Here is a 55,386-nt window from a genome sequence, read left to right as displayed (position 1 = left end):
CGAGATGGTGCGCCTGGCCCTCGCCGAGCGCCATGGTGGCCGCATGGGCCCCTATGTCGTCACGGACGAGCGCGGGCGGATCGCGGGACGCATCACCCTCAACAACATCGTCCGGGGCGCCGGGCAGTACGCGAGCGTGGGGTACTGGCTCGGCGCGGGATTCACCGGACGGGGGCTGGCGACGCGTGCCGTGGCCGAGCTGTCGGACCTTGCCTTCGGCGAGTGGCAGCTGCACCGCCTCGAGGCCGGCACCCTGCTGCACAACCTCGCCTCGCAGCAGGTCTTGGAGCGCAACGGATTTCAACGCTACGGCCTGGCGCGCAAGTACGTCATGATCGCGGGCACCTACCAGGACCACCAGCTCTACGAGCTGCTCTCGCCGGACCTTCGCTAGCTCACCGCCGGTCGTTCACGGTCGGCCCTGGGGGCAGGGGTCTTGTGCGGCATCGTCACGGATGTATACGGTGTTCACATGATGAGCATGGATGCTACCCAGCTGATCTCCTCCTACGAGCAGGCGGTCGCCTCGATCGACGTCGACGGGCTGCTGGAGCTCTACGCGGACCACGTCCGGGTCTTCGACGGCACGTCGGCCTGGCAGTATCCCTCCAAGGACGAGTGGCGGGCCGCCGTCGTCGAGTGGTTCGGCTACCTGTCCGGCAACGGGATCTGCGAGATCCGCGAACTACGGGTCGCCGGCTCCGACGACCTCGTCGTCATCTCCGGGCTGGCGTTCTACGCCGCCGACGATCGCCAGGGCGGGCGCGCGGAGATCGTCTCCCGGTTCACCCAGGTGTGGGAGCCCGGCGATGGCGGCCCGCGCATCACGCACGAGCACACCTCGCTCCCGCTCGACGACCAGTGCCAGCACCCGCTGCCGCAACCCACGACCTGACCCGGACCGCGAGCGCGTCCCGAGCACGACACATCTCCCCGCCGGCCACGAGCCCGGCCTACGCTGGGACGCATGGCAGTGCGACGACCCGCCGTCGCGGGCACGTTCTACCCCGCCCAGCCCGCGGTCCTCGAGCAGCTGGTGGACCAGCTGCTGGCCGAGGCCGGCACGTCGGGCACGTCACGAGTGCCGCACACGGACCCGCTGCGTGCTGACTCGCCGCCCACTGAATACTCCGGCCCGAACCCGTCACGCACCGCCTCGCCTGCGGCCACCGCACCGATCCGGCTCGGCGCGTGGTCGGTCATCGCCCCGCACGCCGGCTACGTCTACTCCGGGTCGACGGCCGCGGTCGCCTACCGCCACCTCCGTCGCGACGGCATCGAGCGGGTCGCGGTGCTGGGCCCGACGCACCGCGTGCCCCTCCGTGGTGTCGCGACCTCGAGCGCCTCGGCGTGGAGCACCCCTCTCGGGGAGGCCCGGGCGATCGTGCCACCCTCCGTGGCAGCGCTGCCCCAGGTCGTCGTCAGTGACGAGGCCCACGCCCCGGAGCACTCCATCGAGGTCCACCTGCCCTTCCTGCAGCGGCTGCTCCCCCAGGCCGACCTCGTCCCGCTCGCGGTCGGTCGCGCCACTCCCTCCGAGGTCGCCGACGTCGTCGACGCGCTGCTGGACGATCCGGCGACAGTCGTCGTCATCAGCTCCGACCTGTCCCACTACCTGCCGTATGACGCCGCCCGTCGCCTCGATCGCGACACCATCGACCAGGTCACCGCCCTGAGGGGCGACCTCGACCACGAGCAGGCCTGCGGCGCGACCCCCATCAACGGCCTCATGGAGCACGCCCGCCGCCGAGGGGGCACGATCCGCGCGCTGGCGTCGTGCTCGTCCGGCGACACGGCAGGCGACCGCGACCGGGTCGTCGGCTACGCGGCCCTCGCGCTCGAGGAGAAGGCGTTCGAGGAGACGGCATTCGTGGAGGCCGGGCCATGACCTCCACCGTCCCGGCCGACGCCGGCCCCGTCCTCCTCGCCGTCGCACGCGGCGCGATCCACGGCCGCCTCGGCATCGCCGCCCGGCAGTCCGACGCCGACTTTCCCGACCCGCTGGACGGCCCCACCCGGGAGAGGTGGCTGCTCGACGACGGCGCCTCGTTCGTGACCCTGCACCTCGACCGCCGCCTCCGCGGCTGCATCGGCACGCTGACGGCATACCGACCGCTCCTCGACGACGTCCGCGCCAACGCCGTGGCGGCGGCCAGCACGGACCCGCGCTTCCCGCCGGTCGGGCCCGACGAGGCGCCGCACCTCGCCATCGAGGTGTCGGTCCTGTCGGTCCCCGAACCGATCCAGGTCACGTCGGAGCGCGACGCGGTGCTCGCCCTGCGGCCGCGGGTGGACGGGGTGGTCCTCGAGGCAGCTGGTCGTCGCGCGACCTACCTGCCACAGGTGTGGGACCAGCTCACCGACCCCCTGGACTTCCTGCGCAGCCTGCGCGCCAAGGCGGGCCTGCCCCGGGACCACTGGGACGATGGCGTGCGCCTCTCCCGATACAGCGTCACGTCCTTCGAGGAGGAGCCGTGAGCAGCCTCGCCCGCTACTGGCACGCCACCGACGACGGGCGGGTCCGTTGCGTCCTGTGCCCCCGCGAGTGCACGCTGCGCGAGGGGCAACGCGGCTACTGCTTCGTGCGTCGCAACGAGGGCGGCGAGCTGCACCTGACGACCTACGGGCGCTCCAGCGGGTTCTGCCTCGACCCCGTCGAGAAGAAGCCGCTGCGTCACTTCTACCCCGGCACCAGCGTCCTGTCCTTCGGGACCGCGGGGTGCAACCTCGGCTGTCGCTTCTGCCAGAACTGGGACATCTCCACGTCCCGCGAGATGGACCGCCTGCAGGACGACGCCTCCCCCGCACAGATCGCCGACGCGGCCCGCGACTGGCAGGCCGCCTCGGTGGCCTTCACCTACAACGACCCGGTGATCTTCGCGGAGTACGCCATCGACGTCGCGCACGCCTGCCACGAGCGCGGGGTCCGGACGATCGCCGTGACCGCGGGCTACGTCCAGGGCGAGGCACGTCGCGACTTCTTCGCGCCCATGGACGCCGCGAACGTCGACCTCAAGGGCTTCTCCCCCGAGTTCTACCGCGGGGTCACCGGCGCGCGTCTCGACACGGTGCTCGCGACCCTCACCTATCTGGTCCACGAGACCGACGTGTGGGTCGAGCTGACCACGCTGCTCATCCCGGGGCACAACGACAGCGACGACGAGATCGAGCGCATGTGCCGGTGGGTCGTGGCAGAGCTCGGCCCGGACCTGCCGCACCACTTCACGGCCTTCCACCCCGACAACCGGATGCGAGACGTGCCGCGCACTCCGGTCGACACCCTGGAGCGCGCCAGACGCATCGCGACGGACGCCGGCGAGCACTTCGCCTACACCGGCAACGCGCGCAACCCTGAGGGCGACACGACGCGATGTCCCGGATGCGGCTCAGCGGTGATCGAGCGCGCCGGCTACACCATCACGGGCTACCGGCTCGACGAGCAGGGCCGGTGCGAGCGCTGCGGCATCTCTCTCCCGGGCCGGTATGCCGACCAGCCCGGCGACTTCGGCACCCGCCGCATCCCGCTGAGGATCACGCCCGCGGGGCGCTGACACGTCGGGTGCGGCGAGGTGAGGCGGCTGGCTCTCCAGGGCCTTGAGACGGCCCGCTCGTCGTCGGCCCGGGCTCACTAGGCTGTTCGCATGAAGCTCGGCGTGGATCTCGGCACCACTCGCACCATCGTCGCCACGGCCGACCGCGGCAACTATCCGGTCGTCACCTTCTACGACGGAGACGGCGAGGCGCACGAGCACCTGCCGTCGGTGGTCGCGCTGGACGATGACCGGCTCGTGTTCGGCTTCGAGGCGCTGGCGGCCGCTCGAGCCGGGGCACCGCTGACGCGGTCCTTCAAGCGGGTGCTGGCAGCCCCGGACGTGACAGCCGAGACACCCGTCACCGTCGGCACCAGGCAGGTCCCCGTGCTGGAGCTGCTGACGGCATACGCCGCTGCTCTGCGCACGGCCCTGGTCGAGCAGTCGAGCCTGTCCGAAGAGCTGACCGTTGACTCCGAGCTGCAGGCGGCCGTCGGGGTCCCCGCCCACGCTCACGGACCGCAGCGCTTCCTGACGCTGGAGGCCTTCCGGCGGGCGGGCTTCACCGTGGTCGCCATGCTCAACGAGCCCTCGGCCGCGGGGTTCGAGTTCACGCACCGCAGACGCCGGGAGATCACCCGCAACCGCACCCGCGTCGTCGTCTACGACCTCGGCGGCGGGACCTTCGACGCCTCGGTGGTCGACGTCGCGGGCACCCACCACGAGGTGCTCGGGACGGTGGGTCTCAACCACGTGGGTGGCGACGACTTCGACCTGCTCCTGGCCGACCTGGCCGCCGAGTCGATCCACCAGCGGGTGGACGACCTCTCGGCCCCCGACCGCGACGACCTCCTGGAGCAGGCCAGAGAGCTCAAGGAGCACCTGTCACCCCAGACCCGGCGCCTGACCCTCGAGGTCGCCGGGACCGAGGTCGGTGTCCCTGTCACCGCGTTCTACGGCCGTGCCACACCGCGCGTTGAGCAGACGGTGGACGCCATGGGCCCGCTGATGGGAGACGCCGACGACCACGTCGACGAGCTGCACGACGTGGCCGGCATCTATCTCGTCGGGGGTGCGAGCGGCCTGCCTCTCGTCCCGCGGCTGCTCAAGGAAAGGTTCGGTCGGCGAGTTCACCGCTCACCGCTGCCCGCGGCGTCCACCGCCATCGGGTTGGCCATCGCGACCGACGACGACGCGGGCTACTCGCTCCGGGACCGGCTGTCGCGCGGTTTCGGCGTCTTCCGAGAGCTGCGCGACGGGGAGGCCGTCGGCTTCGACCCCATCCTCGGGCGCACCGACGTCCTCGAACCGAGCGGCTGCCGCACGGCCACCCGTCGATATCGCGCGGCCCACGACGTCGGGTGGTACCGCTACGTCGAGCACACCGACCTCGACGAGCACGGTGGCCCCACCGGAGATCTCGTCCCTTTCGCCGAGGTTCTCTTCCCCTTCGACCCCGTCCTGCGCGACGGCCGTGACCTGACCCGCGTCCCCGTGCAGCGTCGGGACGACGGCCCGCTGGTCGAGGAGCGCTACACCCTGGACGAGCACGGGATCGTGCAGGTGCGCATCACCGACCTCGACAGTGGCTACAGCCAGGTCCACGCCCTGCGCGCGGACGGGTAGGTCCGGCCGTGGTGGACGGATCGAGTGCTGGTGATCGCACGGGGGACCCCGGCCACCCCGGCCACCCGGATTACACCGAGTACGACACCCGGCTCGCGGCCTACTGCGTGATCGTCGACGATGAGGGCCGCCTCCTGCTCGCGCTCTGGAACGAAGGGACGCGCCCGATGTGGACGCTGCCCGGAGGCGGGGTCGAGCTGCACGAGACGGTGGCCGAGGCGTCCGTGCGCGAGGCCGCGGAAGAGACCGGGCTCGAGGTCGAGCTCGGTCCCCTCCTGGCCGTGGACACCCGCGTCATCCCCGCCGAGCAGCGGTGGAGCGGATCCGGTCGCCCGCTCAGAGCGGTGCGGGTCCTGCACGAGGCCACGGTCGTCGGTGGCATCCTCACCAACGAGGTCGCGGGCACCACGGACGAGGCCCGGTGGTTCCCCATGGCCGAGGTGCACGCCCTCGACCACGTCTCGCTGGTCGACGTCGCCCTGGCACACCTAGCAGGCCCACCACAGCGGCGTGCGGGCGCCTGAACCTCCGCGCAGCTGAACCTAGGGGCACCTGAACCTAGGGGCACCTGAACCTAGGGGCACCTGAACCTCGGTGCAGCTGAACCTCGGTGCGACTTGGGCGCCTGATCCTCTCGATCGCTCGCCGTACATGCCTCAGGGCGGCTGGGCGTCACTTCAGACGCTTGAGCACCGCCTTGGCGACGCTCTCCGCGCTCTGGGGGTTCTGCCCCGTGATGAGGTTCTTGTCGCGCACCACGTTGTCCTTGAAGGGCAGCAGCGCCTTGGAGTACTTGGCTCCCAGCGCCTTGAGCTCCTCGTCCAGGCGGAAGGGCACGGCATCCTGGCGCTTGGCCAGCTTCTCCTCGGGCCAGGAGAAGCCCGTCACCTTGCGTCCCTTGATGACGGGTGCGCCGTCCTCGCGACGGGCGCCGAGCAGTCCGGCAGGGCCGTGGCACACCGCAGAGACGACCTTGCCCTGGGCGTCGAGATCGGCGACCAGGGCGCCGAGTGCCTCGCTGGTCGGGAAGTCGAACATCACGCCGTGGCCGCCGGTCAGGTAGATGGCGTCGAACTCGTCCGCCGTGAGGTCCTCGACCCGGACGGTGTCGTCCAGCAGGGACATGAAGGCCGGGTCGGCGTAGCGCACACCGGTGCCCCCGCTCTTGAGCATCATCGTGGACAGGCTCTCGGGGTCGAGCGGCACGGCCCCTCCGTCGATGCTCGCGATGGTCACCTCGTGGCCGGCGTCGGTGACGACGTCGTAGAAGTGGGTCAGCTCCCCCAGCCACAGCCCGGTGCGGTAGCCGGCAGAGGTGTAGCGGGGGGTGCTCGTGACGACGATCAGGATGCGCTTGGGGGTGCGTGTCATGCGGCTCGGCATACCCACGATGGTCACGAGGCAGTCCCGGGGCCGGCGTCCGGCGCCTCCGGGGAGCCCTCGCCACGGGTGTGCCCCGATGGCGCCTCGTAGGGCGCCTCCGCCACCGGCTCCCGGGTCTGCGCTAGGTGGCTGTTGTTCTCCGGGGTCGACGCCAGGTGGCTGTCGTCGCCGGTCAGCGCCGCCAGGATCCGCCGTTGCGTGGCCGCCTCGGCCCCTCGCCCCTGACGCTCGAGCGTGCGGGCGAGCAGCAGCCGGACGTAGTCGTCCGTCGGGGCTCGGCCGACGAGCTCGGTGAGCTGCTCCTCGGCCCGACCGAGCTGGGCCGAGTGGTAGTAGGCGCGGACGAGGAGGAGTCGGACGGCGACGTTGTCGGGCTCGGAATCCAGCAGGTCGGACAGCGAGTGGGCGGCCGAGGTGTACTTCTTCTCCTCGAACAGGTGCTCGGCCATCGACAGCTGCAGGTAGCGCAGGTCCTCCACGGGTGCTCCTTCGGTCAGGACGATGTCGGCCTAACACGTCTGCGGCGCATGGCATTCCCCCGCCCACCAGTTGCGCTGCGCCAGGCGCCAGAGGCGGCACGGCTGCGTCGATCCCGCCCGGACCTCGAGGCAGTGACCGACCGACGCGATCGGGCCGTCCCAGGACACGGCGAGCGCTCGTGGCTCCACCTCGTAGGCCCGCAGCTGCAGCTCGCAGTCGCACGACGCCCCGCGCGCACCGAGCCGACGCTCGAGACGGCTGGCGCGCGGTGCCCGCTGCTCGCGCCACGTCTCGACCCACCGCCACGACCCGTCGCAGTCGAACCGCTGCACCATGCGTCCCACGTAGCACACGACGCACTCGTGCGGGTGCGCGCCCATCAGCTCGCGCACGACCTCCGTCGGGTCGATGTCCGCCACCGTCATCTGGGGTCTCCTCCCTCGCCGGGCCCAGTCTGGCGGGCGAGGGGCGGGCCGTCGGACGATCGGCGGCCGCCTGTGGACGACGGTCGCGGAGACGAGACGACCTGTGGACAAGTCGTCGTTCAGACGCGGACCACGGCCACCGGTGCGTGCGAGGCCTGCAGGACCTGCCGGCTGGTCGACCCGAGCAGCATGCCCGCGAAGCCACCCCGCCCGCGGCTGCCCACGACGACCATCGAGGCGCTGCGGGACTCCTCCGCGAGCGCCTTGACCGACGAGCCGCGGCGGATGCGGGCTTCGACGACCACGTCCGGGTGCTGCTCGCGGCCGTGCTGGAGCACGTGCTCCACCAGCTCGGTGTGACGCCGGGTCATCTCGTCGTGCGCGGAGGAGCCCTGCTCCGTCGGGACGACGCCGCCCTCGAACTCCATCGTCCAGGCCCGGACGGCCACCAGCGGCACACCTCGACCGTCGGCCTCACCGAAAGCGAACGCCGCGGCCCGGTGCCCCTCGGCCGAGTCGTCGACGCCGAGCACCACCGGCCCGTCCGCCGGGGCTCCGGCCGCACGGTCGGGGACGACGACCACGGGACAGTGCGCGTGCGCAGCGACAGCGCCCGAGACGCTGCCGAGCAGCAGCCCCTCCCATCCGCCCGCCCCACGGCTTCCCGTGACCACGAGCTGCGCGTGCCGGGACGCCTCGATCAGCGCCGCCGAAGGGCTGCCCCAGACGGCCTGGCTCGTCACCTCGAGGTCGGGGTGGGCCACGCGCACGGCAGCCTGGGCCTCGTCCAGGACCCGCTCGGTGCCCTGCTGGACGAGCTCCTCGAGCCCGTAGGACCACCCCAGCTCGTGCGGCGCTGGCTGCGCGACCTCTTGGGCCATCACGAGCAGCAGTCCCGCTTTGCGTCCCTCAGCCTCGCGAGCCGCCCACTCCAGGGCCGAGCGCGCGAGCGCTGAGCCGTCGACCCCGACGACGATGAGGTCGGTGGGGATGGTGTCGTGGGTCATGACAGGCTCCTTCGCTCGTCGGCGGAGCCCGCGTCGTGGGGTCACTCGGCGTCCGGTCGCACCTGCGCCCGGCGAGGCTCCTCACCTGACTCGATGTTAGCGATGGGGGTCCCCACCTCGACGGTGCGCCCCACCGTGCAGAGCCGGTCGTGCGACATACGGATCGCGTCAGGGAGCACCCGGCGGGCCGCGTCGCCCTCCGCTCCCTCCGGGAAGGTGACCTGCCAGGTGATCGTCAGGCCCTCGAGGCGCGACTCGCCGTCGACCTTGACCTTGTCGCCACCCACCTCCACCGAGAACCCCGCAGGCTCGGCACGCCGCGAGGTGAGGTGGTCGACGTCGACCATCGAGCAGCCTCCGATCGCGGCCAGCAGGGCCTCGACGGGGGTGAACGCCGCGTCCTCGCCGGTGCCTAGCTCGAGCGTCCCGCCGCGAGCGTTGGTGGCGGCATACCGCCCAAGGCTGGTCCGCTCGAGCTGGACGGAACGGCGGTGGTCAGGCTGCTGGGAGGTCGTCATGACCGCTAGCCTGCCACCGTGAGCAACGACACCGGTAGCCCCACCGTCCGCCCCGTCCCCGAGGGCCGACTCGTCCTGATCCGTCACGGCGAGACGGAGTGGTCCAAGGCCATGAAGCACACCGGCACCACCGACCTGGACCTCACCGAGCACGGCGCGGAGGCGGCGCGCCGCACCGCTCCCCTGCTCGAGGAGTTCGACTTCGCACTGGTCCTGTCGTCACCCATGCGGCGAGCGCGACGCACCGCCGAGCTCGTGGGTCTGCCCGAGCCCGCGATCGACCCCAACCTCGTGGAGTGGGACTACGGCGGCTACGAGGGCCGCACGACGGCCGAGATCCGCGAGGAGCTCGGCTACGACTGGACGGTCTGGCAGGACGGGGTCGCCGCCGGCGACAGCCCCGGCGAGTCGATCGAGCAGGTCGCCGCCCGGGCGCGCGCGGTCATCGACCGCGTGATGCCCGTCCTCAAGGAGGGCAAGGACGTCGTGCTGGTCGGGCACGGCCACACCACTCGGATCCTCACCAGCGTGTGGCTGCGCACCGAGCCGAGGTTCGGAGCCCAGCTGGAGCTGCACGCCGGGTCGATCAGCGTGCTGGGCTACGAGCGTGCCTTCCCCTCGATCCAGCGCTGGAACCAGCCCGCACCGCGCTGATCAGCGCGGCAGCGACCACGTGTGCACGGGCTCACCCTCGTGCATGTTGTCGACGTAGCGGTGCAGCATCCGCCGCAGGGCCTCGTCGCGGTTGGCGCCCCGGTCCTGCAGCCGGTCCACGCAGCGCACCTGCCAGGCCGCGCCGTTCATCTCGGCCTTGCACCGCTCCTCGATGATGCCGAGGTAGCGGTCGCGCACGGCTGTCGCCACCCCCCACGACTCCAGTCCCGAGTCGGCCAACGGCAGCAGCTGGCGCAGGACCAGCTCGTCCACGGGGACGTCACCGCGACCCGGCCAGTAGAGGTTGGCGTTGAAGCCTCGGCGGGCACCGGCGAAGAAGTTCTCCTTGGCCGAGGCGAAGCTCATCTTGGACCACAGCGGCCGCTCCATGCTGACGAGAGCGTTGACGAGGCCGTAGTAGAAGGCCGCGTTGGCCATCGTGTCGGCCACGGTGGGGCCGGCCGGCAGGACGCGGTTCTCCACCCGCAGGTGCGGCTTGCCGTTCACGGTGTCGTAGATGGGGCGGTTCCAGCGATAGACGGTGCCGTTGTGCAGCTTGAGCTCGGACAGCTCGGGAGCCGTCCCCGACTCCATCACACCCACCGGGTCCTCCTCGCTGACCTCGGGGATGAGCGCGGGGAAGTAGCGGACGTTCTCCTCGAACAGGTCGAAGATCGAGGTCACCCACCGCTCACCGAACCACACTCTCGGCCGCACCCCCTGGTTGCGCAGCTCGATCGGGCGGGTGTCCGTGGCCTGGTGGAACAGCTGGATCCGCGTCTCTGCCCAGAGCTGGGAGCCAAAGAGGTATGGCGAGTTGGCCCCCACCGCCATCTGCACCCCCGCGATGGCCTGCGCGGCGTTCCAGAAGTTCGCGAAGTCCGCGGGCGCGACCTGCAGGTGGCACTGCACCGACGTGCAGGCGGCCTCGGGAGCGATCGTGTCCACGAAGGTGGCCACCCGCTCGCCGCCCCGTCCCTCCATGTCCAGGAGCAGGTCCTCGCCCCGCGCCTCCATGATCGCGTCGTTGAGCCCGAGGTAGCGCGGCGTCGGCGTCAGCGCGTCACGCCCCAGGTGCTCCTTGGTCAGCGTGGGCAGGATGCCGATGGTGACGATGTCCGTGTCACCGGTCTTGTCCCGGGCCGCGCGCAGGTGCTCGCGCAGCGTCTGCTCCAGCGCGTGGAGGCGATCGCCCGCGAGCGGCTCCGGCTCGACGTTGAGCTCGATGTTGAAGCGCGCGAGCTCGCTCTGGAAGAAGGGGTCGTCGATGGCCTCGAGAACCGCCTCGTTGGTCATGCTGGGTCGCAGGTCCTGGTCGACGAGGTTCATCTCGATCTCCAGTCCTGCCATCGGCTCGCTGGTCTCGAAGTCCTGCTGCCCGAGCATGCGCTCCAGCACGTCCAGGCACTGCTGGACCTTTTCTCGATAACGTTGACGCAGCTCGCGGGCGTTCAGCCCGGCGGAGATCTCTTGACCCATGCGGACTAGCGCACCACATGCGGGGCCGCGGCGCGCACCATGACCGGTCCGCGGCGCGTCCGGTCTGCGATCTGCCGCTCGAGGGCGCGTCCCCGAGGGTCTGTCGGTGGTCGCTCCTAGGGTGTCGACCATGCGGATGCTCCACACCTCGGACTGGCACCTGGGCCGTTCCTTCCACCAGGTCGGGCTGCTGCCTGCCCAGGAGCAGTTCCTCGACCACCTTGTGGAGGTGGTGCGCTCGGAGGGCGTCGACGTCGTGGCGATCGCGGGCGACGTCTACGACCGGGCGCTGCCGGCCCCGCAGACCGTGTCGCTGCTCTCGGAGGCCCTGCGCCGCATCACCGACGCGGGGGCCCAGGTGGTGCTGGCGAGCGGCAACCACGACTCCGCGGTGCGGCTCGGCTTCGGTGGCCCGCTGCTCGAGCGGGCGGGGGTCCACCTGCGCACGTCGGTCGCCGACCTGTCGCGGCCCATCACGATCGGCGCCACCCGCATCTATGCACTGCCCTACCTCGAGCCGTCGGTGGTGGCGGACGAGCTCGACGGCGCCGAGCGGTCCCACCACGGGGTCATCGAGCGGGCGCTGGCTCGGGTGACGGCCGACGCCGAGCGGCACCAAGGGCCGGTGGTGGTGCTGGCGCACGCCTTCGTCACCGGAGGCGAGGCGAGCGACAGCGAGCGGGACATCAGCGTGGGCGGGGTGGGCGACGTGCCCCTCTCCCTGTTCCGCGAGGCCGACTACGTGGGCCTCGGGCACCTGCACGGCGCCCAGACGCTCGACGAGCGGGTGCGCTACTCCGGGTCCCCCGTCGCCATGAGCTTCTCCGAGGCTCGGCACACCAAGTCGTCGTGGCTGGTGGACCTCGGCGACGCGCGCTCCGGCGACGTCCGGACCGAGCGGATCGAGGCCCCCGTCCACACGCCTCTGGCGGTCCTGCGAGGCGACCTCGAGGACCTGCTGCGCGACCCGGCGCACCAGGCCGCCGAGTCCGCCTACTGCCAGGTCACGCTGACCGACGCGGTCCGTCCGCTCGATGCCATCGACAAGGTCCGCCGACGCTTCCCCCACACCTTGTCCCTGCAGCTCGACCCCCAGGGGATCGAGCCGTCGCAGAGCCGGTCGTATGCCGCCCGCATCCGCGTCGCGTCCGACCCCGAGCTGGTGGACGGCTTCCTGGAGCACGTCCGCGGCGGGGCGACCCCCAGTGCCGAGGAGCACGCCGTGGTCGTCGAGGCTCTCGAGGCCGTCCGCGTCGCCTCCAGCGGGGAGGGATCGACGTGAAGCTGCACCACCTGCGGGTCACCGCCTTCGGCCCCTTCGCCGGCACGGTCGAGGTCGACCTCGACGAGCTCGGCGCGGCCGGGCTGTTCCTCATCAACGGCCCGACCGGCGCAGGCAAGACCAGCCTGCTCGACGCCGTGTGCTTCGCCCTCTACGGCGACGTCCCGGGCGCCCGGCAGAAGGGGTCCCTGCGCTCGGACCATGCGGCTGCCGAGGCGGTCCCCGAGGTCGAGCTCGAGTGGTCGGTGGGCTCCCGGCGGTTCCGGACCACCCGCTCCCCGGAGTACGAACGCCCCAAGAAGCGCGGCACCGGAACGACGAGGCAGCAGCACAAGGTCGTCATGGTCGAGCGCGTCGAGGGCAGCTGGATCGACCGTGGGTCCGGTCGCGCCGACGAGGTCGGCGGGATCGTCCGCGAGGTGGTGGGCCTGGGCCTCGAGCAGTTCGCCACGGTCGTCCTGCTCCCCCAGGGCGAGTTCGCCCGCTTCCTGCGGGCCTCGACGGACGAGCGTGCCGCGATCCTGCAGCGACTGTTCGACACCACGCGGTTCGAGCAGGTGCAGCGTTGGCTGGAGGCCCGGCGCCGCGAGGTGGAGGCCGAGGTCAAGGAGGCGCGTGCGCGTCTCACGAGCACGCTCACCCGCGTCAACGACGCCGCGGGCCAGGCGCTGGCCGTTGCACCAGCGCCCGCATCGAGCAACGCCGTCCACGACCCCACCCAGCCCGAGAAGTCACCCCACGACGACCGGCGGCAGCCCGTGGGCGCGGACCTCGCGCACGGGCAGGCGACGAGCCCGACGCCCGAGGCGACGGATGCCGTGGAGGACCTGCTCGTGGACACCACGGCGTCCGACGCTGACGCCATCAGGCAGGCACTCACCACGCTCCGCGCCCGGGTCGAGAGCGTGGTCGCCGCGCTCGGCGCTGCGGCCGCCGACGCGGACGCGGCCCGCCGAGGCGCCGCGAGCGCCGACGAGACCGGGCGCCGGGTGCACGCCCTGCGCGCCAAGGCGGCGACGGCCACAGCCACGCTCGCCGGCCTCGAGGCGCAGGCCGACGACATCCGGTCGGTGCGCGAGCGGGTGGGTCGCGCGGCGGCGGCGGCCGAGCTCATCGCCTACGTCACCACCGCCTCCCAGCGGTCTGCGGCCGCGGTCGAGGCGGCAGTCGCTCATGGTCAGGCGGTCGAGGTCCTCCCCGCGGGACTGGGCTCGGGCCTCGGCCTGCGGCCACGGGCTGCACCTGACGACGCGGGTCTCGACGCACAGCCGGGAGGCGCCGACCAGCTCGACCAGCTCGACCAGCTCGACCAGCCCGACCAGCTCGACCAGCTCGACGAGCAGGTGCTGCGGGACGTCACCCGCCGCGTCGACGCGGCGGCGGACCTCGCCACCCGCATCGCGGTCCAGGTGTCCCACGCGGACAGCGCTCGGGAGGAGGCCGAGACCAGCGCGGCAGCCGTCACCGGGCACGCCGCCGCGGTGGCGGAGTCACGGACGCGCCTGGAGCGCGCCCAGGGCACCCGGGCCGAGCAGGCCGATGCCATGGCTGCGCTGACCGCGACGGCAGAGGGAGAGGAGTCGGCCCGGCTCAAGGTCGAGCGGCTTCGAGACGCGGCGGCGCGCATCAAGACGCTGACCGCGGACGAGGGACGGGTTGACGCGCACGCGCGCGCTGCCGCGTCCGCTGCGGCGGAGCGCAGTGCCCGGCAGGAGGACGCCGCCCGGCTCCACCGCCGACGCGCCGACGGCCTGGCGGCCGAGCTGGCGCTCGGCCTCGAGACGGACGAGCCCTGCCCGGTGTGCGGGGCGACCGAGCATCCGGACCCTGCCACGGGCGAGGCCGGCGACCTGGTCACGTCCGAGGACGTGGAGGCCGCCGAGGCGGTCCTCGCCCAGGCCCGGTCCGCGGAGGTCGAGGCGGTGTCCGCGCTCGAGTCCGCTCGCGCCACCCGGGCCGCGCACGCCGACGAGCTGCGCGACCGGCTCGCCACGCTCGACGACCTGCCGGCGGAGGAGGTCGCGCCGGCCCTGGCCACGGCCCAGGCGCATCACACCGCGGCGCAGCGGGCCGCTGCCGCTCTGGTCAAGGCTGAGGCGCGCCTGCACGAGGCGGACCTCGACATCGAGCGCCGGCGGACCGCGCTCGGCGCCGCTTCCGAGCAGCTGGCGGCGGCCCGCTCACGCGTCGAGCTGGCCCGCAGCCGCAGCGAGGCCGAGCGCGCCGAGGCCTGGAGGCTGCTCGACGAGCTCGGTGAGGAGGAGACCCTGCAGCTCGTGCTCCCCCCGGCCGACTCCCCGCAGCGGTCCTCGGTCCCGCGTGCGTCACTGGTCCGTGAGCTCCTCACGAGCGTTCGCTCTGCGGTCGAGTCACTGGGAGTGCTGCACGAGACCCGCTCCGCCCACGCACGGGCTCGACGCGACCTGCTCCGAGCCGAGGAGACCCTGGCCGAGAGCCTGCAGGGCTCAGACTTCGAGGACGCGCAGGAGGTGCGAGCGGCCGCGCTGCCCACCGAGCAGCGGCGCCGGCTCGAGACCACCCTGGCGCGCCACGACCAGGCCCTCCTGCAGGCACGCGCCGTCCTCGACGACCCCGAGGTGGCCGACGCGATGGCCACCGACACCCCTGACCTGGAGGCCCTGGCGATCAGGGTGGAGCGCGCCAGGGCGGCTGCGCGCGAAGCGACCGGCTCCGCGCGGGTCGCGGAGGACGCCGGCGCGCTCCTCGCCCGGCACACCGCCGAGGTGCTCGGCCTCCTCGAGTCGCTGGCTCCTGCCGTGCGTCGTGCCGACACCATCCGTGAGGTCGCGGACACGGTGGCCGGGACCGGTGCCAACAACCTGCGCCGGATGAGCCTGCCCACCTACGTGCTGGCGGCCCGTCTCGAGGAGGTCGTCGTGCTGGCCAACGAGCGGCTCGCCGTGATGACCGACGGCCGCTACGAGCTGCGCCACTCCGACCGGCTGGCGGCGCGCGGTGCTCGCAGCGGGCTGGGTCTGGAGGTCGTCGACGCCTGGAGCGGCAAGGCACGCGACACGACGACGCTGTCCGGCGGTGAGACCTTCATGGCTTCCCTGGCGCTCGCGCTCGGGCTGGGCGACGCAGTACGGGCCGAGGCCGGCGGTGTCGACCTGGACACACTGTTCGTCGACGAGGGGTTCGGCACGCTCGACGAGGCGGCTCTGGAGCACGTGATGGAGGTCCTCGACGGCCTCCGAGCAGGCGGTCGCAGCGTCGGCATCATCAGCCACGTCGCCGAGCTCAGGCAGCGAATTCCAGCCCAGGTCAGGCTGATCCGGACCCAGAACGGCTCCTCCCTCGAGGTCCGCGCCCTGCCGGAGGCCGTGTGACTCGCCTCGTGTGCCCCTGGGATCACGCCTTCCGCCGCGGCGAGACCCGACGTCAGACGGGCCATCGGTGGAACAGAGCCCTCACCCACGGAGCCTGACCTCGATCCACGGATGACGGCCGAGGTCGTCCGACGACAGGTCCCCCACCGCGACGTAGGCAGGGTCCGGCAGGAACCGCACGCTCGTCCCCGTCCCCTCACCGGGGGACGGCGTGACGTCCTCCAAGATCGTCGTCGGCACACCGTGCTCGTAGCGCTGCGACCAGGCGCCCTCCTCCCGGCGGTTGGTGTGCACGAGCCAGCGCGAGACGGCGGCTACGGACGACATCCCCGCCCTCGGTCGACCGTCCGCGAACCGTGGCGCGGACCCGGGATCGGCGAAGCGCACATCCTGCGTCGCCATCACGGGCTTGCGCACGATCCTCCCGGCGTCGTCGCGGCGGGTGTCCGTCCCCCGTCCGTCGTCACGGATCTCCACGGACCCGTCCGGGTGCAGCGTGACGACAGCCAGTCCCTGGCGAACCAGCTCCTCGGCCTCGTCGTTCGCGTAGGCCAGCACCTCCAGCACCAGGTGGCGCAGGCTGACGCCCCCGAGCGCCCGTGCACGGGAACGCAGCTCGGCGAGATGCCCGTGGTCGACCGAGGTGCCCCAGTCGTGCGTCGTCGTCCGCCAGTCATGGACCGGACGACCGAACCTCGCCGTGAGGTGCCAGACCTGCTTGAGGCTCTGCGGATGGTGCAGTCCCGTGCGCGCGGCCTCCCCGATGATGGCGGCATCGAGCAGCCCGTCCCGCGCTACCGCCACCCCCACCTCGTACGCGCCAGGGTCGCGGTAGTGCCGACGCCGCCCGAGCTCCTCGACCATCAGCACCCGGCCCTCGTGCCACTCGACCGGCACCCCCAGCGCGCCGGCTGCTTCCTCGGCCTCGGTTCCCCGGTATGACGGATCCAGCACCACCGCCTCGACGTCGTCCGGGATCGCGACGACGCCGTGGACGTGGGCCTCCACGTAGTCGTCCAGCAAGCCGCCCTGCTCGGCCTCCTCCCGCTCCGAGGTGCACGCCGCCGCAGCGAGGTCGAAAGCGTCCGACAGACGCAGCAGGTCGAAGCGACGGGCCGTCCCGAAGTCCGCCGGTTCGCGGAACGAGTCCGGGAAGCAGAAGGTCGTCCGGTCCAGGACAGGCTCGGCCAGGCGCAGGTGGGACGACCCGAAGCGCACCGCTCCCCCGACCCCGCGGCGACGGTGGTTCAGCGCGCCGTACCGAGGCCGCTCCGAGAAGGGCGCGTCGTCATACGCACCCCCGAACATCCTTGTCTCCCAACGGAACCGATCACCACCAGGATGTGCGGTGAGGCCGCCGTTGCTGGTGCCCGTCTCGAACTGGCTTCGATAGATGCCGTCACGAGCGAGGCGGTCCATGACCGTGTCGCCGCGGGGTCCCCGGTCCGGGTGGAAGTTCACGGTGACGCGCAGCGAGCGGTCCAGAGCCCCACCTCTGCTCAGGCCGTCCACGTGCGCCACCGCGGACCGCGCCCAGCGGCTTGCCTCCGTCACCGCCTTCGCTCCGCGTGGGCACCGCGCTCGTGGGACGTCATACGACGACCCTAGCCAGCCCGCTCACCCGGCGTCACCGGCGTCACCGGGGCAGCCGGTTCCTGGGCGCGGGCCTGCAGCCAGGCCTTGACCTGCGCGACGTACTCGTCGAACTGCGACGCGGCCTGGGGAACGGCCCTCGCCACCAGGTCCAGGTCGACCTGCACGTACTCGTGGATGACGATGTCGCGCAGGCCGACGCTGGGGCCGAGACGTCTCGCCAGCTCGTCAGTGATCAGTCCAGCGCGCGCAGCCTGGCGGAAGGACGAGCGGTAATCCGTGGGCTCAGCGATCCCCGCGACGGCCACGACGTGCGAGTTGACGTCGCTGGCCAGGTCGACCAGCTGAGACAGAGCGCGCTCCACGGCCAGGCGCAGCACGAGGTCGTCCCGCAGCTGCGCCCCGCTGACCTCCCCCTGGCGGGCCAGCAGGTCCACCAGCTCACGGATGGCGGTCAGCCGTCGTACGACCACCTGGTCGTCGAGGTCGCGAGGGGGCATCAGAGCCGCTCCAGGGCGCGATCGCGCATCCACTGCGTGTCCCGATAGGCGCCGACGGCCGCCAGGTGCTGCTCGGCGTAGAGGTGTGGCTCCGCCTCGTGCAGCAGCTCCCCCCGCTGGAGGGCGGCCAGCCGCGCGACCGGGTCGGCTCGGCCCAGGTCCATCAGGTCCAGGTGGTCGCCCGGCACGAGCTCGTGGAACCGGTTGACCAGGGTGAGCTCGTCCGACGCCGGCTCACCGAGCACGGCGTAGGCCAGGTCGACGTCGCGGGCCCGGTCAGGGCGCGTCAGCACGGATCCATGGACCACGAGGAGCGCCACCCCGATCTCCAGGCAGGCGCTCGCCAGGCTGCCGTCGTCGGCGACGCGTCGCAGCCGGGCGAGGCTGTCCTGGACCGTGATCACGATCCCCACGATAGCCGGGAGCGTGCCTGGGTTGCCGAGGCAATGTGCTTGTCACGCGCGTCCGTCGCCACGCACAGTGGGCTCGTGTCCGCCCCCGACTTCACCCGCAAGCCCGTCCTGGACGGTCGACTCGTGCGGTTCGTCCCCACGACCCGCGACAGCGTCGATCACCTGTGGCCCCTGCTCGCCGACCCCGAGGTCGGTCGGCTCACCGGGTCCATCCACTCAGGCGCCCCCGACCAGCCACACCGGTTCACCCGGGACCGGCTCGAGGACATCTATGACGCCTGGTCGACGGCCGACGACCGCACGGTATGGGTGATCGAGGAGCGTGAGACGGGACGCGTCGTGGGCGAGTCGGTGCTCAACGACGTCGACGTCGAGAACCTGTCGTGCGGCTTCCGGATCTGGATCTCCGGTGCGACCGGCCGGGGCCTGGGGACCGAGGCCACGTGGCTGACGGTGCGCCACGCCTTCGAGGAGCAGCACCTGCACCGGGTCGCCCTCGAGGTCTACGCGTTCAACCCGCGCGCCCGTCACGTCTACGACACGGTGGGGTTCCGGCACGAGGCACCCTGCGTGACGCCCTCCGGTTCGACGACGGCTGGGTCGACGCCCACGTCATGGCCATGACCGCAGCTGACTGGGCGTCCCTCGGCGACGGGCCGGGACAGGCTCGGTGAGCACGACGGGCGGTACCTGCGGGTAGCACGAGGTGGCCCCCGGAGGGGTCTAGCGTGGCTAGATGACGGCACCCGCGCCGCCCGCACCCGAGGTCTACCGAAAGTGGGTCCCTCCATGACCGCAGCCCCGTCCCTGACCACCCAGGCCGATGCCGGGACGCTGGCGCCTGGCCGTCACCGCCCGCGGCCGGTGATCATCCAGGGCGGCATGGGCGTGGCGGTGTCCGGCTGGCGGCTGGCTCGCACGATCTCCACCAACGGTCACCTGGGTGTGGTCTCCGGAACGGCTCTGGACGCGGTCCTGGCGCGGGTCCTGCAGCACGGTGACCCGGGCGGGCACTACCGACGGGCGCTGGCGCACTTCCCCAACCTCCCCGTCGCCCAGCGCGTGCTCGACACCTACTTCATCGATGGTGGGCGACCCGACGACGCCCCCTATCGCCCGGTCCCCAAGCTGACGCTGTCGACCAGCCGCGAGGGGCAGGAGCTCGCCGTCGTCGCCAACTTCGCGGAGGTCTGGCTGGCCAAGGAGTGCCACGACGGGGTCGTGGGCGTCAACCTGCTGGAGAAGATCCAGATGGCCACGCCGACCGCGGTGCTCGGAGCGATGCTCGCGGGGGTGGACTACGTCCTCATGGGTGCCGGCATCCCCCGCGAGATCCCGGCGCTGCTGCGCGCGCTCGCTGCCGGGCAGGTCGGCCGGATCACCGCCGACGTCGTCGGGGCCAGCACCACGCGGTCGATCGAGGTCGATCCGGTGGACCTGGTCGGACCCGAGATGCCCACCCTCACCCGACCCGACTTCCTCGCCATCATCTCGATCAACCAGCTCGCGTCCTACCTGCACCGTGACCCCGAGATCCGCCCCGACGGCTTCGTCGTCGAGCGGCCCCCTGCCGGAGGCCACTCCGCCCCTCCCCGCGGCAGGCTGCAGCTCGACGAGACGGGCGACCCGGTGTACGGCCCCCGGGACGAGGCCGACCTCGCCAAGCTGACCCAGCTCGGGCTGCCCTTCTGGGTGGCCGGCGCAGCAGCGACCCCGGCGCACCTCGCCACGGCGATCCGGTCCGGAGCGGTGGGCGTCCAGGTGGGGACGTTGTTCGCGCTCAGCCTGGACTCCGGCCTCAGCGACGACAATCGCAACCAGCTGCTGGCGCGCCTGCGCGATGGCGACCTGACCGTGCGCAACGACCCGCGTGCCAGCCCCACCGGGTTCCCGTTCAAGGTGGCGGTGCTCCCCGGCACGGCCAGCGATGCCGACGTCTATGCCGCTCGCCCGCGCCTGTGCGACCTGTCCTACCTGCGCCAGCCCTACGAGCGATCGGACGGCAAGGTCGGATACCGCTGTCCGGCGGAGCCGGTGCACATGCACCTGCGCAAGGGCGGCAGCCTGGCGGACACCGTCGGACGGCAGTGCCTGTGCAACGGGCTGATGGCCGACATCGGCCTGGGGCAGCACCGCACCGACGGGTATGCCGAGGTGCCGCTCGTCACCCTCGGCCAGGACCTCACCGGGGCCGTCGAGCTCATCGCGCGTCACCCGCAGGGGTGGACCGCGCGCCAGGCGCTGACGTACCTCCAGGAGTCGCTGGCCTAGGTCGACGCCGGGTGCCCCAGGCATCTGCCGGTGGAGATCCCACCGAGTCTCGCCGCGGCCAGGGGGCTGGCTCAGGCGAGCGTCTGCGTGATGCACGCGATGCCCGGCCCCTGCTCCACCCTGGCGAGGGCCCCGTTGACGAGCGGCAGGTAGGGGGCCCAGTGTCCGCACTCGACGTCCGCGACGATGGGGATCTCGAGCATCCCAGGGCGTCGACCACCGCCTCGTGCTGCGTGAGGGTCTCCCCCGGTGGCGCATAGGTGCGTCCGACCAGGACGGCGCGGGCGTGGTCGAACACCCCGTTGAGCCGCATCCCGTGCAGGTTGCGGCAGATCGCCGGGGCGTCGTCTCCGGCCGCCTCCACGTAGACGAGGAGGCCGTCTCCCAGCTCCGCCAGCCGGCTGGTGTCGAGATATCTGCTGCCGGCCAGGTTGGCCAGCGTCTCGATGCAGCCCCCCACGAGCCGACCGGTGACGTCGACCTCCCCGCCCAGGGAGTCCAGCCGCGTCCACGATCCGGGGACGTCGAGCAGGTACTCGTCGACGCCCGGATGCTCGACGTAGTCGACGAATCCCCGTCGGTGCCGACCCGGCGGCGTCTGGACGACGGTGGCCCCCTGGCCGAGGGTGACGATGTCCAGCCACGACACGAGGCCCTCGGGAGTGAGGTAGGGGGTGTCCATGAGGTTGTTGCCGTGGATGGTCGCCCAACCCGCGACCAGCGTCAGCGGGGTGATGAGCGTGGCGATGTCGGAGAACCCCACGACCCACGTCGGCTCCGCTCGGCCGATCTGCTCCCAGTCCAGCAGGCCGATCAGGTCGATCGCCGTCTCACCGCCCCACGGCGGCACCACGGCCCGGATCGACGGGTCCAGCAGCATGCCTTGCAGCTCGTCGGCCCGTTGGGCGGCGGGCGCGCTGAGGTGGCCCGAGCCGTCCATGCAGTCACCGACAACGACCTGGTAGCCCCGGTCACGCACCGTCGCCAGGGCGACGTCGAGGCGCGCCTGCAGCGCCCCCGACACCCCGGACGAAGGGCTCGTCACCCCGACGGTGTTGCCGGGCCGCAGCGGGGCGGGGAATCGCAGGTTCATCGGTCTCCTCGGGCACGGGGTCGGATGGTCAGGCGGGCCGGGTGGTCGCGTGGCTGGCGCTGCGGTCGAGGTCAGGCCCGCCACTCGCGGGCGAGCAGGCCGTACGCCGCGCCGTCCACCCAGCCGTGGTCGGGATGCCACGAGTCGCGGACACCGTACTGCTCCAGGCGCATCCCGAGCCCGGACAGCAACCGGGCCGACGCCACGTTGTCGGCATACAGGCCGGCGGTCACCCGACGCACCCCGAGCTCGCGGAAGCAGCGGTCCAGGCCGGCAGCGGCGATCTCCCGCCCGTAGCCCTGTCCGTGGAAGGCCGGGTCCAGCACGTAGCCGAGCTCCGCCTCGCAGCCGTGCACGGGTCCGCCGGGCTGTCCGCCGCCGTCCCGCACCTCGATCGAGCAGGTGCCGACCACCCGGTCCCCGAGGCGCGCGACGAACGACCGGTCGTTCTGCCCGGGCTCCAGCCACGCGCGACGAAAGGCCCTCGGCTCCACCTGCGCTCGCAGCATCCAGCGTCCGACGTCGGGCAGGTTCCGATAGCGCAGCATCTGGTCCACGTCGTCCGGTGTGGCGTCGCCCAGGGACAACCTGGCCGTATGCCGCGCCCCGCTCTCCCACGGCACAGCCTCAGGGAGGGCCCGTCGTGGCGGGACCGCCGCCGACGCGTCGTGGATCTCACGAAGGCCACGCACCTCACCCCGCCACTCCTGCGCCAGGATCGCGTACCCGTAGCCGTCGACCCAGCCGTGCTCGGCGTGCCAGGAGTCTTCGACACCGTGCTCCTCGCGCCGCATCCCGGCCTTCTCCATGACGCGGGAGGACGCGGGGTTGTCCCGGTTGCAGTAGGCCTTGACGCGGCGCAGCCCCAGCGTGTCGAAGGCCACCGCGAGCAGCCCTCGGGTGAGGTCGGTCGCTACCCCCTGGCCGGCGTGGCGCGGGTCGACGATGTAGCCGATCAGCGCCTCGACCCCGCGGGGCGTCTCCTCGTGCAGGCCGTGGTCCACGAGCTCCAGGAAGCCCATGGCCACGACCGTGCCGTCGCGCTCGGCGACGCACGAGTGGTCGGTCTCGCTGTCCGGCACAGCGGCCCACCCGCGACGGAACTCCTCCGGCTCCACGGAGGTCCGCATCATCCAGCGGTTGACGGCGGGGTCGTTGCGGAAGGTCAGCAGCTGCTCGACGTCGACGGGCGTCGCGTCGCGCAGGACGAGGTCGCCGCTGCGGCGCGGCCAGGGTGAGGGCATGCGGCCCACGCTAACGACGGCCGCACCGGGGCGTCACGCCGGTTTCCACCGCGCGACGGTCTGGGGGAGGTCAGAGCATGCAGGGACGTCAGCCCCAGCTCTTCGCGTCGGTCAGGCAGAACGGGTGTCCCGCCGGGTCGCGCAGCACCCGCCAGGTCCCCTCCTGGTCGTCGGCGTCGTCGGCCGGCTGCTCGTCGGGCACCGTCGCGCCCAGCTCGACGCAGCGCTGCTCGGCCGCCTCGATGTCCTCGACCGCCAGGTCGAGGTGGAACTGCTTGCGGCCCCCGGCGTCGGGCCATGCGGGCGGCTCGTAGCCCTCCACCCGGCCGAATCCCAGCGCGTGCGTGGGGCCGGTCAGCATGGCGTAGCTCTCGTCGCCGTACGCCTTGTCCCACCCCAGCACGGCGGTCCAGAAGTCCGAGACCGGGCCCGGGTCGGCGCAGTCCAGGGTCACCATCGCCAGGCGCGCCACGGGGGGTTGCGAGGTGTGGGTGGTCGAGTCGTTGGTCGTCATGCCGACAGGCTCCTACGATCGAGCGATGCCGGCTTGGACGAACCCGTCAGCGCCGACGCCCCCGCCGGGCGTGGTGCTGCACCCGAGCGCCCAGGCCCAGGCTGCTCCCCCGCGGAGCATCGAACCCGGACCCGAGCTCGCGCCACTCGTCGAGCGCCACTGGCTGCTCTCCTGGGACCTGCCCGCGCAGCAGCGCTTCCCCGGCTCGCTCGTCCCCCACCTCTCCCACAACCTCACCCACGAGGTGGGCTCGGGCCGGCCAGGGATCCCGTATGACGCCGTCGTGGTCACCGGCGTCCCGACGCGCCGGTTCGACGTCGACCTTGTCGGTCGCGGTCACGTGCTGGGCACGAAGTTCCACCCCGGTGCCCTCGCCGCCGTCATCGACGTCCCCGCCCGTGCCCTCACCGACCGAACCGTCCTCGCCGACGCCGTGCTGCCCCGCGCGGTCGTCGACGCGTATGCCGGTGCCGACGATCCCGGTGACCCCGAGGCCTTCCGGCATACGGTCGAGCCGGCCCTGGCGACGCTCCTGGACCGGGTCGACCCGGCGTGGGTCGAGGTCCACGAGGCCGTCTTCCGCATCGCGGCGGACCCCTGGCTGACCACCGTCGCACGTCTGGTCGCCGAGACCGGGAGCAGCGAGCGCACCCTCCAGCGGCAGTTCGCGCGGTACGTCGGCGTCGCCCCCAAGCGGGTCATCACGCGCTACCGCCTGCACGACGCGGTGGCCGCCCTGGACGCGCGCACCGACGAGTCGCTCGCCGACCTGGCCGCCCGGCTCGGGTTCTTCGACCAGGCCCATCTAGCACGGGAGTTCACGCGCTTCGTGGGGATCGCGCCCAGCGCCTACCGCGCCGGACGTCCCATCCGTGACTGACCGGACCGACCGGACCGACCGGACCGACCGGACCGACCGGACCGACCGGACCGACCGGACTCACCGCCGGTAGTCACACCCACCGGCCCTGGCCTCCCAGGCCGGTGCGACTACCGGCCGCGGGTTCGTGCGCTGCGCGTCAGTCGTTGTCGGCGAACGCCTCGGGGGGCGGGCACGTGCAGATCAGGTTGCGGTCGCCGTACGCGCCGTCGATGCGCCGCACCGACGGCCAGTACTTCGACCGCGGGTCCACACCGGCCGGGAACGCCGCCGTGCGGCGGTCGAACCCGTAGTCCCAGTCCCCCGCCAGCGACTCCGCGGTGTAGGGCGCGTGCCGGAGCACCGACGCGTCCGCCGCCACCTCGCCCGACCCGACCTGGTCGATCTCGGTCTTGATCGCGATCATGGCGTCGCAGAACCGGTCCAGCTCCACGAGGTCCTCGGACTCCGTCGGCTCGACCATCAGCGTCCCGGCGACCGGGAAGGACATCGTGGGCGCGTGGAAGCCGTAGTCGATGAGCCGCTTGGCCACGTCGTCCACCGTGACACCCGTGTCGTGGGTGATGCCCCGCAGGTCCAGGATGCACTCGTGCGCCACGAGCCCGTCCTGGCTGTAGAGCACCGGGTAGTGGTCGCGCAGCCGCGCCGCCACGTAGTTGGCGTTGAGCACGGCCGCGAGCGTCGCGCGGCGCAGCCCCTCGCCGCCCATGAGCCGGATGTACGCCCACGAGATCGGCAGGATCGACGCCGAGCCGTACGGCGCGGACGCCGCAGGTCCGGTCGCCGTCTCCGGCCCGGCCTCGGGCGCGAGCGGGTGGTTGGGCAGGTATGGCGCCAGGTGGGACCGCACGCCGATGGGGCCGACGCCCGGGCCGCCGCCACCGTGGGGGATGCAGAAGGTCTTGTGCAGGTTGAGGTGCGAGACGTCCGCCCCGAACTTGCCCGGACGCGCGACACCGACCAGGGCGTTCATGTTGGCGCCGTCGACGTAGACCTGGCCGCCGGCCTCGTGGACCAGCTCGCACAGCTCGACGATGGTGTCCTCGTAGACGCCGTGGGTCGAGGGATAGGTCACCATGATCGCCGCGAGCACCTCGCAGTGCTCCTTGACCTTGCCGCGCAGGTCCTCCATGTCGACCGAGCCGCCGGCCGTGGACTTGACCACGACGACCTTGAAGCCCGCCATCACCGCGGACGCCGCGTTGGTGCCGTGGGCGCTGGACGGGATGAGGCAGACATTGCGCTCCTCCTGCCCGTTCGCGCGGTGGTAGGCGCGGATCGCCATGAGGCCGGCCAGCTCGCCGGACGCGCCGGAGTTGGGCTGCATCGACACGGCGTCGTAGCCGGTGATCTCCACGAGCCACTGCTGCAGGTCCGAGACGATCTGGCGCGAGCCCGCCGACTGGTCGGTCGGCACGAAGGGGTGCAGGGACGAGAACTCGGGCCAGGTGATGGGCTCGAGCTCGGTGGTGGCGTTGAGCTTCATAGTGCACGAGCCCAGCGGGATCATGCCGCGGTCGAGCGCGTAGTCCTTGTCGGCGAGGCGGCGCAGGTAGCGCATCATCGCCGTCTCCGAGTGGTGCGCGCTGAAGACGGGGTGCGTGAGGTACTCGCTCGTGCGGGTCAGCGCCTCGGGCCAGGACGGGGCCAGGTCGCCGGGCACCGCACCCGAGAAGCTCGCGCCGAAGGACTCGACGACCGCCGCGACCTGCGCCCGGTCCGTCGTCTCGTCGAAGGACAGCTGCACCGTGTCGGCGTCCACGCGCCACAGGTTGAGGTCGCGCTCGAGCGCCGCCGCCATGACAGCGTCGGCGCGGCCGGGCACCGAGACCGTGAGGGTGTCGAAGTGGTGCTGGGTGCGCACGTCGACGGACGCGGCGACGAGGGCCTGGCGCGCGGCGGCGGTGTGCCGCTGGACGCGCTCGGCGATGCGCCGCAGCCCCTCGGGACCGTGCCAGACGGCATACATGCTGGCCATGACGGCCAGCAGCACCTGGGCGGTGCAGATGTTGGAGGTGGCCTTCTCCCGCCTGATGTGCTGCTCTCGCGTCTGCAGGGCGAGCCGGTATGCCGGAGCGCCCACCTCGTCGACGGACACCCCCACGAGGCGGCCGGGCATGGACCGCTCGAGGCCCTTGCGGACCGACATGAAGCCGGCGTGGGGACCACCGAAGCCCATCGGGACCCCGAACCGCTGGCTGTTGCCCACCGCGATGTCGGCGCCCCACTCGCCGGGCGGCGTCAGCAGGGTCAGGGCGAGCAGGTCGGTGGCGGCGGTCACGAGGGCCTTGGCCTCGTGGGCGGCCTCGGCCAGGGCGCGCCAGTCGCGCACCTCGCCGTCGGCGCCGGGGTACTGCACGAGGACGCCGAAGACGCCCTTGCCGCCGGAGGCCTCGAGCAGCCCCTCGGCCGTGGTCACGGACGACAGGTCCAGCCGCTCCACCTGGATGCCGAGCGGCAGGGCGCGCGATGCGATCACGGCGTAGGACTGCGGCAGCACCTGCTCGTCGACCAGCAGCACGGCGTCCTTGGCCGCCTTGCTGGACCGCCGCATCAGGGTCATGGCCTCGGCGGCCGCCGTGCCCTCGTCGAGCAGGGACGAGTTGGCGATGTCGAGCCCGGTCAGGTCGTTGACCATGGTCTGGAAGTTGAGCAGGGCCTCGAGCCGGCCCTGGCTGATCTCGGGCTGGTAGGGCGTGTAGGCGGTGTACCACGCGGGGTTCTCGAGCACGTTGCGCCGCACGACGGGCGGCGTCACGGTGCCGTAGTAGCCGAGGCCGATGAGCGAGGTCTTGACCTGGTTGCGGTCGGCGATCGCGCGCAGCTCGTCGGTGACGGCCTGCTCGGTGGGGGCTCCCTCGAGCGCGAGGGACGGGCCCCCGAGGATGGCGGCCGGTGCGGTGCGGGCGATGAGCTCCTCGACGCTGGGCTGGCCGATGACCTCCAGCATGCGCGTGACGTCGTCCTCGCGCGGGCCGATGTGGCGGGAGACGAACTCCGGCACGGTGGTGGTGCTGTCTGCGCTCACGGCAGGCTCCTCGTGGCAGGCGGGCGTAGGTCGGGCTCGCCGCTGCGGCGGGTCCGTCCCCTCCAGTCTGCGACGCCGGGGCGACGCATCCAGGGTGCCTGCCCACGCGGTCCGGGTGCCTGAGAGGTTCCGGGGTAGTTGCCCCTTCGGCGCCCCGCCGACGTCGACCTGCGGCACTTCGTCGCCTCGTCGCGACGGAGCATCATCGGCCTTCGCCGCGCAGGATCTCTCCCGCGTGAGGTGATCAGCGCTGCAAACCCTAGCAGCAGGGTGCCGCCCCGGCCGGCGCGACCCGGGTCGTCACGACCCTGGCGCGAGGGGTGGTCAGCCGGCGGAGCGGGTGCGGCGCCGGGCGGTGAACTCGTCGCCCGGGAAGTCGGGCTGCTCCTCGTCCTCGAAGCGCTCGCTCGGCAGCGAGGACAGCTCGCCCTCGATCTCGCGCCACACGCGTCCGACCGCGATGCCGAAGACGCCCTGACCACCCTGGACGAGGTCGATGACCTCGTCGGCGGACGTGCACTCGTAGACGGAGGCGCCGTCGCTCATGAGGGTGATCTGCGCGAGGTCCTCGACGCCGCGCTCGCGCAGGGTCGAGATGGCCACGCGGATCTGCTGGAGGGACACGCCGGTGTCGAGCAGCCGCTTGACGACCTTGAGCACGAGGATGTCGCGGAAGCCGTAGAGCCGCTGCGTGCCCGATCCCGTCGCGCCGCGCACGGACGGCTCCACCAGGCCGGTGCGGGCCCAGTAGTCGAGCTGGCGGTAGGTGATGCCGGCGGCCTTGCAGGCGGTGGGTCCGCGGTAGCCGATGTCCTCGGACAGGTCGGGAAGGTCGTCGGTGAAGAGCAACCCCTGCGAGGCGGTCGGCACGACCGGGCGGTCGGTGTGCTCCGGTCCCACGGCCCCTCCCCCTTCGCGCTGCTCGTCTCGGCTGTCGGGCGTCGCGCGCAGTCGCGTGACGTGGTGCCGGGCTCGAGTTCGACGGTACGTCCCGGCCTGGGGGTCGTCAATCACATCAGCCCCCACCCGGCACGTGTGTCGGGCTGCGTCGGCGGCGGCGCGCCCAGGGGCTACCCGAACGGCCTACCGGGTCGCCCACCTTCTCTGCGACCCGGCTGACCGGCTGACCGGCTCGTCGGACCCCGGGGCGCGGGCCGGCCCAGACGTGGCACCTGGTCGTCAGGCCTCGTGAGGGCCCTCGTCCTGGCGTCCCTCGAAGTCCTCGGGCGTCACGTGGTCGAGGAACTCGCGGAAGCGCTCGACCTCGTCCTCGGCGGCCACCTCGCCGTCCTCGCCGGTCTCCCCGGAGATCGTCACGCCCGCCTCGTCGAGGATGGCCTCGGTGGTCACGAGGCCGGTGCCGGTGCGCAGCGCGATCGCGATGGCGTCCGACGCGCGGGAGTCCACCTCGATCGTGCCGTCGAAGACGAGCGTGGCCCGGAAGTAGCTGTCTTGCAGCGAGCTGATCCGGATCTCGGTGAGCCGGTGGCCGAGCGCGGGGATCAGGCTGGCGATCAGGTCGTGGGTGAGCGGCCGCGGCGGCTCGACCCCCTGCTGCGCGTAGGCGATCGCGGTGGCCTCGGCCGCTCCGACCCAGATGGGCAGGAAACGACTGCCGTCCGTCTCCTTGAGCAGCACGATCGGCTTGTTGGTCGGCATCTCGACCCGGACCCCGAGCACCTCTAGTGACCTCACCTCGCCACCGTACCTCGCGATCGGCGACCCGTCGCCGATGGCGCTCGTGGTGCTCAGTCCCCGAGACCGCCTCGAACCAGGGCGGCGTGCAGGGACAGGCAGGACCGCAGTATGTCGACCGCGGGGTCGTCGTCACGGCGTCGGGCCGCAGGCCCACGCACCTGCTCGACGAGGGCCAGCTCACGGTCGGCCGCCGTGCGGAACGGCCGCAGGTGCCGCGGCTCGATCCCGTGGGACGCGAGCTGGCCGGCCGCCCGGGCCACCGCCAGGTCGTCCTCGTCGAAGTGGCCGTGACGGTCGGGGCGCAACAGGCCGTAGGTCAGCAGCCCGGTGAGCGTGGCCTCGTCGATGCCGGCGGAGCGACGCACCTCGCGCTCGGTGAGCCGCAGCGAGGAGGCGGGAGCCGTGAGCAACGAGTCGACCGCGTCGGCGGCGACCGTCTCGGGGACGGTCGGGAGCGTGGACTCCCCCGGCCCCGACGGGGTGAGCCCGCGGTCGATGGCGTCCAGCGCGTCACGGATCACCTCGAGCGGCCAGAACCGGTCGCGCTGCGCGGTGAGGATGTAGCGCAGCCGCTCGACGTCCTCCTGGGAGAATACGCGATAGCCCGACGGGCGACGCTCCGGGGTGAGGAGCCCCTTGGACTCCAGGAACCTGACCTTGCTGATCGACAGGTCGGGGAAGTCGTCGACCAGCGCAGCGACGACGGCGCCGATCGTGAAGGTGCTGCGGGACGAGGAGCCGTCGCTCACCGGCATCAGCTGGACGACGGGGCGTAGAACACGAGGCGGAACTTGCCGATCTGCACCTCGTCACCGGCCTGGAGGCGGCCGGCGTCCGTGCGCTCACGGTTGACATAGGTGCCGTTGAGCGACCCCACGTCCCGCACCTCGAAGGTGTCGCCCATCCGAACGAAGACTGCGTGCCGACGGGAGACGGTCACGTCGTCGAGGAAGATGTCGCTGTCGGGGTGACGACCGGCGCTGACCTCCTCGGCGTCGAGGAGGAAGCGGGCGCCGGTGTTGGGTCCACGCAGGACCACCAGCAGCGCCGTGCCGGGACGCAGCGCGTCGACGGTGGCCTGGTCGTGCGGCCCCTGCGTGCCGCCCCCGTCGGCGGTGAGGTCCGGCTCCTGACCGACGCCCTGGAACTGCTGCGTCGACGGGCCCTCGGGGAGAGGGCGACGGCCCTCCTGCTCAGGGTGGCTCATGATGCAGTCCCTCCTTGGCGATCAATCGGTGTCACCCGCGTGCCCGTCACGCGAACGTGCGGGTCACCGCGGGTGACACCGTATGAGAAATGTGTCCGAGGCACCAGCCTATCGGTCAGTCGAGCTGGGCCTTGTAGGCGCTCACGTCCATGAGACCGTCGAGCTGGCCGGGGTCGCTGACCTTGACCGTGAACATCCAGCCGCTGCCGTAGGGGTCGGAGTTGACCGACTCGGGGGTCCCGTCGAGCTCCTCGTTGACCTCGACGACCTCGCCGGACACCGGGGAGTACAGGTCGGAGACGGACTTGGTGGACTCCACCTCGCCGCACGAGTCGCCGGCGGAGACGGTGTCGCCCACGGCAGGGAGGCTGACGTAGACGACGTCGCCCAGCGCGTCCTGCGCGTAGGCGGTGACGCCGATCTTGGCGAGGTCGCCCTCGACGGCGACCCACTCGTGCTCGGCGGTGTAGCGAAGGTTCTCGGGGTAGGACAGCTCCGACATGGCGCTCCTTGTAGGTCGCGGATGACGTCCGGCTCGGACGGGCCTCCGTGGACGGGTGCTACGGAGCTGGTCCCGTCGTCGGGGCCGGCACGGGTTGAGCGTGACGTGGCTGCGCCGGCGTCGCCAGCGCGTCCACGGTGATGCTATCTGCCCGTGCCACGGCCGCGTCAGCGCCCTCCTGCCTCATGCTCTCGACGACGCCGCCCGGGATCCGCATGGCGGCATCCATGGTGGCCGGGTCGCCGATCGCCTTGACGACGTAGGGGGCGCTGAGCGGCTTGCCGTCGGCGCGCAGGGCGCCGTCCTGGGCACCGAACCACGTCGACGCGACGACCCGCACGTCACCGACCTGGATCGCCTCGGCGCCCGCGTCGCGCAGCTCCTGGACGACGTCCAGCAGCATGGGGGCCTTGACCTTGCCCTGCGGGTCGGTGATGCGGATCGTGACCCCGGGCCCCTTGGCCTTGGCGGTGCCCGCGAGGATGCCGAGCGTGTCGAGCCGCTCCCGGGCCGCGGTGACGGCGGCCTGTCCCTGCTGCGACCCGTTGACGAGCTCGTCCCGCTGGGCCTGCAGCTGACGCGCCTCGGCGTCGAGCCGGTCCGAGCGCGCGTTCTGGTCGTCGAGGATGCGCACGAGGTCGCTGGTGCGCAGGGACTCCAGACCGCGTCGTGACTGCGACTGCAGCTGGGTGGCGAGCGCGAACCCCAGCAGCACCGCGAGGGCCGTGGCCATCGCGTTGGCCTTGGTGAGGCGGGGGCGGCCGACGCGGGCGAGCCGCCGCCACGCGGAGGGAGGGGTGGCGGTCGTGGGCGCGGTGGAGTCCGACGGAGAGGTGGAGGGCTGCGAAGCGGTGGAGGGCTGCGAAGCGGTGGAGGGCTGCGAAGCGGTGCGGGGCTCCGGCGTGGTGCCGTCGCCGTCGGGCGGGTCGGGGAGGCGCGTGCTCATGCGTGGAAGAGGTGTCGGCGGATCGACGCGACGTTGGAGAAGATGCGGACGCCGAGGACCACGACGACCCCGGTGGAGAGCTGGGCGCCGACGCCGAGCTGGTCACCGAGGAAGACGATGAGCGCCGCCACCACCACGTTGGACAGGAACGAGATGACGAAGACCTTGTCGTTGAAGATGCCGTCGAGGACGGCGCGCAGACCACCGAACACGGCGTCGAGCGCCGCGATGATCGCGATCGGGAGGTAGGGCTGGAGCCACACCGGCACCGAGGGGTCGAGGAAGACCCCGATCACGATGCCGATGAGCAGTCCGAGTGCGGGGATCACGGGTTGGCCTCCGTCGTGCTGGGCGTGGTGCTGGCTGGCTTCGTGCTGGTCGTCGTGCTGGCTGGTTTCGTGCTGGCGGGCTTCGCGCTGGTCGTCGTGCTGGTGGCTGGCTTCGCAATAGCAGCGGGTATGGCGGAGGCGGGCACCGGGGTCGCGTGGCGCAGCCGCACCCCGCTGTCGCCCTGCAGCACGAGCCGTTCCTGCGTCGCGACGTCGTGACGGATGCCGACCTCACGGCCGAGCGCGTCCAGCCAGCGGCCGCCCTCGGTGGCCTGGAACCGCGTGCGCAGCTGCTGCGGGTCCCCGATGGCATGGATCACGTAGGGCCGGGTCAGGGGACGGTAGTCGACCAGGATCGCCTCGCCGGCGAAGCGCACCGCCGAGGTCGACGTCAGCCGGTGCCCGTTGACGTCGACCGCCTCGGCGCCCGCCTCCCACAGCCCGTTGACGACGAGCTGCAGGTCGCTGGACTGCACCCGCCCCGGGTCCTGCTCGGACGTGCGGGGGTTGCCGTCGGCGGACGCCTCGGTGCTGGTGCGGGCGTCGTCGACGGTGACCGCCAGCCCCGGCCCCGTGACGGGGGTGGCCGCCGCTCCGAGCTCGGCCTGCCGCAGCCGGTCGGTCAGTCCCTGCTCGGCCTGGCCGGCCAGGACCTGCTCGCGGACGCGGGTCATCTCGGCCTCCCACGTCGCCATCTGCGCCTGGGTCCGGTCGGCCTCGGTCTGGCGGCGCTCGATCTGCGCCACGAGCGCGGACTTCTCGGCGGTGACGGCGGCCTTGGGCTGACGCAGGGCCATGCCGGCGCTCGCCACGAGCACCCCGATGAGCAGGAGATAGACGGTGGTGCGCCACGTGCGCCCGGACGGTGTCGGCGTGAGACCCGCCGCGACCCGGCGGTCGGCCTCGGCGGCATACCCGGGGTCCAGGGGACGGTGCATCATCTCCGTGAGCAGGGTCATGCTCTCGTCGGGACGACGCTGCCGTGGTGTGGGTGCTGACGGTGCCGGCCGTGCCCCTGGTGGCGTGCTCATGGTGCCTCCTCCCCCGACGGACGGCGCACGACCTGCTGCGCCTGGATGTAGTACATGATCGCCGACAGCCAGTACAACCCGGCACCCCACCAGGCGAAGGCCCACGCCACGGCCCGGACGACGGCCGCGGGGGTGCCCGGACCGTGCCCCAGCAGCATGAGCGGGAAGGCGGTGAGCAGGGCGAAGGTCGCGGCCTTGCCGATGAAGGACACCGGCAGCGTGCGCAGGCCGTGGCGTCGCAGGCGCACCATCTCGGTGACGCCCCACAGGTCGCGGGCGAGCAGCAGGGCCACGAACCACCACGGCACGACGCCGTGCACCATCAGGCCCAGCATCGTGGTGAGCACGAACAGCCGGTCCGCGACGGGGTCCAAGGTCTGCCCGAGCCGGCTGACGAGGTCGTAGCGGCGGGCCACCACGCCATCGACCCAGTCCGTCGCGGCCGAGACGGCCAGCACCCAGAACGCCTTGAGCTCGGCGTGCCGCACCAGCAGCAGCCAGAGGAAGACGGGGATCAGCACGAGCCGCAGGAGCGTGAGGGCGTTCGGCAGCGTGAGCACGCGCGTCGAGACGCCGGGCTCGGGTCCGCTCGGCATACCTGGGTCCCCCACGGGCTCCAGGCTAGGACCTCGGCAGACTCGGCCGGGCTGACGCGCCGACGCGTGGACGGGTCACCTGCGAGAGTGCGCCCGCTGCTGCGCTGCTCACCGGGGCTGACATGTCAGGATGCTGGCATGACGACGTCGCAGCGCCACGCCGCCCTCACCGACCGAGGGCGCGTCAGCGACCACAACGAGGACGCGTATGCCGTCGACGACGACCTGTGGGTCGTGGCGGACGGGATGGGCGGGCACGCCGGCGGGGAGATCGCCAGCCAGGTGGCCGTCGACGCCGTCGTGCGGATGGCCGGTGGCGGCGCGGTCGGACGCAGCGCGGACGTGCAGGGACTGCTCGAGGATGCCGTCGCCGCCGCGCGCGGCGCGGTCGTCGACCGGTCCCGTCAGGACCCCGCGACGGTCGGCATGGGGACGACGCTCGTCGTCGCCGCCCGCAGCGGGGACGGGCAGCTCGTGGTCGCGTGGGTGGGCGACAGCCGGGCCTACCTGCTCGTCGACGGGGACCTGGTGGCCCTCACCAGCGACCACAACGTCGCCCAGGAGATGGTGGACCTCGGGATGATCACGCTCGAGCAGGCACGCACGCACCCGGGGCAGTACCGCATCACGCGCGCGATCACCGACGACCCGCAGAGCGAGGCGACCCCCGGCGTGGCGGTCGTGCCCGCGGCCGGACGCCTGCTCCTGTGCTCGGACGGCCTTAACGGCGAGCTCGAGGACTCCCGGATCGCCGCCCTGCTCGCCGACCACGACCCCGGCACCGCCAGCCGGGCCCTGGTCCACGAGGCCCTCGACGCCGGCGGCCGCGACAACGTCACCGTGGTGGTCGTCGACCTGTGAGCAGGCTGCGCCGTCCAGTCGATGTCGCCGCTCTCGCCACCCTGCTGATGGGCGCGACCGGCCTCGGTGCCTGCGCCCCGCCGGACCCGGAGCCGACGCCCACCCGGCTCGAGCTGTCCACCCCCGGGGACACCCCGCCGGCCGCGCGTGACCTCTCGACCGTCTCGCCGACGGCATCGTCGAGCGGGTCGGCACCCACGAGCCCTGGTATGACGACCCCGGCGACCCCCGCGACCGCTGACGGCACCGGTTCGCCCACGGCGGCGACGACGACGGCGGCTCTGCCGGCCGGGCTCGACCCGGGCAACCGCTTCTACGACACCGACCGTTCGCTGCAGCGATCACCCTGGTTCGCGGGGGCCTGGCCGGTGATGGTGCCCTACGGCTGCACGAGCGCTCCGTACTACGACGCCGACGCGCGGTGCCCCGCCAGCCGGGGCTTCCACCACGGGGTCGACGTGGCCCTGCCGTGCGGCACCGTGATCACGTCCGGCGTGGCCGGCACCGTCGTCGACCCCGCCACCCCGAGGCGGCCGGGTCCGGCATACGGCCCGAACGCCCTCCGCGTCCGCACGACGGACGCGACCCGGGACGTGCTGGTCGGGCATGCCCGCCGGGTCCTGGTCTCCCCCGGTCAGCGGGTGGAGCCGGGCACGCCGCTGGCCGAGGTCGGCGACCTGGGGGCGCCGGACGGCTGCCACCTGCACCTGGAGGTGCGGGCCGCCGGTGGCGCGGTCGACACGGCGACGGACCCTGCTCCGGTGCTGCGGCTCAGCGCGAGCGACCCGGTCGGTGGCTGACCCGGTCCCACCGATCGGCCCCGCGCCGCAGCTGGTAGCGCGACGCCCTCCCCACGAACCACGCCCCGCGGGCGATGCTCGACCCGACGACCAGACCCACGGCGATGGCGCAGATCACGCCCACGGACAGGGCGATCGTGTCCGCCGCGAAGGGCGTGTCCAGCCCGAGCTGGGTCACCGACATCAGGCCGAGCGACCCGGGCACCAGCAGCCAGAAGCTCGGGAGGAACACCACGAGGCGCGGCAGCCGGGGCCGCAGCAGCTCGACCGCGCTGGCCCCGAAGCTCGCCGCCACCGCCCCGAGGAAGGCCCCGAACCACGGGCTCGGCACCAGCGTCTGGCCCACCACCTGCGAGGAGAAGGTGGCGGCCAGGATGAGCAGCACCCAGGGCACGAGCCGCGGCGGGACGGCCTCCATCAGGCTGATGCCGATCGTGAGCAGCAGCAGGCCGAGCAGGGCCGCCCACCAGCCGAGCTCGTGGCTGCGCTCGTTGGCGAGCATGTCCGGTGGCACGCGCAGCAGGACCGCGGCCGCCCCCGCGCCGAGCCCGAAGAGCACGAGCTGGCTGGCGCCGAAGACGAGCCGTGAGGTCCCCGCGACCATCGCGCCGGCAGCCAGCTCGGACAGACCGGTGACGATGAGGGCGCCGGGCAGCAGGACGGCCAGGGGTGGCAGCAGGCTGCGCAGGGGGCCGGGGACCCAGCCGTGCTCCCCCGCCCAGAACGCCAGCACGCTCACCAGGAAGGCCGCCACGCTGGGGAACAGGATCGTGAGCAGCCGGTGCCGTCCGCTGACCCGCATGAGCGCCACGACCAGCGGGCTGCACAGGAGGGCGAAGAGCACGCTGCGTGGTGACGGCTGCAGGATCAGGGCGATGCCGGCGGCCACGAGCGCGCCTCCGGCATACATGCCCGGGACGTCGTAGCGGTGCGGGCGGGCGCGGAGGGTGACCAGTCGCTCGAGCGCCTCCGTCGCGGTGACCGAGCCGTCCTCGAGGCCGCGCTGGATGGCGTTGACCTCGGCGCTCTGGTCGAGGCGCAGCGAGCCCTCGACGGCCTCGAAGGTCGCCGGCGAGCCGTAGCCGAGCGACAGGACCACCCCGGTGGGCAGCGCGGACAGCTGGCAGCCGGACTGGCCCAGCGCCCGCGCGCACCGCCGCACGTCGGCCTCGACCTCGTGGACCGGCATGCCACCCGCGACCAGCGCCGCAGCGAGGTAGGCCAGCAGCCGACGCGTCTGACGCTCGTCGGGGGCGCCCGCGGGCGCGGCCTGCTCGTGTGGCACGAGCGAAGACTACCGTCGGTGACGGGTCCACCTCTGTGTCTGCCGAGGACCTGCGCGGGTCTGTCGGACGTCGGCGTTACGCTCGTCGCGCCGAGCCCGCACCCCGGACGGGGGCGGGCGGGCGGCATACGACCCGTCCGGAAGGACCCACGTTGAGACTGCGACTCCCCAGGCGACCGGCGACCGAGCCGGCGCCGGCCGACGGGCTGGTGGCGGCCGACGAGTTGGTGCCGACAGGGGCAACAGGGACGACAGGGATGACCCCGGCGGAGCGCTCGCCTGCGGCGGTCGAGCCGCCCACCGCCACGGTCGTCCTCGACCAGCAGTCGGTATGGCGTGCCGCCTGGGTCGTGGTGGCCGTGGTGGCCCTGGCGCTGTTCGCGCGATTCGTGCTCTCGGACGGGGCGCAGGTGCTGTTCACGGTCGTCATGGCCTTCTTCGCGGCCTGCGCGATGGAGCCCGCCGTCTCGCGCCTGGCCACCCGGATGCCTCGCCCGGTCGCCACGGCGCTGGTGATGCTGGGGGTGGCGCTGCTCGCCGTCGCGTTCTTCCTCGCCTTCGGCGGGATGCTGCGCGACCAGCTGACCAGCCTCGTGACCCAGGCCCCCAGCCTCGTGCAGTCGGCCGTCGAGCAGGCCAACCAGCGCTTCGGCCTCGACATCGACCAGGGCTCGATCATGGACCGGCTCAACCTCACCTCCGAGCGCATCACCGCCTTGGCCGGCCAGGTGGCGACCGGGTTGCTGGGCTTCGTCACGAGCCTGCTGTCGGCGCTGCTCAGCACCTTCGCCTTCCTGCTGTTCACCTTCTACCTCTCCGCCGACTCGCCGCGGCTGCGCACCTGGCTGGCCCGGCTGTTCCCGCCGCGGCTGCAGGGCGTCGTCCTCAGCATGTGGGAGATCGGGCTGGTCAAGATCGGCGGCTACGTCTCGAGCCGGCTGGTCCTCGCCGCCATCAACGCCACGGCCATGGGCCTGTTCATGTGGTTCATCGACCTGCCCTACTGGCTGCCGCTGGCGCTGTGGACCGGCCTGGTCGCGCAGTTCGTGCCCAACATCGGCACCTACGTGTCCATCGTGCTGCCGGTCCTCGTCGGCCTCGTGAGCAGCGAGCCGCGCGACGGGCTCTGGGTGCTGATCTACGCGATCGCCTACCAGCAGGTGGAGAACGTCTTCGTCGAGCCCCGCATCAGCGCGCGGGCCGTCGACGTCCACCCCGCCGTGGCGTTCGCGTCGGCCATGATGGGCGGCGCGCTGTTCGGAGCCTCCGGTGCCCTGCTCGGCGTGCCCGTCGGCGCCACGATCATGGCGCTGTTCGACCTCTACAAGCGCAGGTACGAGTTCTCCGAGGCCGCCGAGGCGGTCGCCGTCGCCGCGGCCGCCGGCGAGCCCGTCGAGGAGGCGGTGCGGGCCGAGATCGACGACTACGACATCTGAGGGCGACGCAGCCTGACGGACCTCCCGCCCCCGGCATACGGTGGAGGCATGACGAGCACGCGCACCGAACGAGACAGCATGGGCACGGTCGAGGTCGCCGAGGACCGTTACTGGGGGGCGCAGACGCAGCGCAGCCTGGGCAACTTCGACATCGGGCGGGACACCTTCGTGTGGGGTTCCCCGATGATCCGGGCCCTCGGCATCCTCAAGAAGTCGGCGGCCCTGGCCAACGCCGATCTGGACCAGCTCCCCCGGGACGTCGCCGACCTGGTCGTCCGCGCCGCCGACGAGGTGATCGCCGGGCGACTCGACGACCACTTCCCCCTCGTCGTCTTCCAGACCGGGTCCGGCACGCAGTCCAACATGAACGCCAACGAGGTGGTCTCCAACCGCGCCATCGAGCTGGCCGGCGGCGTCATGGGCAGCAAGGAGCCGGTGCACCCCAACGACCACGTCAACCGCGGCCAGTCCAGCAACGACACCTTCCCCACGGCCATGCACATCGCCGTGGCCCTCGAGCTGACCGAGCGGCTCTATCCCTGCGTGGAGGCGCTGCGCGACGAGCTCGCCCGCAAGAGCGAGGAGTTCGCCGGCGTCGTCAAGGTCGGACGCACCCACCTGCAGGACGCCACCCCCATCACCCTCGGGCAGGAGATCGGCGGCTGGGTCGCCCAGGTCGACCAGGCCCTCGACGCCGTCCGCCAGTCCGAGGGCCGCGTCCTCGAGCTCGCGATCGGCGGCACCGCGGTGGGCACCGGCCTCAACGCCCACCCGGAGTTCGGCGCGCTCGCGGCCCGCAAGATCGCCGACGAGACGGGCCTGAACTTCGTGCAGGCGCCCAACCTCTTCGCGGCGCTGTCCGCCCACGACGCCCTCGTCGGCGTGAGCGCGGCGCTGCGCACGCTGGGCGGCGCGCTGATGAAGGTCGCCAACGACGTCCGCTGGCTCGCGTCCGGCCCCCGCAACGGCATCGGCGAGATCACCATCCCCGAGAACGAGCCGGGATCGAGCATCATGCCGGGCAAGGTCAACCCCACCCAGTGCGAGGCGCTGACCATGGTCGCCACCCGCATCTTCGGCAACGACGCCACCGTCGCCTTCGCCGGGTCGCAGGGCAACTTCCAGCTCAACGTCTACAAGCCCGTCATGGCGCACGCCGTGCTCGAGTCGATCCGGCTGCTGTCCGACGCGTGCGAGTCCTTCCGGGTGCACTGCGCCGTCGGCATCGAGCCGCAGCGCGAGCGCATCGAGGCCAACCTCGAGCAGAACCTCATGGTGGTGACCGCGCTCAACCGGCACATCGGCTACGACAAGGCCGCCGCGATCGCCAAGCGCGCCCACAAGGAGGGCACGACGCTGCGCGAGGCGGCGATCGCCAGCGGCGACGTGGGCGAGGCCGACTTCGACCGCTGGGTGGTGCCGATGGACATGACGCACCCCTCCGCCTGACCCGCTCCTCCCCTAGCACCACCCCTCGACACCTCCCCCAACATCGTGAGGGTTTGGTCCAACATCCTTGGACCAAACCCTCACGATCTGCGTGGGTCCGGGGCAGCGGGCTAGGCGGGCGCGTGCAGCAGCTCGAGCATCTCGGGCAGGTCGAAGTACTCGCAGATCGCGATCGCCGAGCGTTCACCCGTCGCCGGGTCGGCCCCGGCGTCGAGCAGGAGACCCACGATCGTCGCGTTCCTGCGGAAGCACGCCGACGCCAGCGCGGTCTGCCCGTTGTCGTTGACCCGCTCGGTGTCGGCGCCGCGCGCGAGCAGCGCCGACACGAGCTCCGCGTGCTGGTGGTACGCCGCGAGGATCAGCAGCGTGTCGCCCTTGGAGTTGGTCAGGTTGACCGGCAGACCCTCGTCGACGAGACGAGGCAGCTGCGGGTCGCCGTCGCGAGCCAGGTCGAAGCATCCCTGCAGGAAGGCCAGCTCCTCCTCGGTCAACGGCTCCATCAGCAGGGGCGGCCCTGCGGGGCGCGGGCCGCGGTCTGGCCGGCGTCGCGCTGCACGACCCCGCCGAGCGCGTCGTCGATGCGTCGCAGGATGTCGTCGTCGAGACGCACCCCGGCGGCCTTGACGTTGTCCTTGATCTGCTCCGGGCGGGAAGCCCCGACCAGGGCGGCGGCCACGTTGTCGTTCTGCAGGACCCACGCGACGGCCAGCTGCGGCATCGTCAGCCCGGCGTCCTTGGCGACGGGGACCAGCTGCTGCACGGCCTCGAGCACGTCATCGCGCATGAGGTCGCGCATGCTCTGGCCCGCCTCGGAGTGTCCGGCGCGGGTGTCCGAGGACGGCTGCTGACCGGGGAGGTACTTGCCGGAGAGGACGCCCTGCGCCATGGGGCTCCACACGATCTGGGAGATGCCGAGCTCCTCGCAGGCGGGGACGACCTCGGGCTCGATGACGCGCCACAGCATGGAGTACTGCGGCTGGCTCGAGACCAGCGAGATGCCGAGGTCCTTGGCGAGGGCGTGACCAGCGCGGATCTGGTCGGCGGTCCACTCGCTCACGCCGATGTAGAGCGCCTTGCCCTGCCGGACGATGTCGGCGAAGGCCTGCATCGTCTCCTCCAGCGGCGTCTCGGTGTCGAACCGGTGCGCCTGGTAGAGGTCGACGTAGTCGGTCTGCAGGCGGCGCAACGAGCCGTCGATCGACTCCATCACGTGCTTGCGGGACAGTCCGCAGTCGTTGTGACCGCCGGGCCCGGTCGGCCAGTAGACCTTGGTGAAGATCTCCAGCGACTCGCGCCGCTCGCCCTTGAGGGCCTCGCCGAGGACGGTCTCGGCCTTGGTATTGGCATAGACGTCGGCGGTGTCGAAGGACGTGATCCCCTCGTCGAGGGCGGCGCGCACGCACTGCTTCGCCGTCTCGTTCTCGACCTGGGAGCCGTGGGTGAGCCAGTTGCCGTAGGTGATCTCGCTGATCTTGAGACCGCTGTTGCCGAGGTATCGAAACTCCATGCCAGCCACCGTAGGCCGCATCGGCGGCTCGTGGGGAGTCGCGCTCAGGCGCAGTGCACGCAGCGGGCGGTCGTGGGGCGGGCGACGAGCCGTCCGGCGGGGACGGGCTCGCCGCACACCTCGCAGCGCCCGTCCCACCCGCCGTCGAGCCGGGCCGTCGCGGCGCCGATCTCGGCGAGCCGGGCACGCGCGTCCCGCAGGAGCGCGGCGGTCTGCTCGCGGTCCCAGGCGATGGTCTGGCCCTCGGGGTCGTGCTCGTCGTCGGCGTTGCTGGACCGGCTGGCGTCGACGATGCGCGACCGGTCCTGCTCCAGGTCCCGGACGCGCTCCAGGGTCTGTCGGCGCAGGGCGTCGAGGGCGGTGCGCACCTCGGGAGGGACCATCCCAGCAGTATGCCGGTCACGCCTGCCTGGCGTCGGCAGCGCGACGCATCCTGAATCGTATGATATTTGCGTCATGACGCCGGGCTTCGTCATACTTGTCAGTGGTGACACAACGGGGTGCCCGCACCATGCACACCGACGACAGGAGGTCACCCGATGACTCGCATGAAGACCTGGCTCCGTTCCTTCGACCGCTGGACGCTCGCCGCGTTCAACCCGGAGGTGCCGGGCTACCGGGGTCGCTGACCGACCCCGACCGCTCACGACCGAAGGCCCCGCCGCGTCCCCCGCGTGGCGGGGCCTTCGGCGTCCGAGTACGCCGAGGACGCAGAAGACGCAAGGTGCGCATCGGTCCTCGATAGGGTCGACGGATGGATCCGAGCCCGCTGAGATATCTGTCCGACGCCGAGGTCCAGGGGCTGCTCCCCGAGCCGAGGACCGCCGTCTCGCTGGCGCGCCGAGCCCTCGTGGCGCGGGCCGAGGGGCGCGCGCAGGTGCCGCCCAAGCCGGCCGTCCGCCTCGCCGGTGACGGCTTTGCCAACGCGATGCCCGCGGCCGTGCTCGACGAAGACCTGCTCGGGTGCAAGTGGGTGACCCTGGTCCCCGACAACCCCGCCCGCGGCCTGCCCACCGCCCAGGGCGTGATGATCCTCAGCGACGCCCGCACCGGCGAGACGCGGGCCCTGATGGGGGCCGCCGCCCTCACCGCTCAGCGGACCGCCGCCGTCAGCGGCGCCTGCCTCGACGCGCTCGGTGACCGGTCGTCGCCCGTCGCGTTCCTCGGCGCGGGGGTCCAGGCGCGGTCGCACCTGCTGGTGCTGGAGGCCCTGGGGTATGCCGAGACCCGGGTCTACGCCCGCCGCCCCGAGGCGCGCGAGGACCTGTCGGCGTGGGCGGCCGAGGCCGTGCCCACCTTGAGGCTCGAGGTCACCGACGACCCGAGGGCCGCGGTCGAGGGCGCCGGCACCGTCATCACGGGGTTGAGCATCGGCCTGCGCGGCCAGGAGCTGGACCCGGGGTGGGTGCGCGAGGACGCGCTGCTGCTGCCGCTGGACTACTCGAGCAGCGTCGGCAGCCGGCTCGCCCGCGAGGCGACCCTGGTCTCGGACGACGTCGAGCAGCTGGCCGCCGTCGCCCCGGCCAAGCTCGCCGCCGACTATCCGCCGGCCACCGGGTGGACGGGCGACGCGATCCGTCAGCCTCGGCCTGCCGGACGGCTCGTCTGCCAGAACCTCGGCATCGCGGCGACCGACGTCGTCTTCGCGGCATACGTCGCGGACCGGGCCGCCGACCGCGGGGCCGGCACGGTGCTCGCCCGCTGACCGCGGGCGTCGAGCGACCGTCGAGTCTCCCGGCTGACAACCTCCCCCCGGCCCGGCCGCCCTGGTGGGATGAGAGCGTCAGCCCACGACCAAGGAGACGCGACCGTGAAGCGCATCGGCTACTTCCTGTCCTGCGAGGAGTACTCCCCCACCGAGATCGTCGAGCAGGCCCGCCTCGCCGGGGAGGCAGGCTTCGACGCCCTGTGGATCAGCGACCACTTCCACCCCTGGACCAACGAGCAGGGCGAGTCCGCCTTCGTGTGGTCCGCGATCGGCGCGATCAGCCAGGTCTGCGACCTCCCGGTGACGACGGCCGTGACCTGCCCGACCGTGCGCATCCACCCGGCGATCATCGCGCAGGCCGCCGCCACCAGCGCCGCGCTCCTCGGCCCCGGCCGCTTCACTCTTGGCGTCGGCTCCGGCGAGGCGCTCAACGAGCACATCCTCGGCGACGTCTGGCCGCACGCCGACCTGCGCCTGGAGATGCTCGAGGAGGCGATCGGCCTGATCCGGCGCCTGTGGACCGGCGAGGTCGTGTCCCACGAGGGCGTCCACTACACGGTCGACACGGCCCGGATCTACTCCCTGCCTGAGGAGCTGCCGCAGATCTACGTCTCGGCGTTCGGGCCCAAGGCGCTGGACCTGGCCTGCCGCGTCGGCGACGGCTTCATCTCGGTCATGCCCGACGCCGAGGGGGTCTCGACCTTCCGCCAGGCCAAGGGCGCCCACGCCCCGACCCAGGCGGGCTTCAAGGTCGGCTGGGGCTCGGACAAGGAGCAGGCCATCGACGACGCCTACCGCCTGTGGCCCAACGCGGGGGTGCCGGGCGAGCTGAGCCAGGTGCTGCCGAGCCCCCAGCACTTCGAGCAGGCGGCCGAGCTCGTGACCCGCGACAAGATCGCGGGGTCGGCGACCTTCGGCGACTCCGTGCGGGAGCACGTCGACGCGTTCACGCCGTTCGTCGAGGCCGGGTTCGACGACGTCTACGTCGCCAACATGGGGCCGCGCTACGCCGAGATGATCGAGGCGTACGGCAAGGAGGTCCTGCCCGAGCTGCGGTCTCGTCACGTGCGCGCCTGACCGCTGCGCCCACCCGTCCCGTCATACCGCCCTCGACCACCAGGAGTCCTCATGACCCACGACACCAGCCGGACCGACCAGCCGACGACGCGCCCCCGCACCCCGCTCGCCTCACCCCTCCACGAGATCGAGAGCTCCACCGCGCTCGACCCCGTCGTGGCGGTGGGCGATCGCGTCTCCGGGGCGATCGTCGCCGACGACCTGCGGCGCCAGGTGCTGCAGGGCGCCTGGCTCGGCCACGCGCTGCACCCCCTGCTCGTCGAGGTACCCATGGGCACGTGGATGAGCGCGACCCTGCTCGACCTGGCCGGCGACGACGCCTCGCGCGACGGGGCCCGCCTGCTGACCGGCGTCGGCGTGCTGGCGGCCGTGCCGGCCGCGCTGTCGGGCTGGTCGGAGTATGCCGAGACCGACACCCGCTCCCGCCGCGTCGGGGTGGTCCACGCCATCGCCAACGGCGCCGGTGCCGGGCTGCAGGTCGCGTCGTGGGTGGCGAGGCGCAACGGTCAGCACCGGCTCGGCGCGGCCCTCGGGCTCGTCGCGCTCGGCGCCGTGGGGGCGGGCGGCTTCCTCGGCGGGCACCTCGCGGCGGCGCGCAAGGTCGGCACGCACGACCCCTCCTTCATCCCCGAGCAGCCCTACCTCAGGTAGTCACGTCCGCCCGGGTTGGCACGCCAGGTCGATGTGACGACCTCAGGCAGATCCGGCGGAGCCGCCGTCGGGGCACTCTCGGGCATGCCGGTCGCGACCGCTCGCCTAGGACGCGACGACCCGGACGGCCGATCGGTAGACCCACGGCACGTGGGCCGCAGCCGTGACCAGGTGTCGTCGCACGAACGCCGATCGCGTGGCCACGACGAGCCCGCCCGTGAGCGCCCGGGCGGGCAGCCCGATGGTGTGCCAGTGCGCCTCGTAGCGGCTGGGGTCACCGGCCGCGACGGCCTCCACGGCGGCCCTCGCCTGTCGCCACCCGAGCGTCAGCCCCTCCCCCGTCAGCGCGTCGACGTAGCCCGCGGCGTCGCCGGCCAGCAGCACCCGACCGGCAACCTGACGCGCCGCGCGCTGCCGCAACGGTCCCGCACCGCGCACCTCGTCCAGAGGCTCGGCGCCCGCGAACCTGTCTGCCAACCTAGGGATCTCGGCGAGGTGCTCCAGGAAGCCCCCGACGCGACCGGTCAGCACCGCGACCCCCACGACGTCCTCGGCGACCGGCGTGACATAGGCCTCGCAGGACCGCCCCCAGTGGACCTCCACGTGGTCCGTCCACGGCGCGACCCGGTAGTGCCGTCGCAGCCCACGCCTCCGCGGCGCCCGCGACGGACGGTCGAGCCCGAGCAGCCGTCGCGTCGGCGAGAGCAGCCCGTCGGCCGCCACCACGTGCCCGGCGCGCACCTCGCCTCCCCCGGCCAGCCCCACCGTGACCCCGCCGTCGTCCTGGGCCAGGTCCACGACGCGATCCTGCACCTGCCGTATGCCGTCCCCCGCCGCCTCCGTGGCCCGGGTCAGGGCGGCGTGCAAGGTCGTGCGGCGCACGCCGAGCCCAGGCCGCGGCCCGACCGGTGCGTCGGCAGATGGGCCGCGCCCGTCGAGGGACCTGCCGTCGACATACCGGATGCCCCGGATCGGGTGACCGTCCGGGTGGACCCCGAGAGCCGCGAGCTCGGCCACGCCGGCCGGCATGATCCCCTCGCCGCAGGCCTTGTCCACCGGCGACGGGCGGGGCTCGACGACGACGGCGCTCATCCCGAGCCGCGCCGCGTGCAGCGCCGCGACGAGCCCGACCGGCCCGCCGCCGACGACGACCAGATCCACGTCCGCCCTGGCGTGAGCGTCGGCCCCGGTGCCTGGTGCTCGGGGGTCCCTCGCCACCGTCAGGCCGTCTCGTCCAGCGCGCGCAGCGCCTGCTCCTCGACCCGGATGCGGCGAGCCAGCAGGGCGGCGTTGGCGATCGTGAATCCCGCTGCAGTCCAACGGGACCCGTGCACCATCGGCAGGGCGACGCCCTCGACGACGACGGCGACGTAGTTGGGGTGGTCCAGGTAGCGGTAGGGGCCGCCCGTGACCCGGGAGGCGCCGGGCACCACGATCACGCGCGTGTTCCACTGCGGACCGAGGGTGCGGATGCACCACCAGCGCAAGGCCTGGGCGGCGCCGACGCCGGCGAGGGCGACCCACCCGCCGCGCCCGAACCGCCGCCCGCCCCAGTGCATCTCGGCGAGGCACGCCCCGAGCAGCCCGGTGTGCAGGGCCACCATGGCCGGGTAGTGCTCGCGCCCCACCTCGTGCCCGCCCTGGGCGAGGGACCAGGCAGCGTTGCGGCGCGACACCACCAGCTCCGCGAGGCGCTCGGCCGCGACGACGGCGACCAGTCCGGCATACGCCGTCTGGCTCCTCATCGGGCGTCCTCGGGCGCCCGCAGCAGGACCATCTCGAGGCAGAAGCCGGGGCCCATGGCGAGCAGCATCCCCAGCGACCCGGGCCGTGGTGGGCGGGTCCGGAGCGTGTCGGCGAGGACGTGCAGCACCGACGCCGAGGACAGGTTGCCGATCGCGGCGAGGGAGTCCCAGGTGACGCCGAGGGCGTCGCGGGGCACCTCGAGCGCCTCTTGCATGGCCTCGAGGACCTTGGGGCCGCCGGGGTGCGCGACCCACCACTCGATGTCGTCACGCGTGAGGTCGTGCAGCGCCAGGAACCCGTCGACGTCCTCGCGGACGTGCGAGCGCACCAGCTCGGGCACCTCGACGCCGAGGACGATCCGCAGCCCCGTGGCGCCGACGTCCCAGCCCATGGCGCGCTCGGTGTCGTCGTAGAACCGCGAACGGGTGTCCAGCACCTCGGGCCGGGTGGGCGTCGAGCCGGACGACCGGTCTGGTGCTCCCTGGTCGGTCGCCCGCTCGGCGGCCCGGTCGGCGCCGAGCATCACCACGGCCGCTGCTCCGTCCCCGAAGAGGCCGCTGGCCACCATGTTGGCGGGCGTGGTGTCGTCCCGCTGCACGGTGAGGCTGCACATCTCCGTCGCGACCAGCACGGCCACGTGCGCGGGATGACCGACGAGATGGTCGTGCACGCGGGCGATCCCGGCCGCTCCCGCGACGCACCCCAGGCCGACGAGCGGCACGCGCCGCACGTCGGACCGCATGCGCAGGCGCGCGGCGATCCGCGCGTCGATCGACGGCACGGCGAGACCCGTGACGGTGGCGCTGACGAGCAGGTCCACGTCGCGCGGTGCGAGCCCCGCCTCGGCGAGGGCCGCCTCGACGGCCTGGCACCCGAGCTCGACCGCCGCCTCGATGAAGGCGTCGTTGGCCTCGCCGAAGTCCGCCAGTCCCACGTAGCGCTCGAGCGGCAGGGCCAGGTGCCGTGTCCGCACCCCCGCGTTGGCGTGCACCTGGTCGAGCATCCGACGCCGGGCACCGGACGCGGCACCGGTGAACTCCGCCACCGCGTCGGTGATCTCGTGCTGAGAGTAGCGGTGCGGCGGCAGCGCCCCGCGGACGGCCACCACGGCGCTGGGGAGCGCAGGCCTCCGCCCGAGGCCGCCCGGGCCTAGCGTGGGCTCATGCCCGCTCCCCTGCTGTCCTTGCTGGCGACCACCTGCCATCCGGGCCCGACCGCGGTCGTCACCGGCCTCACCACGGCCCTCGCGGTCGGCTGCGGTCTGCCCCGCCGACGGGTCCTGCTCGTGGGCGCGACCGTCCTGTCCGGGCAGCTGACCATCGGTTGGAGCAATGACCTGCTCGACGCCGGGCGCGACCGGGTCGCGGGACGCGTCGACAAGCCGCTCGCCGCCGATCCGGGGGCGGCGAGGGTGGTCCGCCGGGCCCTCGGGGTGGCCGCTGGTGCCTGTCTGCTCCTGTCGAGCAGGTGCGGTGGTGCTGCCGGAGTCGTCCATGTGGTCCTCGTCGTCGGGTCGGGCTGGGCATACAACGCTGGTCTCAAGCGCTCGACCGCCTCGATCCTGCCGTATGCCGTGGCCTTCGGGGGGCTTCCGCACGTGCCGCATCTGACCAGAGGTGGTCCGCGCCAGGGCCCGGCGCCGTTGTGGCAGACGGTCGCCGGCGCGCTTCTCGGCTGCTCCGCCCACCTGCTGAACGTCCTGCCCGACCTCGACGACGACGCCGCCACCGGGGTGCGCGGCTACCCGCACCGGTGGTCCCCGGCGTCGCTGCGGGCCCAGGCCGTGGCTGGGCTGGCCGGCGCCCAGCTCGCCGTGCTGGCCGGGGCGCGCCCACCCGCTCGATCCGCACGCGTCGCGGTGGGGCTCGGTGCTGCGCTCGCGGCGGGCGTCCTCGGCGGTCGTGGCAAGGCACCGTTCTGGTGCGCGGCCGGGATGGCCGTCTGCGACGTGGCACTGTGGGCGGTGGCGGGGCGAGGATGGGACGGAGGCACCCCACCGTCGTGGACGCCACCACCATCGACAGCTCCAGCAGCTGCGCCATCACCAGCAGGACGAGGAGAGATCGCATGAGGTTCACGCGGAGCGGCGGGCAGTCCGCCCCCGGGCCGCAGGACTGGTTCAGCGGCGCGGTCTACATCGACGGGATCCGCAACCCGGACGAGCAGTCCGCGGTGGGCTGCGCGCACGTGCGGTTCACGCCGGGCGCCCGCACCGCGTGGCACACCCACCCCAAGGGCCAGACGCTCTACGTCACCGACGGCATCGGGTATGTCGCGAGCCGTGGCGGCGAGGTGCGCGAGATCCGCCCGGGGGACGTCGTCTACATCGAGCCGGGCGAGGAGCACTGGCACGGCGCGACGCCGGACCGCTTCATGGCGCACGTCGCGATCCAGGAGGCGGACGACCAGGGCGAGGTCGTGACCTGGCTGGACCACGTCACCGACGAGGAGTACGGCGCCTGACCCGCCCACCGGCTGCCCGGCTCACCTGCTCACCTATTCGCCCGCTCACCCGCTGACGCGTCAGGCGGGCAGCGGCTCGGTCGCGTGCAGCCGCCCGTCGACGAGCTCAAGCACCCGGTCGGCATAGGCCACGATCATCGGGTCGTGGGTGGTGACCACCGCGGTCATGCCCCGTTCCCGCACCAGCTGCACGATGAGCGTCATCACCTCGCGCGCCGTCTCGGAATCGAGCTGCCCCGTGGGCTCGTCGGCGAGGAGCACGGCCGGCTCACCGACGAGGGCCCGGGCGAGGGACACGCGCTGCTGCTGCCCGCCCGAGAGCTGGCGCGGCGTCTGTCGCGCGTGCGGTCCGAGGCCGACCCGCTCGAGCACCTCGGCCACGCGACGGTCCCGCTCCCCCGGGTCGGTCCGGGTCAGCCGCAGCGGCACGGAGACGTTCTCGGCGGCGGTGAGCTCGAGCACGAGCCCGAACGACTGGAACACGTAGGCCACGTGCTCGCGGCGCAGCCTGAGCCGGCCCGCCTCGTCCAGGGCGCGCACGTCGACGCCGTCGACGCGGACCTCGCCCTCGTCGGCGTCGTCCAGGCCGCCGGCGACGTGGAGCATCGTGGTCTTGCCCGAGCCGGACCGCCCGCGGACGGCCAGCAGCTCGCCGCGCGGCACGGCCAGGTCGATCCCCTGCAGGGCGTGCACCGCGCCCGCCCCCGTGCCGAAGCTCTTGGCCACTGCGCGCAGCTCGATCATCAGGTCGGTCGTCTCAGTCATGGCGCCGGTGCCTCCCTGGCTCGCCCTCGGTGTCTGCGGTGTACCCGTTGTCTCCGGTGTGCCCGGTGTGCCCGGTGTCCTCGGTGTGCTCTGTGTCCTCGGTGAGAGCGGCTCGCTCACGTCGTGTCCGGGGCGTGGCCCCGTCGTGACCCGGCCAGACGCCGATGTGGTCGCTCTCGAGGTCCAGCCGCACGCGGTCCCGCAGCTCGAGCGCGTGGGTGAACTCCCGGGGCAGCTGCAGGCGTCCAGCCCGGTCGAGCACGGCATACTCCTCGCTGACCAGGGCCGAGCGCCCCTCGGCGTCGACCTCGGTGCGCCGCAGCACCTCCGAGCTGGTGCGTCCGTCGCGGATGCCGACGGTGCGCTGGACCTGCCCCGACACCGCCTGGTCGTGGGTGACCACGACGACCGTGACGCCGAGCTCGGCGTTGGCTGTGCGGATGGCGGCGAAGACGTCGTCGGCCGTGCGGGTGTCGAGCTCGCCGGTGGGCTCGTCGGCGAGCAGGACCTGCGGGTGGTTGGCCAGGGCCACGGCCAGCCCGACCCGCTGCTGCTGCCCGCCGGACAGCTCGGCGGGCCGGCGGTCGGCGCACTCCGCGAGCCCGAGCAGGCCCAGCAGGTCACTCACCCGGCCCCCGACCTCCTCCCGAGGACGACCCGCCAGGCGCATCGGGACGGCTACGTTCTCGGCGGCCGTGAGATAGGGCAGCAGGTTGTCGCTCGCCTGCTGGTAGAGGAACCCGACCGTCTCGCGGCGGAAGCGCAGCCGCTCGCGACGCCGCATGGCGACGAGGTCGTGCCCCGCGACCCTCGCGGCCCCGGCGGTGGGCCGGTCCAGCCCCGAGAGCACGCGCAGCAGGGTCGACTTGCCGCTGCCGGACGCACCGACGACGGCGACGAGCTCACCGGCGGCGACGGACAGGTCGAGCCCCTGCAGCGCCACCACCTCGACACCTTCGGACGTGAAGATGCGCACGACGTTGTCGCACTCGACGAGCGGTCTGCCCCGCTCCGCCTCGGTCTGGGTCGTCGTCATCACTGGTCTCCTGCCCTGAGGTGGCGCGTGAGGCTGAGTCTGGTGGCGGATCGCAGGTCGAGCGCCACGACGGCGCTGACCAGCACGGACAGGCCGATCGCGATGGCGGCGACCGTTGGCCAGGACGGGACGAGCCTCGGATAGGCCTCCCCGCCCGCGAAGGGTGCCAGGTCGACCAGCCGAGGGAGCAGCCAAGGCAGGCCGAGCCCGGTGGCCAGGCCCGTGACCACGGCGGCCAGGGCGGGCGGCAGCACCTGGACGAGCACGACCGTATGCCGGTCGCGCGCGGGCATGCCGAGCACCCGGGCCCGCGCGAGGAGCTGTCGACGCGCCGCTGCCGTCGCGGCGGTGAGGGCATAGGCCGCGAGCGCGGCCAGGAGTGCCGCCGCGAGCGACGTGAGCAGGACGACGAGCAGCACGTGGCGCGAGAGCGGCTGGTCGGCGGCGCGGGCGGCCACCGTCGTGCGGTCGACGGCCTGCTCGACCAGCGGGCTCAGCGTCCGTGCCTCGGCCACGAGCGAGGCGGACGCGACGGGGGTGGCGCGCACGAGAAGGGTGGTCGTGGGGACCGGTGATCCCGTCAGGCGTTCGACCTGGTCGCGCGGCGCCAGGGCGATCAGCTGCGTCGTGGTGTCCTGCAGGCTCTCGTCGACCACCACCGTGCGGACGGGGGCCGAGCGCCGGTTGATCTCGATCCGCAGCCCGGGCTGGTGCAGGACCGGCCGGTCACGCCCCACCACGAGGGTGACCCCGTCGCCCTGCGGGGAGGTCGAGGTGGAGGTCGCCGTGGAGGTCGCAGTAAACGTCGACGTGGGGGTCGCCGTGGACGTCGACGCCTCGTGCACGGCGATCGGCGTACCGGCTCGCACGGAGGCGACCTCCTGGACGGAGCCGACGCGGACCGCCACCTGCGCCCGTGCGTCCGCGCCGGTGCTGTCCGAGAGCAGCTGTCCGCTGGTCTCCCCCAGGGCGGCCACGGACTGCACCCCCGGCCTGCGCCGGACGGTCTCGACGACGGACGCGTCGAGGCGCGATCCGGTCACCTGCGCGTCGGCTCCCACCTCGCGCCAGGTCTGCAGCTCGCGGGCCTGGACCAAGGTGTGGCCGAGCGTGGAGGTCAGGACCGCGAGTGCCGCGGCCACCGTGAGAGCCACGAGCGGCAGCCGCGAGGCGCCACCCGCGCGGGCCGCCTGCGTCAGCCCCAGCCAGCTGCGTCCGCCCGGGCGACGGTCGACGATGCGGGCGGCGACGCTGGACGCGGCGCGCACCAGTGCCAGGAGCAGCAGGCCCACCACCACCGCCACGAGCGCGGGCACGGCTTGGACGAGGGGGTCGGGGGTGATGTCGCCCGTGCTCAGCTGCGCAGCGCGGCCAGCGGTGATGAGGTCGTCGCGAGGTGTGGTCGGCTCGGCCGGCCGTTGGCGCACGGTGATCACGGCCAGCACGGCCAGCGCCACGAGTGCCAGCACTGGCGCCAGCCTGGAGGCGGCCCCGACCCGCGCGAGCCGCCCGCCCCGCTGCCCGCGGCCACGATCCCGCGCCCCGAGGACCGTGGCACCGACGTGCGCGAGGACGGCTGCTGCGGCCAGCCCCAGGGCCCACCAGGGAGGCAGGACGGACTGGGTGGTGAGCGCGGCGACGCCCCATCCCAGCGCCGCGCCGAGGACGACCGGCATGCTCACGTCCAGGGCCGCCAGGAGGCCGAGCCGGCTCATCGAGGCCCCACGTGATCGGAGCAGGTCGTCGTCCCGCCGCCGTCGCTCGGTGCGCAGGCGGGCGAGGAGCACGGCGAGCGCCGCCGCCAGCACCAGCAGACCGGTTGTGACGGTGCCGTCGACGAGCCGCGTGGCGCGCACCCCGTCCCGCCACGACGACAACGTGCCGGAGAGGGTCGAGCGGACCGACACCGCCCCGTCCGTGACCTCGCTCGGCGCCGAGGCCACCCGGGCGAGCCCGCTCGTGAGTGCCGGGAGGTCGGCCGGTCGGACGCGTCGGTCGTCGACGCGCCAGGTCCAGGAGTAGTTCACGGTGTTGCTGAGCGCGGAGATGGCGACGACCTGCTGGTGAACGTCCGGCGAGAGGACGAGCCCGACCGCAGGTTGGACGCCACCGTTGGCGCCGCCCTCCTCGATCAGGCTGATCCCGGCGAGCTGAGGCATCCACTGCCAGAGGTCGTCGCGGGGGTCGGTGGGCTCGTAGATGCCTGAGACCAGCAGGTGCAGCCGGGTCGCCGTCCCCGAGGCGGCTGGCATGGTCCACCGCTCGCCGACCTTGGTGCCCCACGAGTCGGCGGCGACCGTGGACAGTCCCACCTCGAGGGTGGGGATGGTCTCCGGGGGCAGCGTCGCCGGGTCCGGCAGCCCCGGTCCGGCCGTCTGCACGCTGAGGTCCTCGGTCGCCGGCGCGGGCGGCAGCACGTGGCGCTCGGCCGAGGGGCGCGGTGCCCGTCCGGCGGTCCAGCGCACCCGGGACTCGAAGGCCGGCGTCAGCACGAGCTGCCCGCTGCGAACGACGCCCTGGGGGGTGGGCGCGAGCGGTTGCGCGTCGTTGGTCGCGGCCATCGGCCGGACAGGGCCGTAGAGCTGAGAGGTCTCCGGGCCCCACAGCCGTTGCACGGACGTCGCGACACGGGCGAACGGCGCGGCTGGATCACCGCCCGGGAACCCTGCGCCGATGCCGGTGGGCAGGGTGACCAGGACCGAGCGGCCCATCACCGGAGCCCGGCGCAGGCTCTCGCCGAGCCAGTCGCGCGAGGCGCGGTCGGTCAACGCCGGCAGCATGGTCACCAGGGCCGTCGTGACGGCGACGACCAGGGCCGTGAGGAGCGTCAGCCCGCGCGTCGTGCGGGCTGACGCAAGCACCAGGCGAGACCAGGTCATCACGTCTCCCCCTCTGCCCCGCAGGCTTGGCCGCCTCATGCCGTGTCCCCCTCGCGCAGCAGGCTCGACCAGCTGCGCGCCGGCGGCCGCAGCGCGAGCAGCCCGGTCAGCCACAGCGCGGCCGCCAGCGCACCGGCCGCTGCGACGACCTGGCCCCAGGGCACGACGGGAGTGGTGCCGGCCCCCTCGACGGACCAGGCGGGGATGACGACGACGGCGGCGAGCAGCCCGACCGCGGTGCCCGTCAGGACCGCGACGAGCACCTGGGCGAGCTCGCTCCCCCACACGGATCGGCGCAGCAGCGCGGCAGGCACCCCGAGCGCGTGGAGGACCGCCCGGTCGCGCTGGCGGGCCCGGGCCGCCGCCGCCGTCCCCGCGAGACCCGCGACGACCGCGAGCGCTGCGCTGGCCGTCAGCAGCAGGGCGAGCACACCCCGCAGGGCAGCGGGGGCTACGTCGGAGCGGAGTCGGGCGAGCGTCTCGGCCTGCGTGGCGACGGTGAGGACCCCGCCCTGCCCGGCCTGCGGCGCGGATGCCGGGTCGGGGACGCGCGTCCCCCACACCTGCCCGGGCTCGAGGGGTGGGAGCAGGAGGTCGGCCCCGGAGCTCCCCCTGGCACCCGTGGTCTGCAGCGTCCGCAGGTCCACCAGAGCAGCGCGCTGCGCATCGCCTTGGCCAGGGACCCGGTCGACCACCCGAGTCACGCGCAACCGGACCGTGCGACCGGCGACCGGCAGCTCGACGGTCTGCCCCGGCCGGGCCTCGAGGGCCTCTGCGAGTCCGCGCGAGAGGACGGCGGGGACCGGGTCGACGCGCGGCTTCGCCACCACCGCCTCGGCGCTCAGGCCTCGGCTGCCCTCGGTCGTGGTGGTCAGCGGGACCGGAGCGGGCAGCAGGGAGGTGCGCGACCCGTCCGGCCGGCGGACGGTGAGGGAACGGAGGGTCATGTCGGCAGGGGGATAGAGCATGGTGGCGGAGACGAGCTCGAGCGGCTCGGGGACAGCGCGCCCCACACCGGTGCCGAGGGTGCCGCGATAGCTGACCTGGGTGCTCGGCGTCCCGGCAGTGAGCGCGAGGGCGTGGCGGTAGCCCTCGCCGTCGTCGAGCAACAGCTGCAGCTCGGGCAGGCCGGACCTGTCCTCGAGCGACTCCAGGGTGCCGACGACCGTGGCCTCGAGGGTGAGCGCGCCCGCGGGAGAGGGCGCGCCCGCGGACAAGGGCGCGGTGGGCTGGACCGACGGTGCCGCCGACGTGGTGGCCGATGGTGCAGACGTGGTCGTGGCCGAGGATGTCGACGGGATCGCAGGAACGGGGGGCGGGGCAGGGGCGGCTCGCAGGCCGTGGAGGGTCGACTGCCAGGTGTCGTGCTGGGCGCGCGCGCCGGCGGGGTCGGGCACCAAGGTGGGGTCGGCGATCACGGCGTCGCTCAGGTCGACGCCGAGCAGCGTCGCCTCGGCACCGCCGACTCCCGTGACCTGCTCGGACCACACCGAGGTCGTCGTCCCGCCCAGGCCGCGGGCGACCTCGGCCGCGTGGCCCGCGTCGGGCGCCAACGTGACCACGACGGGCGCCGGGACCTCTCGCACCGCCCGGTCCTGGATCAGCTGGTCGTTGCTGGCCAGCTGGGTGACGGTGAGGGCTGCCACCGCGGCCGTCACCACGGCGAGAAGGCGGGTGCCGAGGCTCTCGGGCGAGGGATGACGGGTGCCCCACGCGGCCCAGGCGGCAGCCAGGCCACGAGATCGCCCGGCCGCGCGCGCGACGAGTCGGCCGAGCACGGGGGCGAGGCGCATCGCCACGAGCGCGAGCCCGAGGACCACCAGCGCGGGCGCGACCACGGACAGCGCATCGGCGCGCTGCTCGTCCCCGGCTCCCCGCAGGCGCCACCAGGCCAGGGCCGCCAGCAGCAGCAGGACGGCGTCGATCATGCGTGAGGTGCGACCGTGACCCCCGACCGAGCCGGCCAGCGCCGTCAGGGTGACGACCAGCATCGCCGCGATCGTGGCCCCGAGGGCGACGACCCAGGTCATGACGGTGGGCTCGACCCGGTCGGCCCCCGGCAGGACGCGCGCCAGCACAGGGGCCAGCAGCGCGGCCAGGACACCGGCGGGCAGCACGGCGGCGGCCGCCAGCCCGGCCAGCAC

54 protein-coding genes, 1 pseudogene and 1 riboswitch (1 of these 56 only partly in view) are annotated in these 55,386 nt (G+C 73.0%); of the genes and pseudogenes, 22 read left to right on the top strand and 33 right to left on the bottom strand.

The genetic code is table 11. From position 1 onward, the window contains the following. From B2P18_RS11180 to B2P18_RS11150, 7 genes are all read left to right on the top strand, one after another. A protein-coding gene (locus tag B2P18_RS11180) for a GNAT family N-acetyltransferase (RefSeq protein WP_029210594.1) crosses the window boundary here: on the top strand, positions 1–394 show its 3' portion. It extends 131 nt beyond the left edge of the window; the window shows 394 of its 525 coding nt (coding positions 132–525); the start codon falls outside the window, past its left edge; it ends in the stop codon at positions 392–394. A 78-nt stretch (positions 395–472) separates the two neighbouring features. Beyond that, positions 473–895, top strand: coding sequence for a YybH family protein (locus B2P18_RS11175; protein WP_286959384.1), 423 nt, complete (start codon positions 473–475; stop codon positions 893–895). A 72-nt stretch (positions 896–967) separates the two neighbouring features. After that, complete coding sequence (amrB, locus tag B2P18_RS11170; RefSeq protein ID WP_286959370.1) at positions 968–1,888, top strand: AmmeMemoRadiSam system protein B; 921 nt, start codon at positions 968–970, stop codon at positions 1,886–1,888. Further along, entirely contained in the window at positions 1,885–2,478 is a 594-nt protein-coding gene (gene amrA / locus B2P18_RS11165) for an AmmeMemoRadiSam system protein A (RefSeq protein ID WP_019285817.1), read from the top strand. The genes amrB and amrA overlap by 4 nt, the downstream gene beginning before the upstream one ends. Then, entirely contained in the window at positions 2,475–3,551 is a 1,077-nt protein-coding gene (amrS, locus tag B2P18_RS11160) for an AmmeMemoRadiSam system radical SAM enzyme (protein WP_239262351.1), read from the top strand. The genes amrA and amrS overlap by 4 nt, the downstream gene beginning before the upstream one ends. A 90-nt stretch (positions 3,552–3,641) precedes the next feature. After that, positions 3,642–5,156 carry an Hsp70 family protein gene (locus B2P18_RS11155; protein WP_286959366.1) on the top strand — a complete coding sequence of 505 codons (1,515 nt, stop codon included), beginning with the start codon at positions 3,642–3,644 and terminating at the stop codon, positions 5,154–5,156. Positions 5,157–5,164: 8 nt separating this feature from the next. Further along, entirely contained in the window at positions 5,165–5,680 is a 516-nt protein-coding gene (locus B2P18_RS11150) for an NUDIX hydrolase (protein WP_019285814.1), read from the top strand. 148 nt (positions 5,681–5,828) lie between these two features. Here the strand turns inward: B2P18_RS11150 and B2P18_RS11145 are convergent, their stop codons facing one another. The 5 genes from B2P18_RS11145 to B2P18_RS11125 form a co-directional block, all read right to left on the bottom strand. Beyond that, a complete protein-coding gene (locus B2P18_RS11145; RefSeq protein WP_239262353.1) occupies positions 5,829–6,527 on the bottom strand; it encodes a type 1 glutamine amidotransferase domain-containing protein in 699 nt (232 codons plus the stop codon). A 23-nt stretch (positions 6,528–6,550) separates the two neighbouring features. Next, a complete protein-coding gene (locus B2P18_RS11140) occupies positions 6,551–7,018 on the bottom strand; it encodes a tetratricopeptide repeat protein (protein WP_019285812.1) in 468 nt (155 codons plus the stop codon). A gap of 30 nt (positions 7,019–7,048) precedes the next feature. Further along, entirely contained in the window at positions 7,049–7,444 is a 396-nt protein-coding gene (locus B2P18_RS11135) for a DUF2695 domain-containing protein (protein WP_029210588.1), read from the bottom strand. Between the two features lie 119 nt (positions 7,445–7,563). Then, on the bottom strand, positions 7,564–8,451 hold the full coding sequence (locus B2P18_RS11130; protein WP_286959351.1) for a universal stress protein: 888 nt from the start codon (positions 8,449–8,451) through the stop codon (positions 7,564–7,566). Between the two features lie 41 nt (positions 8,452–8,492). After that, positions 8,493–8,969 (bottom strand): OsmC family protein, encoded by a 477-nt coding sequence (locus tag B2P18_RS11125; RefSeq protein WP_019285809.1) that lies wholly within the window; start codon positions 8,967–8,969, stop codon positions 8,493–8,495. 18 nt (positions 8,970–8,987) lie between these two features. Here B2P18_RS11125 and B2P18_RS11120 point away from each other — a divergent pair, with 18 nt between their 5' ends. Beyond that, positions 8,988–9,623 carry a histidine phosphatase family protein gene (locus B2P18_RS11120; protein WP_286959338.1) on the top strand — a complete coding sequence of 212 codons (636 nt, stop codon included), beginning with the start codon at positions 8,988–8,990 and terminating at the stop codon, positions 9,621–9,623. Here the strand turns inward: B2P18_RS11120 and B2P18_RS11115 are convergent, their stop codons facing one another. Further along, complete coding sequence (locus tag B2P18_RS11115; RefSeq protein ID WP_019285807.1) at positions 9,624–11,102, bottom strand: hypothetical protein; 1,479 nt, start codon at positions 11,100–11,102, stop codon at positions 9,624–9,626. A gap of 130 nt (positions 11,103–11,232) precedes the next feature. Between B2P18_RS11115 and B2P18_RS11110 the strand changes: the two genes are divergently transcribed. Both B2P18_RS11110 and B2P18_RS11105 read left to right on the top strand, forming a co-directional pair. Next, the gene (locus tag B2P18_RS11110; RefSeq protein WP_029210587.1) at positions 11,233–12,384 is read left to right on the top strand and encodes an exonuclease SbcCD subunit D; all 1,152 of its coding nucleotides are present in this window, start codon (positions 11,233–11,235) and stop codon (positions 12,382–12,384) included. Beyond that, on the top strand, positions 12,381–15,734 hold the full coding sequence (locus tag B2P18_RS11105) for an AAA family ATPase (protein WP_286959321.1): 3,354 nt from the start codon (positions 12,381–12,383) through the stop codon (positions 15,732–15,734). The genes B2P18_RS11110 and B2P18_RS11105 overlap by 4 nt, the downstream gene beginning before the upstream one ends. A gap of 81 nt (positions 15,735–15,815) precedes the next feature. Here B2P18_RS11105 and B2P18_RS11100 read toward each other — a convergent pair whose 3' ends face one another. Genes B2P18_RS11100 through B2P18_RS11090 form a run of 3 tightly spaced genes read right to left on the bottom strand, consistent with a single transcriptional unit; the run spans position 15,816 to position 18,231 of the window. After that, entirely contained in the window at positions 15,816–17,288 is a 1,473-nt protein-coding gene (locus tag B2P18_RS11100; RefSeq protein ID WP_029210585.1) for a DUF3626 domain-containing protein, read from the bottom strand. Positions 17,289–17,338: 50 nt separating this feature from the next. Next, positions 17,339–17,827, bottom strand: coding sequence for a type VII toxin-antitoxin system HepT family RNase toxin (hepT, locus tag B2P18_RS11095; RefSeq protein WP_286959309.1), 489 nt, complete (start codon positions 17,825–17,827; stop codon positions 17,339–17,341). Next, positions 17,827–18,231: a nucleotidyltransferase domain-containing protein gene (locus B2P18_RS11090; protein ID WP_019285800.1), complete on the bottom strand. Its 405-nt coding sequence runs from the start codon at positions 18,229–18,231 to the stop codon at positions 17,827–17,829. Before B2P18_RS11090 ends, hepT begins: the two co-directional genes overlap by 1 nt. 84 nt (positions 18,232–18,315) lie before the next feature. On the opposite strand from B2P18_RS11090, the gene B2P18_RS11085 reads away from it, so the two are divergent. Next, a complete protein-coding gene (locus B2P18_RS11085; RefSeq protein ID WP_286959304.1) occupies positions 18,316–18,864 on the top strand; it encodes a GNAT family N-acetyltransferase in 549 nt (182 codons plus the stop codon). A gap of 165 nt (positions 18,865–19,029) precedes the next feature. After that, positions 19,030–20,511, top strand: a complete 1,482-nt coding sequence (locus B2P18_RS11080; RefSeq protein WP_313534294.1) for a nitronate monooxygenase — start codon at positions 19,030–19,032, stop codon at positions 20,509–20,511. On the opposite strand, the gene B2P18_RS11075 is transcribed toward B2P18_RS11080, so the two are convergent. The 3 genes from B2P18_RS11075 to B2P18_RS11065 all read right to left on the bottom strand — a co-directional run bounded on the left by B2P18_RS11075 (position 20,441) and on the right by B2P18_RS11065 (position 23,362). Further along, a complete protein-coding gene (locus B2P18_RS11075; protein WP_313534292.1) occupies positions 20,441–21,604 on the bottom strand; it encodes an LD-carboxypeptidase in 1,164 nt (387 codons plus the stop codon). The two genes, B2P18_RS11080 and B2P18_RS11075, sit on opposite strands and share 71 nt — an antisense overlap. A gap of 71 nt (positions 21,605–21,675) precedes the next feature. Continuing rightward, positions 21,676–22,848: a GNAT family N-acetyltransferase gene (locus B2P18_RS11070; protein ID WP_286959299.1), complete on the bottom strand. Its 1,173-nt coding sequence runs from the start codon at positions 22,846–22,848 to the stop codon at positions 21,676–21,678. An 88-nt stretch (positions 22,849–22,936) separates the two neighbouring features. Next, positions 22,937–23,362: a VOC family protein gene (locus tag B2P18_RS11065; protein ID WP_286959293.1), complete on the bottom strand. Its 426-nt coding sequence runs from the start codon at positions 23,360–23,362 to the stop codon at positions 22,937–22,939. 25 nt (positions 23,363–23,387) lie between these two features. Between B2P18_RS11065 and B2P18_RS11060 the strand changes: the two genes are divergently transcribed. Beyond that, on the top strand, positions 23,388–24,242 hold the full coding sequence (locus tag B2P18_RS11060) for an AraC family transcriptional regulator (RefSeq protein ID WP_286959286.1): 855 nt from the start codon (positions 23,388–23,390) through the stop codon (positions 24,240–24,242). Between the two features lie 139 nt (positions 24,243–24,381). Here B2P18_RS11060 and gcvP read toward each other — a convergent pair whose 3' ends face one another. From gcvP to B2P18_RS11010, 10 genes are all read right to left on the bottom strand, one after another. Next, positions 24,382–27,336, bottom strand: coding sequence for an aminomethyl-transferring glycine dehydrogenase (gcvP, locus tag B2P18_RS11055; protein ID WP_376783665.1), 2,955 nt, complete (start codon positions 27,334–27,336; stop codon positions 24,382–24,384). A gap of 31 nt (positions 27,337–27,367) precedes the next feature. Further along, a riboswitch (glycine riboswitch) is annotated at positions 27,368–27,514 on the bottom strand. Between the two features lie 80 nt (positions 27,515–27,594). Continuing rightward, positions 27,595–28,170: a MerR family transcriptional regulator gene (locus B2P18_RS11050; RefSeq protein WP_286959270.1), complete on the bottom strand. Its 576-nt coding sequence runs from the start codon at positions 28,168–28,170 to the stop codon at positions 27,595–27,597. A 279-nt stretch (positions 28,171–28,449) separates the two neighbouring features. After that, positions 28,450–28,965: a bifunctional nuclease family protein gene (locus B2P18_RS11045; RefSeq protein WP_037214111.1), complete on the bottom strand. Its 516-nt coding sequence runs from the start codon at positions 28,963–28,965 to the stop codon at positions 28,450–28,452. Between the two features lie 53 nt (positions 28,966–29,018). Then, on the bottom strand, positions 29,019–29,723 hold the full coding sequence (locus tag B2P18_RS11040) for a MerR family transcriptional regulator (RefSeq protein ID WP_019285789.1): 705 nt from the start codon (positions 29,721–29,723) through the stop codon (positions 29,019–29,021). Then, positions 29,723–30,175, bottom strand: a complete 453-nt coding sequence (locus B2P18_RS11035) for an FHA domain-containing protein (RefSeq protein WP_019285788.1) — start codon at positions 30,173–30,175, stop codon at positions 29,723–29,725. Before B2P18_RS11035 ends, B2P18_RS11040 begins: the two co-directional genes overlap by 1 nt. Positions 30,176–30,290: 115 nt before the next feature. Beyond that, complete coding sequence (gene gcvH, locus B2P18_RS11030) at positions 30,291–30,677, bottom strand: glycine cleavage system protein GcvH (RefSeq protein WP_239262375.1); 387 nt, start codon at positions 30,675–30,677, stop codon at positions 30,291–30,293. A gap of 58 nt (positions 30,678–30,735) precedes the next feature. Next, positions 30,736–31,623 (bottom strand): DUF881 domain-containing protein, encoded by an 888-nt coding sequence (locus tag B2P18_RS11025; protein ID WP_286959222.1) that lies wholly within the window; start codon positions 31,621–31,623, stop codon positions 30,736–30,738. Continuing rightward, a complete protein-coding gene (locus B2P18_RS11020; protein WP_019285785.1) occupies positions 31,620–31,952 on the bottom strand; it encodes a small basic family protein in 333 nt (110 codons plus the stop codon). Before B2P18_RS11020 ends, B2P18_RS11025 begins: the two co-directional genes overlap by 4 nt. Then, on the bottom strand, positions 31,949–32,983 hold the full coding sequence (locus B2P18_RS11015; RefSeq protein WP_286959212.1) for a DUF881 domain-containing protein: 1,035 nt from the start codon (positions 32,981–32,983) through the stop codon (positions 31,949–31,951). The genes B2P18_RS11020 and B2P18_RS11015 overlap by 4 nt, the downstream gene beginning before the upstream one ends. After that, positions 32,980–33,594, bottom strand: a complete 615-nt coding sequence (locus tag B2P18_RS11010) for a CDP-alcohol phosphatidyltransferase family protein (protein ID WP_286959208.1) — start codon at positions 33,592–33,594, stop codon at positions 32,980–32,982. The genes B2P18_RS11015 and B2P18_RS11010 overlap by 4 nt, the downstream gene beginning before the upstream one ends. A gap of 123 nt (positions 33,595–33,717) precedes the next feature. Here B2P18_RS11010 and B2P18_RS11005 point away from each other — a divergent pair, with 123 nt between their 5' ends. Both B2P18_RS11005 and B2P18_RS11000 read left to right on the top strand, forming a co-directional pair. Then, positions 33,718–34,440 (top strand): PP2C family protein-serine/threonine phosphatase, encoded by a 723-nt coding sequence (locus B2P18_RS11005; RefSeq protein ID WP_019285782.1) that lies wholly within the window; start codon positions 33,718–33,720, stop codon positions 34,438–34,440. 47 nt (positions 34,441–34,487) lie between these two features. Then, positions 34,488–35,240, top strand: a complete 753-nt coding sequence (locus tag B2P18_RS11000) for a M23 family metallopeptidase (protein ID WP_286959206.1) — start codon at positions 34,488–34,490, stop codon at positions 35,238–35,240. Here the strand turns inward: B2P18_RS11000 and B2P18_RS10995 are convergent. Beyond that, positions 35,212–36,525, bottom strand: a complete 1,314-nt coding sequence (locus tag B2P18_RS10995) for a threonine/serine ThrE exporter family protein (protein ID WP_019285780.1) — start codon at positions 36,523–36,525, stop codon at positions 35,212–35,214. The genes B2P18_RS11000 and B2P18_RS10995 overlap by 29 nt on opposite strands. A gap of 257 nt (positions 36,526–36,782) precedes the next feature. Here B2P18_RS10995 and B2P18_RS10990 point away from each other — a divergent pair, with 257 nt between their 5' ends. Continuing rightward, entirely contained in the window at positions 36,783–37,961 is a 1,179-nt protein-coding gene (locus tag B2P18_RS10990; protein WP_286959196.1) for an AI-2E family transporter, read from the top strand. Positions 37,962–38,009: 48 nt separating this feature from the next. Continuing rightward, a complete protein-coding gene (fumC, locus tag B2P18_RS10985; RefSeq protein WP_286959192.1) occupies positions 38,010–39,410 on the top strand; it encodes a class II fumarate hydratase in 1,401 nt (466 codons plus the stop codon). A gap of 110 nt (positions 39,411–39,520) precedes the next feature. Here fumC and B2P18_RS10980 read toward each other — a convergent pair whose 3' ends face one another. Genes B2P18_RS10980 through B2P18_RS10970 form a run of 3 tightly spaced genes read right to left on the bottom strand, consistent with a single transcriptional unit; the run spans position 39,521 to position 41,300 of the window. Beyond that, positions 39,521–39,910, bottom strand: a complete 390-nt coding sequence (locus B2P18_RS10980) for an ankyrin repeat domain-containing protein (protein WP_205621812.1) — start codon at positions 39,908–39,910, stop codon at positions 39,521–39,523. Further along, complete coding sequence (locus B2P18_RS10975; protein WP_029210568.1) at positions 39,910–40,917, bottom strand: aldo/keto reductase family protein; 1,008 nt, start codon at positions 40,915–40,917, stop codon at positions 39,910–39,912. Before B2P18_RS10975 ends, B2P18_RS10980 begins: the two co-directional genes overlap by 1 nt. 44 nt (positions 40,918–40,961) lie before the next feature. Continuing rightward, positions 40,962–41,300 carry a TraR/DksA family transcriptional regulator gene (locus tag B2P18_RS10970; protein ID WP_286959181.1) on the bottom strand — a complete coding sequence of 113 codons (339 nt, stop codon included), beginning with the start codon at positions 41,298–41,300 and terminating at the stop codon, positions 40,962–40,964. A gap of 371 nt (positions 41,301–41,671) precedes the next feature. On the opposite strand from B2P18_RS10970, the gene B2P18_RS10965 reads away from it, so the two are divergent. The 3 genes from B2P18_RS10965 to B2P18_RS10955 all read left to right on the top strand — a co-directional run bounded on the left by B2P18_RS10965 (position 41,672) and on the right by B2P18_RS10955 (position 44,353). Continuing rightward, entirely contained in the window at positions 41,672–42,622 is a 951-nt protein-coding gene (locus tag B2P18_RS10965) for an ornithine cyclodeaminase family protein (protein ID WP_286959179.1), read from the top strand. 105 nt (positions 42,623–42,727) lie between these two features. Continuing rightward, complete coding sequence (locus B2P18_RS10960; protein ID WP_286959177.1) at positions 42,728–43,702, top strand: TIGR03557 family F420-dependent LLM class oxidoreductase; 975 nt, start codon at positions 42,728–42,730, stop codon at positions 43,700–43,702. A 51-nt stretch (positions 43,703–43,753) separates the two neighbouring features. Next, positions 43,754–44,353 carry a DUF2231 domain-containing protein gene (locus tag B2P18_RS10955; RefSeq protein ID WP_286959168.1) on the top strand — a complete coding sequence of 200 codons (600 nt, stop codon included), beginning with the start codon at positions 43,754–43,756 and terminating at the stop codon, positions 44,351–44,353. 105 nt (positions 44,354–44,458) lie between these two features. Here B2P18_RS10955 and B2P18_RS10950 read toward each other — a convergent pair whose 3' ends face one another. Genes B2P18_RS10950 through B2P18_RS10940 form a run of 3 tightly spaced genes read right to left on the bottom strand, consistent with a single transcriptional unit; the run spans position 44,459 to position 47,207 of the window. After that, positions 44,459–45,514, bottom strand: a complete 1,056-nt coding sequence (locus tag B2P18_RS10950; RefSeq protein WP_019285769.1) for an NAD(P)/FAD-dependent oxidoreductase — start codon at positions 45,512–45,514, stop codon at positions 44,459–44,461. Between the two features lie 59 nt (positions 45,515–45,573). Beyond that, complete coding sequence (locus B2P18_RS10945) at positions 45,574–46,098, bottom strand: isoprenylcysteine carboxyl methyltransferase family protein (RefSeq protein ID WP_286959161.1); 525 nt, start codon at positions 46,096–46,098, stop codon at positions 45,574–45,576. Then, the gene (locus tag B2P18_RS10940; protein ID WP_029210563.1) at positions 46,095–47,207 is read right to left on the bottom strand and encodes a type III polyketide synthase; all 1,113 of its coding nucleotides are present in this window, start codon (positions 47,205–47,207) and stop codon (positions 46,095–46,097) included. Before B2P18_RS10940 ends, B2P18_RS10945 begins: the two co-directional genes overlap by 4 nt. A 54-nt stretch (positions 47,208–47,261) precedes the next feature. Here B2P18_RS10940 and B2P18_RS10935 point away from each other — a divergent pair, with 54 nt between their 5' ends. Then, a complete protein-coding gene (locus B2P18_RS10935) occupies positions 47,262–48,170 on the top strand; it encodes a UbiA family prenyltransferase (RefSeq protein ID WP_286959156.1) in 909 nt (302 codons plus the stop codon). Beyond that, on the top strand, positions 48,167–48,562 hold the full coding sequence (locus B2P18_RS10930) for a (R)-mandelonitrile lyase (protein ID WP_239262400.1): 396 nt from the start codon (positions 48,167–48,169) through the stop codon (positions 48,560–48,562). The genes B2P18_RS10935 and B2P18_RS10930 overlap by 4 nt, the downstream gene beginning before the upstream one ends. A gap of 60 nt (positions 48,563–48,622) precedes the next feature. Here B2P18_RS10930 and B2P18_RS10925 read toward each other — a convergent pair whose 3' ends face one another. The 4 genes and pseudogenes from B2P18_RS10925 to B2P18_RS10910 form a co-directional block, all read right to left on the bottom strand. Next, entirely contained in the window at positions 48,623–49,327 is a 705-nt protein-coding gene (locus B2P18_RS10925; protein ID WP_239262402.1) for an ABC transporter ATP-binding protein, read from the bottom strand. Then, entirely contained in the window at positions 49,320–50,363 is a 1,044-nt protein-coding gene (locus tag B2P18_RS10920) for an ABC transporter ATP-binding protein (RefSeq protein WP_239262404.1), read from the bottom strand. The genes B2P18_RS10925 and B2P18_RS10920 overlap by 8 nt, the downstream gene beginning before the upstream one ends. After that, on the bottom strand, positions 50,363–53,242 hold the full coding sequence (locus B2P18_RS10915) for an FtsX-like permease family protein (RefSeq protein ID WP_286959137.1): 2,880 nt from the start codon (positions 53,240–53,242) through the stop codon (positions 50,363–50,365). Before B2P18_RS10915 ends, B2P18_RS10920 begins: the two co-directional genes overlap by 1 nt. 35 nt (positions 53,243–53,277) lie before the next feature. Next, positions 53,278–55,386, bottom strand: a pseudogene (locus B2P18_RS10910) (hypothetical protein); the annotation flags it as partial.

It is taken from the genome of Arsenicicoccus sp. UBA2120 (genome assembly GCF_002330965.1).
GTDB lineage: Bacteria > Actinomycetota > Actinomycetes > Actinomycetales > Dermatophilaceae > Arsenicicoccus > Arsenicicoccus bolidensis.
Note: the sequence above shows the minus strand (reverse complement) of the source record. Positions and strands in the feature narration are given on the sequence as shown.

Bases quoted from the DNA above. Each gene is read 5' to 3' on its own strand.
- B2P18_RS11065 (WP_286959293.1), bottom strand. From the start codon at position 23,362: ATGACGACCAACGACTCGACCACCCACACCTCGCAACCCCCCGTGGCG.
- B2P18_RS11060 (WP_286959286.1), top strand. From the start codon at position 23,388: ATGCCGGCTTGGACGAACCCGTCAGCGCCGACGCCCCCGCCGGGCGTG.
- hepT (WP_286959309.1), bottom strand. From the start codon at position 17,827: ATGCCCCCTCGCGACCTCGACGACCAGGTGGTCGTACGACGGCTGACC.
- B2P18_RS11130 (WP_286959351.1), bottom strand. From the start codon at position 8,451: ATGACCCACGACACCATCCCCACCGACCTCATCGTCGTCGGGGTCGAC.
- B2P18_RS10990 (WP_286959196.1), top strand. From the start codon at position 36,783: ATGACCCCGGCGGAGCGCTCGCCTGCGGCGGTCGAGCCGCCCACCGCC.
- B2P18_RS10925 (WP_239262402.1), bottom strand. From the start codon at position 49,327: ATGACTGAGACGACCGACCTGATGATCGAGCTGCGCGCAGTGGCCAAG.
- B2P18_RS11035 (WP_019285788.1), bottom strand. From the start codon at position 30,175: ATGAGCCACCCTGAGCAGGAGGGCCGTCGCCCTCTCCCCGAGGGCCCG.
- fumC (WP_286959192.1), top strand. From the start codon at position 38,010: ATGACGAGCACGCGCACCGAACGAGACAGCATGGGCACGGTCGAGGTC.
- B2P18_RS11075 (WP_313534292.1), bottom strand. From the start codon at position 21,604: ATGAACCTGCGATTCCCCGCCCCGCTGCGGCCCGGCAACACCGTCGGG.
- B2P18_RS10975 (WP_029210568.1), bottom strand. From the start codon at position 40,917: ATGGAGTTTCGATACCTCGGCAACAGCGGTCTCAAGATCAGCGAGATC.
- B2P18_RS11005 (WP_019285782.1), top strand. From the start codon at position 33,718: ATGACGACGTCGCAGCGCCACGCCGCCCTCACCGACCGAGGGCGCGTC.
- B2P18_RS11015 (WP_286959212.1), bottom strand. From the start codon at position 32,983: ATGAGCACGCCACCAGGGGCACGGCCGGCACCGTCAGCACCCACACCA.
- B2P18_RS10980 (WP_205621812.1), bottom strand. From the start codon at position 39,910: ATGGAGCCGTTGACCGAGGAGGAGCTGGCCTTCCTGCAGGGATGCTTC.
- B2P18_RS11155 (WP_286959366.1), top strand. From the start codon at position 3,642: ATGAAGCTCGGCGTGGATCTCGGCACCACTCGCACCATCGTCGCCACG.
- B2P18_RS10955 (WP_286959168.1), top strand. From the start codon at position 43,754: ATGACCCACGACACCAGCCGGACCGACCAGCCGACGACGCGCCCCCGC.
- B2P18_RS10935 (WP_286959156.1), top strand. From the start codon at position 47,262: ATGCCCGCTCCCCTGCTGTCCTTGCTGGCGACCACCTGCCATCCGGGC.
- B2P18_RS11025 (WP_286959222.1), bottom strand. From the start codon at position 31,623: ATGAGCACGCGCCTCCCCGACCCGCCCGACGGCGACGGCACCACGCCG.
- B2P18_RS11000 (WP_286959206.1), top strand. From the start codon at position 34,488: ATGGGCGCGACCGGCCTCGGTGCCTGCGCCCCGCCGGACCCGGAGCCG.
- B2P18_RS10970 (WP_286959181.1), bottom strand. From the start codon at position 41,300: ATGGTCCCTCCCGAGGTGCGCACCGCCCTCGACGCCCTGCGCCGACAG.
- gcvH (WP_239262375.1), bottom strand. From the start codon at position 30,677: ATGTCGGAGCTGTCCTACCCCGAGAACCTTCGCTACACCGCCGAGCAC.
- B2P18_RS10965 (WP_286959179.1), top strand. From the start codon at position 41,672: ATGGATCCGAGCCCGCTGAGATATCTGTCCGACGCCGAGGTCCAGGGG.
- B2P18_RS11070 (WP_286959299.1), bottom strand. From the start codon at position 22,848: ATGCCCTCACCCTGGCCGCGCCGCAGCGGCGACCTCGTCCTGCGCGAC.
- B2P18_RS11080 (WP_313534294.1), top strand. From the start codon at position 19,030: ATGACCGCAGCCCCGTCCCTGACCACCCAGGCCGATGCCGGGACGCTG.
- B2P18_RS11145 (WP_239262353.1), bottom strand. From the start codon at position 6,527: ATGACACGCACCCCCAAGCGCATCCTGATCGTCGTCACGAGCACCCCC.
- amrA (WP_019285817.1), top strand. From the start codon at position 1,885: ATGACCTCCACCGTCCCGGCCGACGCCGGCCCCGTCCTCCTCGCCGTC.
- B2P18_RS11110 (WP_029210587.1), top strand. From the start codon at position 11,233: ATGCGGATGCTCCACACCTCGGACTGGCACCTGGGCCGTTCCTTCCAC.
- B2P18_RS11135 (WP_029210588.1), bottom strand. From the start codon at position 7,444: ATGACGGTGGCGGACATCGACCCGACGGAGGTCGTGCGCGAGCTGATG.
- B2P18_RS11125 (WP_019285809.1), bottom strand. From the start codon at position 8,969: ATGACGACCTCCCAGCAGCCTGACCACCGCCGTTCCGTCCAGCTCGAG.
- B2P18_RS10930 (WP_239262400.1), top strand. From the start codon at position 48,167: ATGAGGTTCACGCGGAGCGGCGGGCAGTCCGCCCCCGGGCCGCAGGAC.
- B2P18_RS10920 (WP_239262404.1), bottom strand. From the start codon at position 50,363: ATGACGACGACCCAGACCGAGGCGGAGCGGGGCAGACCGCTCGTCGAG.
- B2P18_RS11175 (WP_286959384.1), top strand. From the start codon at position 473: ATGATGAGCATGGATGCTACCCAGCTGATCTCCTCCTACGAGCAGGCG.
- B2P18_RS10915 (WP_286959137.1), bottom strand. From the start codon at position 53,242: ATGACCTGGTCTCGCCTGGTGCTTGCGTCAGCCCGCACGACGCGCGGG.
- amrB (WP_286959370.1), top strand. From the start codon at position 968: ATGGCAGTGCGACGACCCGCCGTCGCGGGCACGTTCTACCCCGCCCAG.
- B2P18_RS11040 (WP_019285789.1), bottom strand. From the start codon at position 29,723: ATGCCGGTGAGCGACGGCTCCTCGTCCCGCAGCACCTTCACGATCGGC.
- B2P18_RS11115 (WP_019285807.1), bottom strand. From the start codon at position 11,102: ATGGGTCAAGAGATCTCCGCCGGGCTGAACGCCCGCGAGCTGCGTCAA.
- B2P18_RS10945 (WP_286959161.1), bottom strand. From the start codon at position 46,098: ATGAGGAGCCAGACGGCGTATGCCGGACTGGTCGCCGTCGTCGCGGCC.